The organism is Pseudoflavonifractor phocaeensis (genome assembly GCF_021531815.1).
In the GTDB taxonomy this organism is placed as follows: domain Bacteria; phylum Bacillota; class Clostridia; order Oscillospirales; family Oscillospiraceae; genus Lawsonibacter; species Lawsonibacter phocaeensis_A.
The window spans coordinates 114529-156309 of record NZ_JADYUM010000007.1 but is presented as its reverse complement, the minus strand read 5'-3'; the positions used below and the strand labels follow the sequence as shown (position 1 = coordinate 156309).

Genomic DNA, 41781 nt, shown 5'->3' with positions numbered 1-41781 from the left:
CCCCATCGCGGCCCCCTCCCGGCCCAGGAAGGCCCAAGCGCACCGGGAGCTGCCCGCCACCAACACCCTGGCGGACAAGCTGGACAGCGGACGGCGGGTCATCGCCGTGGAGCTGGACCCCCCCACCGACGACGACCTGTCCTTCTTCCTGGACGGCGTCAGCGCCCTCCATGAGGCCGGGGCAGACGCCGTCACCATTGCCGACTGCCCCGTGGGCCGCCCCCGGGCGGACAGCAGCCTGCTGGCCTGTAAGGTCAAGCGGGAGCTGGGGGTGGAGCCCCTGCCCCATATGACCTGCCGGGACCGGAACCTGAACGCCACCAAGGCCCTGCTGCTGGGTCTGTCCATGGAGGACGTACACAACGTGCTGCTGGTCACCGGCGACCCCATTCCCACCGAGGACCGGGACGAGGTGAAAAGCGTCTTCAACTTCAACTCCCGGAAGCTGGCCCGGTTCGTCAGCAGCCTCAACGAGACCACCCTGCGGACCCCCTTCCGCATCTTCGGCGCGCTGAACCTCAACGCCCGGAATTTCCATATGCAGCTGTCTCTGGCCCAGGACAAAGAGGCCTGCGGCGTCACCGGCTTCCTCACCCAGCCCGTTCTCTCCGCGGAGGCGCTGGAAAACCTGAAGCTGGCCCGGGCCACTCTGAAAGGCAAGATCCTGGGGGGCGTCTTCCCCGTGGTCAGCCACCGGAACGCCTGGTTCCTCAACAATGAGATCTCCGGCATGCGGGTGTGCGACGAGATCGTGGACCTGTACGAGGGGAAGGACAAGGAGGAGGCCGAGGCCCTGGCCGTCACCATTTCCGCCCGGATCGCCAAAGAGATCGAGCCCTACACCGATGGTCTTTACCTCATCACTCCCTTCCGCCGGGTCCAGCTCATGACCCGCATTCTCGAGGAGATCAAAAAGGGCTGACCCCCCAAAACTGGAACAAAAAACGCCGGCATGGAAAAACCATGCCGGCGTTTTTGATCGTCTTACCCTGTCATGTGAAATTGGCCCGGAGCCGCCCCTGCAGGACAGCCAAAAGATATGGCGTTCACCACGGCTCCGCACGTCTTATTCGACCTCCACTTGGGAGCCCACGTTGTTGCGGAAAAATCCGGGGAAATGCTCCTCAAAGTAGGCCGAGGCCCGTTCACCGTTGCAGTGGCAGGCGCCCAGCCGGGTCACCCCCATCTCCCGCAGCTTCCCGCAGGTATACCGGACCCGGCCGTCGTCGGCGGCCATCAAATGGGTCCCGCCCACAAAGCCCGTCACCGGGCGGCCAAAGAGCCGGGATACCCGGGCGCACATGCTGAGGATCCCCACATGGGCGCAGCCGGAGATCAGGGTCAGGCCCTCCCGGCCCTCCAGCACCACCGCCACCTCGTCCGTGAAGGGGTCGGTCACCATCCGTCCCCCCACCCGGCGGAGCATCCGGGGCGAGGGCCGCTCCAACTCCTCCGTGGAAGCGAAGCCGGACACCAGCCACAGTCCTCCGCCCAGGTCCAGGGGCTCCGCCCCCACCACAGCCCAGGGGACTCCCGAGCGCTCCAACGTCTCCCGCTCCAGGGCGGAGCTGATGTCCAGCAGGCCGTCCTGCCGAGTGGTATACCGCTCCCCGAAGAAATCCGGACCCAGGTAGACGGTCCGGGGCCGCAGCTCCCCTGTGAGCAGGGCGGCGGCCCCGCCGGTGTGGTCATAGTGGCCGTGGCTGAGCACCAGGGCGTCCACCCCCCTGAGGTCAACACCCATGCTTCTGGCGTTGTGGAGAAAACGGGGGCTGGCTCCGGTGTCATAGAGCACCCTGCGCCCCTCCCCCTGTATCAGCAGACTCAGGCCGTGCTCCGCCGCCAGACAGTCTGTGGGCGAGGTATTTTCCATCAGGGTAATGATCTGGAATCCCATATTCTCCCCTCCCCTTGCTTACTCCACGGGAATATCGCTTTCAATGGGGGACAGCACCGACAGCATGTTCCGCATGGAATCGTCGTAAAAGCAGTAACAGTTCCGTCCCCTGCGTTTGGCGGCGTAGAGCGCCTGATCCGCCCGGCGGAACAGCATGTCGTAGCCTCCCTCCGCCTCGACCGACCGGGCCAGCCCCATGCTCACGCTGAGAGGAAAGCCCTCGTACTCTCCGGACAAGGCCCGAAAGATCCGGTCCGTCTGGCACTGGAGCTGGTCGGTATACTCCATGAACACCAGGAATTCGTCGCCCCCAACCCGGGCGGCCAGGTCCGTGCTGCGGATGCTCTTGCGCAGCTTGTCCGCCAGATGTTTGAGCACCTGGTCCCCAAAGAGGTGGCCGTGCCGGTCGTTGGCCTCCTTGAAATAGTCCAGGTCCACCACGGCCAGGGCGTAACTCCGTTCCCGGTTTTCCGAAAGGAGCCGCTCGATCTGCCTTCTGGCGGCCTCCTGGTTCCACAGCCCCGTCAGTCCGTCGTGGGAGGCTATCTGCTCCAGGGCTTCGATCTTGCTGTGCTCCTCGTGGATGTCCACAAACTTCCCAATGGCGCCCAAGTATTCCGCCGGATCGTCTTCCGACCACAGGGCCATCAGAATGATCTTGCCCCACCGCTGCCCGCCTCCTATGTTGACGGGACAGTTATACTCCATCATGGGGTGGCCCGGGCTGCTGTTCCGCAGCATGGCGCACAGCTCCTCCAGAGCCTGCTGTCCAATGACCCGTTTCAGCGCCGGATTCCCCCCCGGATTTGCCTGGATCTCCTGGATACCCAGATAGTGGGCTCCCCACTCCGATACCCTAAGTACATCGGTGTCCGCCTCATATTCAAACTGGATTTCCCTGGTCATAGAGGCGAAAAAGCGGTATTTGATCCGCTCCCGCTGGAGCAGGCGGATGGTGCGGTCTGAGGCGCCCAGTTCCTTGTCTTCGTTGATCCCCCGCAGTACATTCCGCAGGGCGGTCCGGTAGCGGCTCACCTCTTTGTCCACTTGCTCCTGGGCCGTCTTTTTCTCTCCCTTGGCCAGCCAGGCCAGCAGCCCCGGTTCAAAGCTCCCCCGCTCTCCCGCAGGAGAACCTTCCCCGGACGCGGCGTCTGAAGCTGCCTGCTCTGTCCAGTCCTCCGCGATCTCCCGCAGCCGCTCCCGCTTGGCGAACAGCATGATCAGGTTGGCCACCCGGCGCCGCAGGACTCTGGGTTCAACAGGCCGCCCCACGCACTCCGTCACGCCCAGGTCGTAGGCGCGCCGGACATAGGAGGAGTCGTTTTCCGCAAACATGATGATCACAGGGATCTCATCCAGCCAGCCGCTGTCCCGCATCCCCTCCAGCACCTGGAAGCCATCCATCACCGGCATGACGATGTCCAGCAGGATCAGGGCCAGTTCCCCACCCCTGTCCTGTATCATCTCCAGGGCCCGCTGTCCGTTCTCCGCCTCCAGAATATCAAATTCTCGTCCCAAGATATCCGTCAGAATGGAACGGTTGATCTCCGAGTCATCCACTACCAGGATCTTCTGCCGTTTCATTGTCTCCATGCGGTTCTCTCCTCTCTGCGCCTTCTCCCCTGCCTGACAGGCCTGCGGGCGGAAAGGCCGCGCAAATAAACCAGATAGCGGTTTATCGGAATGGAACTGGGCTGTGTTTTGTTTGGTACGGCATTATTATAGCACACGGCGCTCGTTCCTGTCCACTTAACACCGCCCTCAAGCGGGAAAGAAGCCATTTTCTCCGGTGTCCGGACCGCCGTTTCTTCCCGCCGGCGCCCCCAGGTCCTCCGGCGGCACGCCCAGCAGCAGCAGAGCCCCCGCCGCCGCCAGAGCGGGCAGCTCCTTTGTTCCGGGGGCCAGGGTCAGAGGAAATTCCTGCCGTTCCACCACCTGTCCCCCCACCGTCACCAGTTCCCGCTGCAGAGCGGCCCAGAGCCGTCCTCCCTCCCGGCTGGAGATGGTCAGGCTGTCTCTGGGGGAGGCGCCGTAGCTCACCGCGCTGGCCGCCCGAAGGCTACCCAGCAGGTCCCCCGCATCCCCGGGAAGCAGCACGGTACGGCAGGCTCCGGGCAGCTCCAGGTGCCGGGCCGCCGCCCCGGGCGAAACCACCAGCAGGGAGGGATGGCTGGGGGTGACATGGCGCTCCATCCCGCCGCCCCGGACCGCCAGCGTCCGCAGAATGGCCCGCTCGATGCCTTCTCCCGCCTCCACCACCTGAAACAGCTCCATGTTCCATTCTCCTTTCCCTCTCATTGTTTGGAGTTTTTTCGCTTTTATTCGTTGTCCGGCCGGGAGAAGGCGTTCCAAAAAAGCTGCCAAGCAGCGATCCGGGAGGAACCGAATACAGCCGTTACTCCCTGAGCTTGGTAAAACCGTTTCTTTGGATCGAGGAGGAAAACAAAATCGTGTCCTTCCATGCGATTGACAACGGCAGAATGATCATAAAAGCGGAAAGCCTGTTTGGGGACTTTCTGTTCGGACTGACGAACGCCGGATACCGGATCATGTAAAGGGAGATCGATTTGGCATGAAAAGAATGACCGTATTGCTTCTGACGGCAACGCTGTGCCTGCGGCTGGCAGCGTGTAGGCCAGCGCCTGAACGTGGAGAAAACCCACAGGAAATCCAGGCCGAAGCAACCGATACAGAAGGCTCTGAGGAGATGCAGCAAAGCGACGGCTCCACCCACCGTGAGGGCACAGCAGAAAAGTTGGAGAAACCTGTTCCGCAAAGTATCGGGTTGGTCGGGCCGTGGCATTGAGGCAGCGAGAAGAATAACCTTGTCGAATTTGCGGATTCCTTGCACTTGTCCCCCGGCTGTGGAGAGTGGGACGCCAGTATGGAGATCCAGAGCGACGGGCAATGGGCTGGCACATCGGAGCAGAGGGCTGGCGCGGAACCTATGCCGTGGAGGATGGGGTGATCTATGCGCAGCTGACCCCTGATTCGGGTCAATCCCCACAGCTCTGGGACTTTCATATCGCCGCAGAAACGAAACGGCAGGGTTGGAAATGGCCTATCAGGACATGACGATCTATTGGGTGTTTATGGCGATCAGGAGTGCCCCGCAAACGAGACGGACAACGAACAACGGACGCATTGAAAAAGGCAGGCGCAATATCTGTAAAATCGACACATACAGATGAAAAAACCACCTATATGAAGCCGGAATACTCTTATAGAATAAGCACAAAGAGTTTACAGAACCAAATAAACAAGGAGACACACAAATGAATGTTACATATGAACACAAACCGGCCATGACCTTTATCGGCTTTTCTGCCTCCATCCGCCCGGAGGAGGGCTATCAGAAGTGCCCCGAATTTTGGGACAGGGAATATGCGCAGAAGTACGCGCGGCTCTGGCAGACTATGAGACCGGAAACTCCGGTTGAAGCGGCCATTCTCGAAAACGGTATCGGCTTGTTTGCCATTTGCGACGAGAAGGACGGCTCCTTTGAATACTGGATCGCCGGACTTTACAAGGGCGGCGAGGTGCCGGAGGGGCTGAAGCTCTACACCTTCCCGGAAAGTGATTGGGCGATGTTCTCTGCCAAGGGGCCCCTGCCCGGCTCCCTGCAGGCCCTGAACACGCGGGTCTGGCAGGAATGGTTTCCGGGTGAGGGGCAGAAATACTGCGGCAACGGCCAGGCCATGCTGGAGGTCTACTCCCCCGGTGATATGCAAAGCCCCGGCTACGAATGCGGCATCTGGGTGCCGATCTGTAAGCCCGAAGAAGAAAATGAGGGCCAAACGGCTGAAATCGTTTCCACCATGATGATCACCGGAATCCTGTAAATGGAGATACAGTTATGAAGCTGCCCTTAGAAGTATCCTTACCCCACCGCCCGCTGGCGCTGTTGGTTTTGGCGGTGTTTTACGGCATTTATCTCGTTAAACAGTGGGGGCAGAAACGCCGCGGAATCCAAACCATGCAGATCGGGCGCAGAAAGGAACCACAAAGTCATAGGATTGAGACCTTCATGGGGATTGCCACCCTGGGCATCATCCCTGCGCAGCTGCTGTCCATCGGATTCGGGTGGAGCCATCTGCCCGCGAACGCCCGCTTTACCGGGTTTTGCGTCGGCATGATCGGCGACCTGATCTTTTTGCGTTCCGTTATCTGTATGAAGGACAGCTGGCGGGCCGGGATCCCAGACAAAGACAGGACGGAACTTGTGACAGACGGCATTTACAGGTACAGCCGCAATCCGGCATTTCTGGGCTTTGACCTGCAGTATATCGGCGTACTGCTCATGTACTGCAACTTACTGACCGGGATGTTCACTGTTTTTGCAATCGTAATGCTGCATCTGCAGATCCTGCAGGAGGAGCGTTACCTGACCGCTGTATTCGGCGCGGAATATCTGGATTACCGTCACCGGGTTCTCCGTTATCTGGGGCGGCGCAAAGAAAAAACCGGAATTTGAGGAGGTACATAGCGATGAGAAAAATGATCGCATACTGCGGACTGGATTGTGAGAAATGCGACGCGTATCTTGCAACCCTGCGCGACGATCAGGCCCTGCGCGAAAAAACCGCGAAAGCATGGTCCGAGTTGAATCACGCGCCGATTCTGCCGGAGCATATCAATTGTCAGGGCTGTCGCGCGGAGGGGATCAAAACGGTGTTCTGTGACAGCCTTTGCGTCATCCGTCAATGCGCGCTGAAACAAGGTGTTGAAACCTGCGGCGACTGCCCGGACATGGAACAATGCCAGACTGTGGGCACAGTTCTCGCAAACAATCCCGAAGCGCTGCGGACCCTGAAGGGCTGAACGGCATCGTCCCATGGCTTTCGGTTTGCTTTACGACAGAGAGGGTTTCGCCTTGAACCGGCGAAGCCCTTTCTGCTGTTGGGACGCATCCAAATGCCGGCCATCGCGGAGCCGGTTTGTTTTTTGATGACTTTGTGCTATGATGAAAGCACCTATAAAATGGGCACATTTCTCTGAAATTTCTGCCTATTCAGGCCGGGACCGAAGCCTTACAATTAAAATAAAAAGGGGGAATGGCTTTGCTGCGGATGGAAATCGCCCTGTTTCTGGTGCTGGCATTTGTAGCCTATATCTATTTTTCAGCTGAGAAGGAGCACGCGGCGCTGCACAGAACGTTTGCCGGACTGCTGATCACCGCGCTGGCGCACCTGGTGCTGGACGGTATCACAGTCTACACGGTGCATCATCTGGAGACGGTACCGGGATTTTTGAACGATGCCGTTCACAGGCTGTTTTTGGGCAGCATGGTGCTGGTGATCTATCTGTTCTATCAGTATATCGCCATTCTGGTGGAGGAGGAGACCGGGAAGCCCCGGCGGCTGGACTGGCCTGCCAGGATTTTTCTGGCCGTGGCGGAGCTGGGTAATTTCCTGCTGCCCATTTCCTATACGGTGACCCCTGAGGGCAACTACTCCTCCGGGCCGTATATGCTGGTCCCCTACGGGGCGGTGGTCTTTTACCTGCTGCTCTGCGCCGGACTCCTGGCCGTGAACCGGAAGCAGATCGACAAGAAGAAAAAATCCGCCATCGGGATCGCCCTTGCCATTGAATTTACTGTCTGCGTGTTACAGGGCCTACACCACACCTGGCTCATCAGCGGCATGGGCATCACCCTGATGACCTTGTCCTTCTACCTGACGCTGGAAAACCCGGAGGCGCTGCGGGCGGAGCTGACGGAGCAGAAGATGTCCATGCTCTACCTGAAAAGCCAGGTAAACCCCCATTTTCTCTACAACACCCTGGATACCATTCGGATTCAGGCGCAGCTTAACGGAGATAAAAAGGTTGCCGGCCTTTTGATGCGGCTTGTGGACTTTTTCCAGCTCAGCGTCAAGGTGGACCGCCCCATGGTCACACTGGACGACGAAATGGAGCTGCTGGAAGCCTACATGGAACTGATGTGCTGCCGCTACCCCGAGCTGGTTTGCGAATATGACATTGACCCGGATCTGGGCGGCGCCCAAGTGCCCAACTTCATCCTGCAGCCCATTGTGGAAAACAGCCTGCTCCACGGCCTGAAAAACAAGGGCTACCGGGGCGAGGTGTCCATTTCCGCAGGGCGCTCCGGCGACGGCAGGCTGGAGATCTGCGTCCGGGATACAGGCAGCGGCTTTGCCGGGGGCAGAAAAGCAGCCGTTGATGAAATGCTGCGCTCCTACGCCAAGCAGCCGCCGAAGCTCAGCGGCAACAGCATCGGTATTCTGAATGTGCAGAAGCGGATCAAGCTGCTCTGCGGGAGGGAATACGGCCTGTCCTATACGGAAAACGAGACGGGCGGCGTGACCGCCCACATCCTGCTGCCCCTGAAGGAGGACCTGAAATGAAGAAACTGCGCGTACTTTTGGTGGATGATGAGATCATGATCCGGGAGGGCTTCAAGCGGCTGTTTGACTGGGAAGGGCATGACTGCGAGATGGTGGGGGAAGCCGCCGACGGCATGGAGGCGCTGACAAAGATCGACAGCCTCCAGCCGGACATCGCCATTATGGACATCAATATCCCCATCATGAACGGGCTGAAGGTCATTCAGATGTCCCGGCTCAAGCACCCGGACACCGCCTTTGTCATCGTGTCCGGCTACGACGATTTTTCCTACTGCCGGGAAGCGCTGCGGCTCCAGATCACCGACTATATCCTCAAGCCTGTAAACTATGAGGAGTTCGGCACCTGCATTGACAATCTGAAGATCGCCCTGTTCCAGCGCCGCACCTCCCGGCAGGATGTCCCGCAGGAGGAGCGGACGATCCATGGCATCACCCGGTACCTGCAGGAGCATCTGGCCGAGGCGATCAGCCTGTCCGTGCTGGCGGATCAGTTCCATCTCAGCGCCCAGTATATCAGTCAGCTGTTCAAAAGCGAGATCGGCGTCAACTTCCTGGCTTATCTGACCAACATCCGCATGGAGCAGGCGAAAAAGCTCCTGCTGACCACCCCCCTGTCCATCGCGGAGGTGTCGGAGCGTTCCGGCTATGCCGATTACCGGATATTTACCAAAGTGTTCAAAAAGACCGAGGGCGTCACGCCCTCCCAGTACCGGCGGGACTTTTTGGAGAAGGGGCAGTGATGATGGAGATCCGATTTGCAAACGACAGTGATCCGTCCGGCTGGATGACTCTGGTGCAGTCCGTGAGAGACGCCTTTCCGGGGCTGGAAACGCCGGAAGCGCTGGCCGCACACAGAGACACGGTGATGGAATTCATCGCCCGCAGGGAGGCAATCTGCGCAGTGGAAAAGGGCCGCGTTGTGGGTGCGCTGCTGTTTTCCCGGAAGGAAAACGAGCTGTGCTTTCTTGCCGTTTTGCCGGAATTCCGCAGACAGCATATCGCGGAAAGTATGGTGGCCCTGTCGCTGCCGGAGCTGGACCCTGAACGGGACGTGACCGTCACCACCTATCGGGAGGGTGTACCAGAAGGGATCGCGGCCAGAGCCTTTTATCAACGGTTGGGTTTTCGAGAAGGGGCCCTTACCGAAGAATTCGGAAGTCCGGTGCAGCAGTTTGTTTTGAAGCATCGTTTTGTGCCCGCTGGCACAACTGTATCACCGCAAAAGCTGGCATTGCCATCCTGAAGATCCCAATGATCCCCGGCCAGCGCCAGATGGCGGCGCATCTCCCCCATGGTCGAATGAAACAGGAAACAGTCTGACCGGATGACTGTTTCCTGTTTTTCTTTGCTTTGTGACATCTGAAAAACTGACACAAACGGCTGAAAAACCTGCCTATCGGAAACGGAGGCGCACCGGTAGAATAGGGATGTAAAAAGGAACGGAATTCGGAAACCGCTTGAAATCAACTTGAACAGAAAAGGGAAGCTGATTATGAATCGGAGACTGCATAAATCCAACGAGAACAGGATGATAGACGGAGTCTGCGGCGGGATCGGGGAGTATTTCGGCATTGACCCCACGCTGGTACGGCTGGGCTGGGTGCTGTTCTGCGCCCTGGGCGGCCACGGCATACTGGCCTACATCATTGCCGCGATTATCATCCCCCGCAGCCCACTAGTCTGAACAAAAGGGGCGGAATATCAAGGGAGAAAACCGCCGGCGGGCTGCGGTTCAAAACCTTCCCTGAAATTCAGGCGGCCTGCGTTTTTCACAGGGGTTCCTACCGGACATTTTCGGAATCCTACGAAACCGTGCTGCGGCATATCGAGGAAAACGGGTACGAGATCGCCGGTGAGATCCGGGAGAGCTATATCGACGGGGTCTGGAACAAGGAGGATGAGAGCCAGTGGCTGTCGGAAATCCAGGTGCCGGTCAGAAAAAAGCGGAATAGTTCCTCTTGACTCTCCCATTCTGGCAAACGCATCGATCCAGTTGGAAAACAATGAAGGGCACGCCGTAGCCTGTGCGGCGTGTCCGCTTCGTGTTCGGCAAGTTATGTCCTATGTGCTGACTTCCTCCAACGATTTTAACACTACCGTGCAGCACATCATCAAGGGATTGAACAGTGCAGGATTCAGCGACAAGGATTATCGTCTGGCCGAACCTGTGAAGCCCCAGGTCTCGGAGCAGCCCCCGGTGCAGATCGACATTACCGAACTGCAAGGAGTTTCCGATACGGAAGCCCCTTCGGAAACGGAGCAGGACGATTTTGCAGGGCTGGATGGGAAATCCATCGGGGCAGAACTGGAACGCCGCCGGGAAGAGGAAAAATCCTCAGAAATTACCCCGAAAGCTGACAGTATGCTGGATGATGCCAATAAAGCCGGTGAAGCGTACAACAACGCCGTAAAACAGGGGCAGGATGATCCGCAGATTCAGAATCTTCCTTGGGAGGTGCGGGAACAATTGGCTACTTTCCGTGTTCGTCCTCAATTCCAGAGTGACCTTGAAACTCTTGTGATCCCTCAATTTTTCCAGGTGATCCCCGATACCCTGTTTACGGAAGGTACGCTGGAACTGCTTGAAAAAGAACAGCTCGCCGAAGGCTTCACGCTGAAAGGTAAGGCATACGACATTGATTTTGCCGCAGCTGATGATGAGATTGCCGAGGTCGATGTGCGGGCAAACGAGGGCGGATTGCCCAAGGTGTTCAAAATGACCAGTGCAGAACAGCGGTATTTCAAGGAATACTTCAAGAACCTTCCGCCTGAAAGCCGTGTGCGCCAATGCAAGGACATGATGTTCAATCAACTCAATAAGCTGAACATGGTGGACGCTGCCGAACTGAAATCCTACATAAACCGCATCGTTGATGATATGGACAAGGCACAGATCGCCGCTATGGAGAAGGCTCCGCTGGGATATGCCAAGAAAATCAAGGAAAAGATTGAATCCCTGCTGGATGCACATTATCGGGAAACTTTTGCAAAATGGCTGGAAACCGAACGCATTGTATGCCAGCCGTCCTATCGGCTGCCGACAGTTATTCATCCCACGACCAGCACAGACATATACGGAGGTTCTTTGTATGAAGCCGAGGATGGCGACATCAACAAGCTGGAACAGGATTTGATCATGGAGCTGACCGCCCTTCCGAATGTTCGCTGGTGGCACCGCAACCTATCCCGACATGGCTTTGCCATCAACGGCTATATCAAGCACTACCCGGACATTATGATTATGACCCAGAGCGGCAAGATTATCTTTGCAGAAACCAAGGGCGAGCATCTGAAAAACGATGACAGCCGGGAAAAGATTGAATTGGGACGCGCGTGGCGGACTGCCGCCGGGAGCCAGTACCGTTATTACATGGTGTTCAGGGATGGAGAAAATCTCCTGCCGGGAGCTGTCAGCATGAGCCAGTTTGTGGAAACGATAAAGGCACTGTAAGAGGAGGTGGTTCCACCTATGTATATATATGCTCGCATAAATAATGTTATCCAATGGGCACGAGAAATCAGAAATAGTCTTGGTATTGATTCAAATGTGCAATATAAATGCCAGAGCACAAGGCAGTTCTATTTATACATTCGCAATGTTGTCGAGAATGCCGGTGTATTTGTGCATTGCTTTACCGGCGTAGATACTGAGGTTGCCCGTGGATTTGCCATATACGACACCACAATGCCAATTATCGGGCTTAATAATGATGATCGATACCCGGCTAAAACATTTTCGATTATTCATGAACTTGTCCACCTGATTAAGCGAAGTTCGGTTATCTGTAATGACATGATTGACTCATTTTCCGCACAGGCGGAGGAAGTCTTTTGCAACGCGGTTGCTGGAGAAGTTCTTGTACCCCGGGTAAATCTGAACAAACAGCTTGGCAGCTATACGCAATCAGAAATAGATTTGGACGTTGTTTCATCACTAGCGGATAAGTTTTCAGTAAGTAAGGAAGTTATTTGTCGCCGTTTACTGGATTCTGGGAAAATTGGACAACCTAAGTATGCGATGCTGATAGCCGCAATAAGATCACAGTTTGAAAACGAGCGAAAGGCTGCACAGGAATATAGAAAGCTAACTGGTAAAGGTATTCCTAGGAATATTCCGCGTGAGGCTATTGACCAGAATAGCCCTGCATTATGCCGGGCATTCTTTCATGGTTATCGAGAGGGTTACTTTGACAAGCAGGATATATCTCGCTATCTCGGCGTAAAACAGAACCATATAGAAAAATTTATGTGGGAGGTATCGAAATGGTGAATCATGATTCTGAACCCAAATATATCATAGACACATCTTCGATCCTTTCACAAAAAGATGATGAACCACATCGGAGAAGCATCAATAAGACACTTTGGCATCACATGGACGAGCTAATTGAGCAAAAGCGCATAGTAACCTGCTCGGAAATAATTGAAGAAGTGAATGATGACGATTTAAAAAAATGGTACATAGGATTACATGGCGTGGTGCTGCCCATTGATGATGATATTCAGGATAACGTCAAAAAGGTCGTTACATCTAATCCACAACTTATCGATTTCAAGCAAGTCAAATCATCGGGAGATGCCTTCTTAATTGCCATAGCCATGAAGTATGGACTAACAGTAATCACCGAAGAGAGTAAAAAAGGTGAAAAGAAAATACCGTATGTCTGCAAAAGCTTGAATGTTCCGTGCATTGACATTTTGGGCTTATGCGAGCGTGAGGGATGGCAATTTTGAAGCAACTGAATATTGATTCCAGGGCGGCAGGGCATTCTGCCGCCCTCTATTTATGTTGGCAGCCCGATTTTTCGGTATGTCATAGAAATATTGGAAGATAAGGTGGTGATTCCGTGAAAAGTCAAAATTTACTGAAAAAGGAGGTGGTATGCCCATGCAGCGCAAAAGAATAGTTGCGTTCTCGGTGCAGGAGGCAGGATATGGCCAAACCGCTTGATCCCAAAGCGATAGAGGCCGAGCGGCAGACCAGCAGCCGAGCTGAGCGCAGAGAACAAAAACGTCGCCAGATGCAGGACGAGATTTCCTATAATCAGCGCGGAAATGGTGTCATTGTCATCCCGCCGCAAAAACGGCGAGAAATTGCAGCGGAACCACCCAAACTCCGCGTTGCGGCATATTGCCGCGTCAGTACGCAGGAGGAACAACAGGTTGGCAGTTTCGATATGCAGATTCATCATTTTACCAAGAGAATTGAAGCCAATCCGCAATGGGAACTGGTTGAAATCTATCAAGATGAAGGGATAAGTGCAACTACCGTAGAAAAGCGTCTGGGCTTTCAGAAAATGATTGCCGACGCGGTGGACGGAAAAATTGACTTGATCCTCACGAAAAGCATCAGCCGTTTTGGTAGGAATATCGTGGATATTCTGGATAATCTGCGAACGCTTTCCGCGCTGAATCCCCCTGTTTCCGTTGAGTTTGAGACCGAGGGAATTACCTATACCGGTGATGGACGGAATAACCTCCTGATCTCACTATTGGCTGCTCTGGCTGAAATGGAATCCCAACAAAAGAGTGAGGCCATTAAAGCAGGTATTCGCTGGCGTATGGCGGAGGGCATTTACAAGTTCTCTGTGCAGAACACGTTGGGCTTCTACCGCGACCACTTTGGGCGGTTGGTTATCGAACCTACCGAGGCACGAATTGTCGAGTATATCTACGAAAGCTGCTTGGAGGGAGCAACACCAGCGGAAATAGCCGCTGCCCTGACAGAGCAGGGAATCAAATCTCCCATGGGAAATGATCTCTGGTCTGCCGGTACTGTCCGCAGCATCCTCCGAAATGAGAAATACTGCGGTGATGCCTTGATGCAGAAAACTTATACCAAAGATTTCCGCACACATAAATCAGTGAAAAACACTGATCTGAATATGTATTTCAAGGAAAATCACCATACAGCTATTGTTAAAAAAGAGGATTGGATAAAGGTACAAAAACTGCTGTTGGAGCGGCACAGCACGGCAAAACGGGCTACATTGCGCCGTCTAAGCAATCACTTTGTCGCATACCGCGTGAAAGATGGTCTTTTCAAGGGCTATCTGATCATGGACTCCCGATGGTCTTTTATGGAACGTCAGGAGTTTATGAAAATCGTGGATGAGGCGCAAAACACAATGAAATGAAAGGATTTTTACTATGAACTTTGATTTTTCCGCTTTGAACTTTGAAACCATTGATTCCAACATCAACGCCTACCCTGATATGTTCCTGAACCAGAATGGCGTGACCTTCACCAAGAAGGTGCTTGAGGACTTGGGTTATCCCGCCTATGTCCTGTGCCTAATGGATGCAAAGGCGAAGGTGTTTGCGATCCGTATGTGCAAGAGCAACGAGCCGAAGGGATTTAAGTTCTCCAAGCCGAAGGGAGAACAGAAGGGTGTCGTAACAATTTCCAACAAGAACCTGCTTGACCCACTGCGGGCTGTTACGGGTGAGGACTATATTCCCGGAAAGCGGTATAGGGTGCGTGGCTTCTGGGTTGCTGACGCAAAAACCATGTGTTTTGATCTGAACGAAGGTGTTCAGGAAGATTTTCGCCCTGTTACGCCGAGCAATGACGCAGAATAACCCCTGATACTCAGGGAGAAAAGGGAGAGCCAAAGAGCGGCGGCAAGCCACCTGAGCGAGAAAGCCACCTCTCCCTTTTCTCCCTCGCTGCGGCTATGGAAACCGTGGAAAACCGAAAGTGGTTTACACACCGTTCCCACAGCCTGCACTTACCCTCTTATTCCTCTCCGGCTTTCTCCCTATACAGAGAAAACGTGTTCATTTTTGTTCCGAGAACGTACAGTTACCGTGATAGGTAGAGCGCAGTATGTCAACACGGCATAGAAAAACAAATGGCACACAGGAGGGATTATCCTCCAAAAAAAGCCCCGAGACGCAACAAAAAGAAGCCCAGCACGCGCCGTTTGACGTGATGCTGGGCTTCTCCTCATTACAGCGATTTCAGCGGGTAAAACAATGCTCTGTTTGCAAGAAGCACTTTCGCATTTTGCCAAATGGTGTAAAAATGCTCTATGCCGTAAAATTCCACATCCAAAGGCGTACCGTATACGCTCTGCCGTGCTTTGCTTTCTGATGTGCTTTTTTCATGCAGGGAGAAAGGATTTCACTGTTCTCACTATCTCCAGTTTTAATAAGGCATTTTTACTGCCTCACAGTGACGTTACTCAGCAATTAAGCCGAAATGCCGCAGAGCATCCTTAATTGCCTCGACCTTTTCAGGCGGGCATGGATGATACTCATGCTTCCTCTGCTCCACAGCGTTCGGCGCTTTGTGCATATCCAATCCGACCATGCGCTTGACCTCTGCAATATATGCAGTATGGACTTTGAAGCCGTACTTCTCCTGCACATATTCCTGAATACGCTTATAGGACGGATGCTCCTTGACCTCGCCGGTTTCCACTTCCATTCTGACTTCAACCGTCAGTGGATTTGTTTCCCGTGACAAGAGGACCACCGTCTCCACATGGGCTGTGCGGGGAAACAGGTCCACTCCCTGGGCGCGCACCGCCCGGTAGTTCAGGTCCTCCAGCCGTTTCACGTCCCGGGCCAGGGTAGCCGGGTCACAGGAGACATAGACAATGCGCTCCGGAGCCATGGAGGCCAGAATGGCCGGCACCTCGGGGCCCAGTCCCTTCCGGGGCGGGTCCACCGTGATGACCTGGGGCCGCGCGCCCTCCTCCGCCAGCTTCCGGGCCACCGCCCCCGCGTCGCCGCAGAAAAACTCCGCGTTGCCGATGCCGTTGCGCCGGGCGTTCTCCTTTGCGTCCTCGATGGCCTGGGGGACGATCTCCGCCCCGATGACCGATTTGGCCCGCTTGGCCAGCGCCAGCGAGATGGTGCCGATCCCGCAGTACAGGTCCAGCACCCGCTCCTCCCCGGTCAGGCCGGCAAAATCCAGGGCCACGCCGTAGAGCCGTTCCGTCTGGGCACGGTTGATCTGGAAGAACGAGGGCACCGACAGCCGGAAGGTAAGGCCGCAGAGCTCCTCCTCCAGCCAGTCCCGGCCCCACAGGGTCTGGTATTCCGTGCCCAGGATCACGTTGGTATCCCGGGTGTTGAAATTCAGCACCACCCCGGCCAGACCCCCGTGGGCCTTCCGCAGAGCCTCCACCAGCTCGCCGCCGAAGGGTGCCCCTTCCCCATTGACCACCACGCAGCACAGGGACTCCCCCCGGCTGTTGGTCCGGACGTAGAGGTGGCGGACCAGACCGGAGCCGTCCTCCTCCCGGTAGGCGGGGACGCCATACCGCGCCATCCAGTCTTTGAAGGCCCGGCGCAGGGCGGTGACCGCCTCCGGCTGGAGCAGGCAGTCCTCCGCGTCCAGCACATCGTGGCTCCGGGGCCGGTAGTAGCCCACGGCCAGTCCCCGTTTTCCCTCGGCCACGGGAAACTGGACCTTATTGCGGTAGCGCAGTGGGGCCTTCGCCCCCAGCACCGGTGGCAGGTCCAGATGGACCCCGCCCACCCGTTCCAGGGCGTCGGCTACCCGCTGGCCCTTGGCCTCCAGCTCCTCGGCGTAGGTCATGTGCCGGAACTGGCAGCCGCCGCACCGGCCCATCAGGGGACAGTCAGGCTCCCGCCGCTCCGGGGAGGGGGCCAACAGCTCCACCCCCCGGCCCCAGGCCACCTTTTTATTCACCTTTTCCAGCCGGACCCGCCATTGCTCCCCCCGGATGGTGTGGGGGATGAAGACCACCCGGCCCTCCAGCCGGGCCACCCCCATCCCCTCGGTGGTGTAGCCGGTGATGTCCAGAGTGTGGACGGTATTTTTTCTCCAATCAGCCATGGGGCACGTCCTTCCCATTTTTTCTGCTGCCATCATACCACATTCCCCCTTTTTGGTAAAGGTAAAAGCCGCGGAGCTCTCCGCCCCAGAAATTTTCTTGAAAATGTTATCCTTATCCGCAACCTGGATAGAATATTCCCGTCTATGTTATAATAATGTTTACTGAATAAACCGCAAAGCGGTTGATTCGCGCGGCAAGCGCCGCGCAATTTCGCAAAAACAGCTAATTCTAGCTGTTTTTGTGAAATTTAGACATTGTTACAATGCGTATTTCCGCTGGAACGCTGAGGCGCTCCAGCGGAAGGTGCAAGGATTTTGGACAGTTTTGCCCGAAATCCTTGCACTTGAACAAAGCCAATTGGCCTTGAAATACTTGGCTTTCAAGGCTTGCGGCTTTGTTCAGTACGCATTATAATAAAAAAATTATTGATTAGATATTAGAAAAAGAAAGGAGCGATTTGCCCATGAAGAAATCACTTCTTCCCCTGCTGCTGGTCCTTGCCTGCCTTCTGGCTCTGTGCGGCTGTACCCAGGAGGCCTACAAACCCGTCATCTACCTCTACCCGGAGGAGGAGACCCTGGTGACGGTGGAGTTGGACTATGATGGCCAGTTGACCTGCACTTACCCCTCCTATGAAGGGAGCTGGACCGTGATCGCCGCTCCTGACGGCACCCTGACCGACGGGGCGGGAAAAGAGTACAACTACCTCTACTGGGAGGGAGTTGACCGCACCCGCTACGATTTCTCCCAGGGCTTCTGCGTGGCAGGGGCGGACATCGCCGCCTTTCTGGAGGACGCCCTGGCCCAGCTGGGCCTGACCCGCCGGGAGGCCAACGAGTTCATTGTCTACTGGCTGCCTCAGTTGGAGAGCAATCCCTACAACCTGATCTCCTTCCAGGGGGAGGCCTACACCAGCCACGCCCGGCTGTCCGTCACCCCGGCCCCCGACATCCTGCTGCGGGTCTTTATGGCCTGGAAGCCTCTGGAGTCCCCCGTGGAGGTGGAGCCCCAGGTCCTGACCGCGCCGGAGCGGTCTGGCTTCACTGTTGTGGAGTGGGGCGGGAGCAAGGTAGGCTGAGCGTCTCCAGACCGTCCATTCCGCAGAAAACGGCCGCCCGATGTGCGGCCGTTTTCTATGGTATCCTATCTAAGCCGGAATCGGATTTTCAGTCCTTCTCCACGGCTTTATTTGGCATATTTCAAAATCTTGTCCGGGTTTCCTCCCACCACGGCATAGTCCGGAACGTCCTTTGTCACCACGCTGCCCGCGCCTACCACAGCGCCATCTCCGATGGTAACACCTTTCAAGATGATCGCATTGAAGCCGAGCCACGCCCGGTCCTTGATGACGATGGGGGCGGAGGCGATCCTGGAGTAATCCACATGCGGTCCCATGATCCCCAACAACAAACAAGGGCGGGACCCACGGTCCCGCCCCTGCGGTTTTTATTCTGTCTTCTGCCCGGCCGCTTACTTCTTCAGCTGATCACCCACGCCGTGGGTGGACTTGACCACCATATCGGTCAGGGCGAACAGGGCAATGGCGTTGGGAATGACCATCAGGTTATTGAACATGTCGGTCAGCTCCCACACCAGGTCGTTGCTCATCACGGTGCCCAGGAAGATGAACACCAGGGCGATGACAGAGTAGACCACCACAGACTTCTTGCCGAACAGGTAGATGGTATTGATCTTACCGAACAGGTTCCAGCTCAGCACGGTGGAGAAGGCGAAGAAGAACAGGCAGATGGCCACAAACGCGGCGCCCAGGCTGGAGCCGAAGACGGTGCCGAAGGCGGTCTGGGCCAGGTTGGCCTTGCCGATGCCCTCGGGGATGGCACCGGTGGCCAGGATGCCGTCGGGGGTGTACAGGGTGGAGATGATGACCAGAGCGTTGAGGGTCAGCACCACGAAGGTGTCCATAAACACGCCGATCATGGCCACCACGCCCTGGTCATGGGGATCGGTGACGTTGGCCTGAGCGTGGGCGTGGGGGGTGGAGCCCATGCCGGCCTCGTTGGAGAACAGGCCCCGCTTGGCGCCCTGGCTGATGGCGGTCTTGATGGCGTAGCCGAAGCCGCCGCCGATGATGGCCTGGGGCTGGAAGGCGTACTTGAAGATCATGGCGAAGGTGGCGGGCAGGTACTGGATCCGGGCGATCAGCACCACCAGGCCGCCTACTAGGAAGATGGCGGCCATGACAGGGACCACTTTCTCCGTCACAGCGGCCAGGCGCTGGACGCCGCCCAGGAAGATGAAGCCGCAGATGACCACCAGGACCACGCCCACGATCCAGGAGGGGATGCCGAAGGCGGTCTGGAAGGTGGAGCCGATGGAGTTGGACTGGACCATGCAGCCCATGAAGCCCAGGGCCAGGATGATAGCCACGGCGAAGAAGCCGGCCAGGAACTTGCCGAAGGCGCCCTTGAAGGCGGTGGTGATGTAGTAGACGGGGCCGCCGTGGATATTGCCCTCCTCATCGGTGACGCGGGTCTTGATGGCCAGGGTGGCCTCGGCGTAGATGGTGGCCATGCCGAAGAAGGCGATGACCCACATCCAGAAGATGGCGCCGGGACCGCCGGTGAGAATGGCGCCGGAGGCGCCCACGATGTTGCCGGTGCCCACCTGGGCGGCGATGGCGGTGGCCAGGGCCTGGAAGGAGGTCATACCACTCTCCTGCCGTCCGCCGTGGAGGGACAGGTTTCCGAAGACCTTCTTCATGCCCTCACCGAAGCAGCGCACCTGCACAAAGCGGGTGCGGATGCTGTACCACAGGCCCACGCCGATGAGCAGAAAGACCAGGATATAGTTGGACAAATAGGTGTTGATATTGGCGACTACGGGGTAAAGTACGTTTTCCAGGGATGCTAACATGACAAACTTCCTCTCCTCAAACAAAAAATCGGACCGCGGAGCAAGCTCCATGGTCCGAATCGAACGGAAGAAACGCCTCTCCCCGGACGTGCGAAACGCCCGGCGAAAGCCGGTTTTCTTGCCTCTGTCCTTTTGCCTGAGAGATTGGCGGGTCATCCTCGTCCCGCTTTGCACCTTCGGCACTCGTCATTGAGCTTCTCCAGAGTTACATCCGCGCACAGTCCTCGTCTTGGGCAAGACACCTGAGAGTGTTACTCCTTCGGCAAGCGGTCCACCGCTGTTTTCCTGCGCGCTTCGTCTGTCCTATTCAGTTGTGAAACATACCATATCACAGCCGCCCGGCTTTGTCAACCCCCGGCGGACGGTAATTCATCCAGTGTGGACACCCCAGTCCGTTCGTTTTGATGTACTTTTACCAGTGTCTTGCAAAATATCCGCCCCAACATCTCACTTTTACACAAATTTTCCTGTTTTAACCCAGATTTTACTTTTCCTTCTTGTTTGTTTTCGGACTGAAACTTGCATTTTTGCTTCATTTTTTATGAAATATCGCCATTGACGCTCCCCCCTCCCAATGCTAAAATCCAAGCGACCTGAGAGGTTTCAGGCCATCACGGCCGCTTCCCGCGGCTGCTTCCCGGCACACAGCGCCTTTCCTATCCGTGCCGGAAGAGAAAGGATCAAACCGATGCAAATTACGAATATGATCGCCAATCTTACCCGCAGCCTGACCGGCGGAAGCCAGAGTGCCGGCAGCCGCCGGAGCACCTACTGCTTCCCCGCCAACGGCACCGCAGGCTACACCTCCTCTATCTGGGTACGGGACTACGGTTCCGGCCTGTGCATGCGGGTACCTTTTTGAGCTGCTGTCTCGCCGCCCTGTCCGTCCGTTGAGGCGGACAGGGCCTCTTTCTATCCCTGCCACCCGTCTTCCCTCTGCGGAAAGTTTACAATTTGCTCTTTTTTCTTCCCGGCAAGTGTGGTATACTGAACAAGATATTCTTAAAATGTGTCCTTATGGCCAAATTTAACGTTCCATAATCCATTCACGACCGAGAGGTGTTTTTTCACTATGAGCCTGTTTACCAAGATCTTCGGCACCTCCTCCCAGCGGGAGCTGAAGTCCATCTACCCCATCGCGGACAAGGTAGACGCCCTGGAGGAGGAGTACAAGGCCCTCACCGACGCCCAGCTCCAGGCCAAGACCCCGGAGTTCAAGGCCCGCCTCGCCAACGGCGAGACCCTGGACGACATCCTGCCCGAGGCCTTCGCCGCCTGCCGTGAGGCCGCCTGGCGCGTGCTGGGGATGCGTCCCTACCGGGTCCAGGTGGTGGGCGGCATCGTCCTCCACCAGGGCCGTATCGCCGAGATGAAGACCGGCGAGGGCAAGACCCTGGTGGCTACCCTCCCCGCCTACCTCAACGCCCTGGCGGGCAAGGGCGTCCACATCGTCACCGTCAACGACTACCTGGCCAAGCGTGACTCCGAGTGGATGGGCAAGGTGTACCGCTTCATGGGCCTGACGGTGGGTCTGGTCATCCACGGCGTGGTGGGCGAAGCCAAGAAGGCCGCCTACCGGGCCGACATCACCTACGGCACCAACAACGAATTCGGCTTCGACTACCTGCGGGACAACATGGCCCTATACTCCCAGGAGCTGGTCCAGCGGGGGCACTCCTTCGCCATCGTGGACGAGGTGGACTCCATCCTCATCGACGAGGCCCGCACCCCCCTGATCATCTCCGGCCAGGGGGAGAAGTCCACCCAGCTGTACACCGTGGTGGACCAGTTCGTCTCCCGCCTGAAGTGCCAGCGCATCGCCAAGGTGGATGAGAAGGAGGAGGAGGATGTCAACATCGACGCCGACTACATCGTCGATGAGAAGGCCCGCACCGCCACCCTCACCGCCCCCGGCATCAAGAAGGCCGAGCAGTTCTTCAACATCGAGAACCTGGCCGACCCCGAAAACACCACCCTGTCCCACCACATCAACCAGGCCATCAAGGCCCGGGGCGTGATGAAGCGGGACATCGACTATGTGGTGAAGGACGGACAGGTCATCATCGTGGACGAGTTCACCGGCCGCCTCATGTTCGGCCGCCGGTACAACGAGGGCCTCCACCAGGCCATCGAGGCCAAGGAGCATGTGGAGGTGGCCAACGAGTCCAAGACCCTGGCCACCATCACCTTCCAGAACTACTTCCGCCTCTACGACAAGCTCTCCGGCATGACGGGCACCGCCATGACCGAGGAGGAGGAGTTCGGCACCATCTACGAGCTGGACATTGTGGAGATCCCCACCAACAAGCCCCTGGCCCGGATCGACGACCCCGACGTGGTCTACAAAAACGTCCCCGGCAAGCTGCGGGCCATCGTGAAGCAGATCGAGGAGTGCCACGCCAAGGGCCAGCCTGTCCTGGTGGGCACCGTGTCCATCGAGAAGTCGGAGGAGCTGTCCGAGATCCTCAAGCGCAAGGGCATCAAGCATAACGTTCTGAACGCCAAGAACCACGAGAAGGAAGCGGAGATCGTGGCCCAGGCCGGCAAGTTCGGCGCCGTCACCGTGGCCACCAACATGGCCGGCCGTGGTACCGACATCATGCTGGGCGGCAACGCCGAGTTCCTGGCCAAGGCCGATTTGCGCCGTTCAGGCATGTCCGACGAGCTCATCGCCGAGGCCACCGGCTTCGCCGAGACGGACGACCAGGAGATCCTGAACGCCCGGAAGATGTTCTCCCAGGCGGAGGCCAAGTACAAGGCCGAGATCAAGGAGGAGGCGGACAAAGTCCGCGCCGCCGGCGGCCTGTTCATCCTGGGCACCGAGCGCCACGAGTCCCGCCGTATCGACAACCAGCTGCGCGGCCGTGCCGGCCGTCAGGGCGACCCCGGCGAGACCCGGTTCTTCCTGTCCCTGGAGGACGACATCATGCGCCTGTTCGGCTCTGAGCGGGTGATGAACATGATGGAGAAGCTGGGCGTGGACGAGGACACCCCCATCGACGCCAAGATGCTCTCCGGCGCTATCGAGAATGCCCAAAAGCAGGTGGAGTCCCGGAACTTCCAGACCCGGAAAAACGTGCTCCAGTACGACGACGTGATGAACACCCAGCGCGAGGTCATCTACAAGCAGCGCAACCAGGTGCTGAACGGCGAGGACCTCCAGGGCTCCATCCAGTCCATGCTCCACTCCATGGTGGAAAACGCCATCCGCGGCCACATGGGCGAGCAGAAGCACATGGACGCCGAGTCCTTCCGGGAGGCTGTGGCCCCCTTCCGCGCCATGTTCCTGGCGCCCGGCGAGCTGGTCCTGTCCGACGCCGACCTGGCCCAATACGACGCCGAGGGGCTTGTGGAGCTGGTCAGCGGCAAGGCCCGGGAGGTCTACGCCAAGAAGGAGCAGGAAATCGGCGCTCCCCTCATGCGGGAGCTAGAGCGGGTCATCATGCTCCGGGTGGTGGATGAGTACTGGATGGACCAGATCGACGCCATGAACGAACTGAAGCAGGGCATCGGCCTGCGGGCTTACGCCCAGACCGACCCCGTGGTGGCCTACAAGCAGGAGGGCTACGAGATGTTCGAGAACATGGTGGCCGCCATCCAGGAGGAGACGCTCCGCCGGCTGTTCCTGGTCCGCCTGAAGAAGAACGAGGAGGTACGCCGGGAACGGGTGGCCAAGATCACCGCCGAGTCCGCCGGCGGCGACGGCACCGTCAGAAAGCAGCCCGTGAAGAAGGCGGTCAAGATCGGCCGCAACGACCCCTGCCCCTGTGGCAGCGGCCTGAAGTGGAAGAAGTGCACCTGCAAGGAATACCACCCCGACCAGCAATAAGAACTCTCCCCATGCCTTTGACACCTGTCTCCACGTCGTGGGATGAAATCCGAAGAAATGCATCTGTGAAAAGAGGCGTATTTTATGAAAGCATATATATTGGGGATTGTCATGAACTTTGTGGCGGCAATCGTCTTATTTAGCCAGGGCGCAGCGGAAATGAATAACTTGGATACCAGTATTCCGGCCATTCTCTGCGTGATCGCAGGTGTGTTTGGCATCATGCAAATCAGGCGGGACAGAAAGGAGCTGTCAGAGAACCGCTCTGACCGGCAGTAACAGATAGAAAAACAAGGCCCGGAGCCAATTGGCTCCGGGCCTTGTTTTGTCAGGTCAGATAGCTTCCCACTCCGGGGATCAGATACAGCAGCCAGGCGAAGGGGACGGACAGCAGGAAAAACACCACCGCGAAGAAGGGCACAGACACCACCGGCGAGAAGGACAGCAGGGACACCCCCAGCCAGCGGAACACCAGCACCCAGATCTGGTGGAACAGATAGACGCCAAAGGCGTAGGAACCCAGTTGGGCCACCGAGCGGCGGCGGGATCGCTCCTCGCTGATGCCCAGCACATAGCGGAACAGGACACAGAAGGCCGTGGCGGTGAGGAGGACATTGGGGGAGGTGTAGAGATACCACAGCTCCCGTCCGCCCCCAAAAACGGCGTTGCCCGTCAGAGTGAGGACCATGCCCAGAACACCCAGGATGTACAGCACGAACTCGCTCACCCGGCTGATGGTATAGTGCCGGAGGTACCAGCCCCCCACATAGCAGCCCACCCAGCCCAGCACCAGATGGACCCGCAGCCGCTCCAGCAGGGCCGCCGCCGCGCTGTTGGGGTGGAAGGCCCCCCACATGGGCAGCAGGGCCCCAAAGAGGAAGCACAGGGCCAGGAAGTACCGCACCTCCCCCCGGCTGGCGGAGGCGGTGAAGCGGTGGAGCACCGGATGGACCAGATACAGGCCGATGAGGGGATAGAGGACCCATAGGTGGAAATACGTATTCCCCTTGGCGGCGGACACCAGGGCAGACCAAACGCCGCCCCAGCTCAGGCTCCCGCCCCCCAGCAGCGTGGAAACGATGGCGTACAGCGCCCCCCAGAACACCAGCAGACAGAAGGCTGGCAGAGCCAGCCCCACCATGGCGGCGGAGAAATGGGGCTTGCCCTCCTCCAGGGCAAACATGCCCCACAGCATGAACAGGGCGGGAATGGCCCAGGAGGTCAGACCCTCGTACACCGACAGCACCTGCCAGTTTCCGGACCCGGCGGCCACGCTCTGCTGGCCGCTCTGAGCCAGCAGGAGCATCATGGCGCACAGCACGGTAAACACCCGGAAAAAGCCGGGCCAGCCCAAATTGCGGTCACCCTTGGCCATTATTTCTTCTCCGGCACGATCTCGATCCAGTAGCCGTCGGGATCGGTGATGAAATAGATGCCCATGGCCGGGTTCTCAAAGCAAACGCAGCCCATGTCCATGTGCTTCCGGTGCAGCTCCTCAAACCGGTCGGTGGTAAAGGCCAGGTGGAATTCGCACTCCCCCAGGTTGTAGGGCTCGGTCCGGTCCCGGAGCCAGGTCAGCTCCAGCCGGAAACCGCTGCCCGCCTCGTCCCCCAGGTAGACCAGCTTAAAGGAGCCGTCGGCGGCCTCCTTCTCCCGCACAGGGGCCAGGTTCAGGGCCTCCCGGTAAAAAGCCAGACTTTTTTCCAGGTCCAGCACATTAAAATTGAAATGGTTGAATTTGATCATGGATCTTTTCTCCTTTGTCAGATTGGATTCAGCCGCTTTCACAGGACCGCGCGGCAAGCCGCAGGCGTGGCAGCAAGCATCCCCCTCAGTGGATATTATAATGCGTACTGAACAAAGCCGCAAGGTCCGTTCCTGCACAAAAATGCCACGGCCCAGGAAAAGCGCCAGAAAACCATCCCGCGGCCAAAATTTAAAAAATGTAAATTCCCTATTGACTCTGACGCTACGTCATGCCTTATGCTATGAGTACCACGGAAGACAGGAGGCAATCAAGCATGATGACAGTACATGAGGTCAGCAACATTTCGGGCGTGAGCATCCGCGCGCTCCATCACTACGACCACATCGGACTTCTGCCGGCCACAGAGGTCACGCCAGCAGGCTATCCAGCCTCGGAACCATGTACGCGGGCGGCGGTCCCATGACAGAAAACATTGACGCCGCGGGAGGCCCGGGAACGGCGGCGTTCACCAATCAGGCGATTCAGGCGATGATCTCCGGAATACGGTAATTTGATGCTCCTGAGATCCCGGTTTGCAAAACAGAACAGGCTCCCCATCTCCGGCGGATCACCGGTGATGGGGAGCCTTGTTTTTACGAGGATTCATTCACAACTGTGCCCATAGATGGCAGGAACACTGCGTGAACGGGCCGCGGCCCATGTTGGATTTGGTTTTCTCAGGCGTTGCCGAACTCGTTGAAGAAACGGTCGTGGACAGCCTGGACAGCCCGGTCGGCCTCCCGCTCATCCACCAGGACGGACACCTTGATCTCGCTGGTGGAGATCATGTTGATGTTGATGCCGGCGGAGAACAGGGCCTCGAACATCTTGCAGGCCACGCCGGCATTGTTGGCCATGCCGGCACCCACGATGGAAATCTTTGCGATGTGGTCGTTGAGCTCCACCTTCTGGAAACCAATGACCTCCTTGTTCTCCTCCATGACCCGCTTGGCCTCCTCGGCGTCGCTGCGGGCTACGGTGAAGCTGATGTCCTTGCTCTCATCACGGCCGATGGACTGCAGGATGATGTCTACGTTGATGTTATGCTTGGCCAACAGAGAGAAGATCTTAAAGGCGATGCCGGGCTGGTCGGCCAGGCCCACCAGGGCCAGACGGGCCACATTCTTATCCTTGGCTACGCCGCTGACATGAGTTTTTTCCATGGTTTTGACAACCTCCTTGACTTTGGTACCGGGATTTCCGCTGAAGCTGGAAAGGACCTCCATATTCACGTTATAACGCTTCGCCATCTCCACCGAACGGTTGTGGAGCACCTGGGCGCCCAGGCTGGCCAGCTCCAGCATCTCGTCAAAGGTGATCTCGTCCAGCTTCCGGGCGCCCTTGACATAGCGTGGATCGGCGGTGTAGACGCCGTCCACGTCGGTATAGATCTGGCACAGGTCGGCGTGGAGGGAGGCGGCCAGGGCCACCGCGGAGGTGTCGGAACCGCCGCGGCCCAGGGTGGTGATGTCGTCGTACTTGTTGATGCCCTGGAATCCGGCCACCAGTACGATTTTTTTCTTGTCCAGCTCCTTCTGGATGCGCTCGGTCTGGATCCGCTTGATCCGGGCGGCGCTGTAGGCGGAATTGGTCAGCATCCCGGCCTGCCAGCCAGTGAGGGAGATGACCTGGTAGCCCATGGCCTCAATGGCCATGGCACACAGGGAGATGGAGATCTGCTCGCCGGTGGACAGGAGCATATCCATCTCACGCTTGGAGGCGTGGGGATTGATCTCCTTGGCCTTTTCGATCAGGTCGTCGGTGGTGTCGCCCTGGGCGGACAGCACCGCCACCACGCTGTTTCCCTTCTTGTAGGTCTCGGTGATGATGCGGGCCACGTTGCGCAGGCGGTCCGCGTCGGCGACAGAGGTGCCGCCGAATTTTTGTACGATGAGTGACATGTATGTGTTTCCCCCTAAAGGTCAAATCATGTTCGGACGGGCGGAGGAACCTGCTCCCCCGCCATCCTATGCCGCCTCCTCTCCGGGAGGCAACCGCTTCAGTCCAGCACCCGGAACAGGGAGCCCACGTCCATCCCCTTCAGCTTATCCTTGATCTGGGGCTCGGTCATGGGCGCGGTGAGGAAGGCCACCTCGCCGGCGGGGGCGCCGCTGCGGGCCAGGGGCTGGATCTCGCCGCAGGCCAGGCGGGCCTGGTCCATGGGCGCCTGGGCCCGGACGTACCACTGGGAGGTGAGGATGTCGGAGGACACCACCAGATCAGGGGCCCCGGGGCCCCAGCAGTTGCGGCGGTCCTTCTTCAGGTCCTTGGCGATGTCGATGACGTCGGCCACCACGGCGGAGGCGGTGGGCAGCTTACCGGCGCCCCGGCCATAGAACATCACGTCGCCGATTGCGTTGCCGTTGACGGCGATGGCGTTGAACACATCCTCTACCCCGGACAGGGGGTTGTCGCCAGGGACCAGATGGGGGGCCACAAAGGCGCACACCTTGCCCTCGGGCTGGCGGATGGCGCGGCCCAGCAGCTTGATCTTATAGCCTCTGGAGTCGGCGTAGGCCACGTCCTCCAGGGTGACGCCCCGGATACCCTCGGTGGGCACCTGGTCGGGGTAGACGTGCTGGCCGAAGGCCAGAGCGGCCAGGATACAGATCTTCCGGCAGGCGTCGTGGCCGTCCACATCGGCGGTGGGGTCCTTTTCGGCGTAGCCGTTGTCCTGGGCCTCCTTCAGGGCCTGGTCAAAGGTGAGGCCGGCCCGGATCATCCGGGTGAGGATATAGTTGGTGGTGCCGTTGAGGATGCCGGTGACCTGGTTGAGCTCATTGGCCGCCAGGCAGGAGGTCAGGGGCCGCAGAATGGGGATGCCGCCGCCCACGCTGGCCTCGAACAGGTAGCTGACGCCGTGCTCCCGGGCCAGCTGGAGCAGGTCGTAGCCGTGGGTGGCCACCAGCTCCTTGTTGGAGGTCACCACGCTCTTGCCCGCCTTCAGGGCGCGGGTGGTGAAATCCAGGGCGATCTTGGCGCCGCCGATGGTCTCCACCACAATGTCCACCTCGGGGTCGTTCTCAATGACGGCGAAGTCCTTGACGAAACAGTCCTGATAGGGGCTGTCGGGGAAATCCCGCACATCCAGGATATACTTCAGACGGACCAGGTCATCCACCCGCTGGTCGATGAGGCCGCCGTTTTTGGTCAGCACTTCGGCCACGCCGGAGCCCACGGTGCCAAACCCTAAAATCGCTACGTTTACCATTCCTTTTCACCTCTTGGTCAAAATAAAAGAGACAAAAGACATGAGATAAAGGATATTGAGAGGGACTGGACGCACAGGCGTATCTCTTATCTCATATCTCTTATCTTCCGTCCGCCGCGGGGACTCACCCCGCCAGGATCTCACACTTGATGACCCCTGTGCTGGCCGAAACCGCGCCCAGCACCTCCTCCAGGGAGCCCTGGATGGCGGAGGTCTCCGCCGTCATGGTGACCACGGCGCAGCCGTTCACCGGGATGCTCTGGTTGATGGTCAGGATATTGACTCCCGTCCCCGCGAACACGTTGAGGGCCGCGGACAGGATGCCCGGCTCATCCTTCAGCATGATCTGGAAGGTGACGATCCTTCCATGGAGCATGTCGTTGAAGGGGCGGACCGAATCCTTATACTTATAAAAGGCGCTGCGGCTGATGCCCACCGCCCGTGCCGCACCGTTGACGGTAGTCTCCTCTCCCGTCTCCAGCAGGCGCTTGGCCTCCGCCACCTTCCGGAAAATTTCCGGCATGGCCTCCGCCTCTACAATAAAATATTTTGCTGGGGCACCCATGGCATCTCCTCCCCTCGGGCTTTTCCGTGTCCATGTTGCGTGGTCATTTGTTTTTGCGGCGTGGCCTATTTTAACACATTTTCCTTTCTGTTGCAACGCAAATCTTTTGGCAGAATGTCGGAATTTGTCAAATCATGCCAGGAAACACCTGTCATTTTATACAGTTTTCCTTCGCAGGGGCATGAAACAGCGCGGAGGCCGGGGCGAAATGTCCCCAAACGCGAGGCAAAAGATCAGGTTCAGAGGGCGGCATTCTGTCCCCAGCGGCGCACGGCTTCCGCGGCGTCCCGGAGACGCGGCCGTCCTTTCCCCCGGCGCATGACGCGAAAACACCCAGGTTTCAGCATCCTGCTGAAACCTGGGCGTTTCATGATTGCTCCTCAAACATCACCGCCAGGACATCCCCATCCCGGAAGGAGCCGTCCACCTCCGCCAGGATCAGCCAGGCGGCCATATCATCGGTCCCCTCCCCGGGTGTCTGGCAGAGCACCGTCACCCGGTCCCGCTCCAGCCCCTGGGGCGCGATCTCATGGCGGACAGAACCGCTGCCCTCCTCCACCACAATGGCCAGCAGGCGGTGGCCGGCAAAAAACTCCTCCCCATAGTCAGAGGACACCTGGGACAGGTCGTCCCCGGGGAATTGGACCAGGAACGCGGTCAGGCTGTCCGCGCTGCCCAAAATTTGGGCGCTGGGGGCCTGGGGCGTCCTGCCATAGCTGACCCGGAGATACCGGGCATTTTCAAAGGTGTAATAGTCGGACGCAATCTCCTGGGCAAAGCCCATCTGGCTCTGGACCGCCGCGGCCCCATTTACCGCCCCGTCCTGGGGCTGTTCCCCCGCGCCCGTCAGAACGGTGGTCTGATCGAAGGTCTCCCCGTCCTTTTCCTGGGGAGATTGTTCCGCGCCACGGGACTGGGGCACGCTGTCCGGAATTTTTGCTTTTTCCTCCCCCGCGTCTGTGTCCGCCGCAAACAGGCTGGGCGCCGCCGCGGCAGCGGGCTGTTCCGCCTCCGCCGTCTGGAGATCGGCCGCGGTCATCATCTGCGCCGCGTCCTTCCGTGACTGGCCCGGCAGCCCCGCCTGGTACACCCCCAGGCACAGCGCCAGGCAGGCGGCCATCCCTGCCAGAGCCTTGAACTGGGGCCGGCGGAACAGGGGAATCACCTTGGGCTTGGCGCTCTCCGACGCCCGCACCCGGTCCATCACCCCCCGAGCAAAGCCCTCCGGGGCCGCGACCTTCTCCAACTCAGGGAAAGCGGAATGTATCGCGGCCAGCCGCGATCCCAGTGCCCGGCAGGCCGGGCAGACGGCCAGGTGGGCCTCCAGCTCCCGCTCCTCCTCCGGGGTCAATTCCCCGTCCAGCCGGGCGGACAGCAGGGGCGTATACCGCTCACAGTGCTCCATTCCGCTTCACCTCCTCAGTCTTTCTTCGATGGATTGGACGGCGTCCCGTCAAAAAAGTTCCCGTCCTGCCATAAAATTTTTCGCAGAGCCAGCCGGGACCGGGCGATACGGGACTTCACCGTCCCCATATCCAGCCCCAGGGCCTGTCCGATCTCCTGGTAGCTCAGGCCGGACAGCTCCCGGAGCACCAATACCTGCCGGTGGTGGTCGGGCAGCGTCTCCAAGGCGCGGGCCAGCGCCCTGCCCCGCTCCGCCCGCTCCAGGTGCCGCTGGGGATCCTGGTCCCAGTCCGCCGGCTCTGTCCAGCCCGACTCCTGGTCATCCAGGGAGAGGGCGGGCTCCACCTCCCGGCGGCGCTTCTGCTTGCGCAGAAAGTCGATGCACACATTGGAGGCCAGCCGGTACACCCAGGTGGAAAAGCTGCTGTCCCCCTGAAAGGAGGGCAGCCCCTGCCAGGCCTTGAGAAATGCCTCCTGGGCCAGGTCGGCGGCCTCCTCCCGGTCATTTACCATCCGGAAGGCCAGGGAGTACACCTTATTCTGATTGGCCAGCACCAGCTGTTCAAAGGCATCCTGGTCCCCTGCCTTGGCCCGGGCCACCAGTTCCTGTTCGGTCATACTTCCCACCTTCCTCTCTCTTTCCGCCCCCCATCCTGAACCCGGCGAAATGGATCAAACTGCGCTCAGCGCGAAGGGAACGGTGCGGGGGCCCCGTCGACCAGGTCCCGCTTGATCCCCTCGGTGACCCTGTACACGTCGGCCAGGGTGGTGATCTTCACGATCTGCTCCTTATAATAGCCCGCGTGGGGGACCCCCTTCAAATACCAGGCGTAGTGCCGCCGGGCCTCCAGGCAGGCGATCTTCTCCCCCTTGTTGGCCGCCGACAGCTCAAACTGCCGCACGGCGGTGTCGCACCGCTCCGCCAGAGGGGGCATGTCCGGGATGGGCTTTCCCTCCAGCGCCGCCTTGCACTGGGCAAACAGCCAGGGATTGCCGAAGACCCCCCGGCCGATCATAGCCATGTCCGCCCCCGTGTACTTTAAGATGCGGGGGGCGTCGGTGGGCTTGAACACGTCGCCGTTGGCAATGACGGGGATCTTGACCGCCCGCTTGACCTCCCGGATCCAGTCCCAGTTGGCGGTCCCGGCGTACATCTGGTTCCGGGTGCGGCCGTGGACGGCCACAGCGGCCACCCCGGCCTCCTCCATGGCCTTGGCAAACTCCACGCAGTTGATGGAGCCCTTGTCCCAGCCCAGGCGGAACTTCACCGTCACAGGGCAGCCCGCTCCCCGGATCACCGCCTCGGCCACCCGCACCGCCTTGTCCGGGTCCCGCATCAGCCCGGAGCCGTCCCCGGAATTGGCCACCTTGGGAACGGGACAGCCCATATTGATGTCGATGAAGTCCGCCCCGGATACCTCATGGGCGATGCCGGCCGCCTGCTCCATACAGGCTGGGTCGCTGCCGAAGATCTGGGCGGCGGCGGGGTGCTCCCCCTCCCCCATTCGCAGCAGGGGGATGGACTTCTTGTCCTGATAGCACAGGGCCTTGGCGCTGACCATCTCGGTACAGGTCAGCCCCGCCCCCTGCTCCCGGCAGATGGTGCGGAAGGCCACGTCGGTGACCCCCGCCATGGGGCCCAGGGCCAAGGGTGTTTCAATTGGAATGCCTCCGATGGATACCATAGCTCCTCCACGGTCACTTGCGCCGCAGGGCGGGACGGCCCGCCGCTGTCTCCCGGCTGAATGGATGCCTCGGCGGGGGCAGGCCCCCGCCCTACAAATTTCAAAATATTGTACCATACCCATCACAGGTTGACAAGGGTGGCTCCAGACATTAAAATGGGGAAAAAACCCGTGACATAGGAGAGAAAGATATGGAACTGAACGCGCTGCGGGCCGCCCTGCGGGGGCTGTCCGCCTATCGTGAGATCAAGGACCGGCCGGTGATGGCCCAGACCGTCCGGCTGCTGGACGCCCTGGCCCATGACCGGGGGGAAGACGCCCTGGACGCTTACACCGGTCTTTTTTACCTGCTGCGGCAGGAGGGCTTCTCCGGGCTGGGCGCCTGGCTGTGGGACTACCTGCGGTACACCGAGAGCCCCTATGCCCTGCTGGCGGAGCGCGGGGGCTCCGACCCCGCCCTGGAGAGCGCCGCCCGCCGGGACGTGGACACCCTGGTGCTGCTGGCGGGGACCGACTGCGACCGCTACATCGACGCCATGAAAGATCTGCTTCCCAGCGACTACGCTCCGGTGCTGGCCGGCCTGCCCCGCTGGCGGGCCGCAGCCCCCTTCGACTTCGACGCCCTCACCCGCTTTTACCGGGAGCATGGGGCCGGACTGTATGCCCGCTACCGGGCCTTCCTCTGGGAGAACGGGCAGCTGGTGCCGGTGCCCGACCCCGACTGCCCCATGCCCGAGGACCTGCTGGGCTATGAGCTCCAGCGGGACCAGGTGGAGGCCAACACCCGCCAGCTGGTGGCGGGCCACCCGGCCAACAATGTGCTCCTCTTCGGCGACGGGGGCACCGGCAAGTCGGCCACGGTAAAGTCCATGCTCTACCTGCCCGGCATGGAGGACCTGCGCCTCATCGAGATTCAGAAGGAGAACCTCACCGGCCTGCCCCAGCTCATGCGGTCCCTGGGCGGGCGGCGGCAGAAGTTCATTCTGTTCATCGACGATCTGGCCTTTGACCAGGACGACAAGACCTACTCCTCTCTGAAGACCATCCTGGAGGGCAGTCTGGAGAAACGGCCCGTCAATGTGGCCATCTACGCCACCTCCAACCGCCGCCACCTGGTGCGCCAGAACTTCAGCGACCGGGGTAGCGACGAGGTGGACGCCGCCGAAACCATTTCGGAAAAGACCGCCCTGGCCGAGCGGTTCGGCCTGCGCATCCCCTACCTTACCATGAACAAGGCCAGCTACCTGGCCCTGGTGGACCACCTGGCAGCTCAGGCAGGCATCCAGATGGCCCCCGAGATCCTCCACGCCCAGGCCATGACCTGGGAGATCCGCCACTCCGGCCGCACCCCCCGGGTGGCCCGCCAGTTCATCGCCAGCCTTCATCAATAAATAAACAGGCAGCTGCACACCGGGAGAGTTGTTCATGCTTCAAATCAATCATACTAAAAAATATGCTCTCTTCGGAGCAGCCGCCTTGTTGCTCTGGCTGCATTCTGTCACCGCGTTTTTAAATAGTACCTATGCAGCAGCTCATACCTTGCCGATGGTAGTGGAAGGCAGCCTAAACCTCTCCATTCTAGTCGCCATGCCGCTACTGGTCCGATGCGTCGCACTGGTTTTCTCAAAGCGCCCTCTGCTTCGAGCCAGTGAACGTGGACTGTACCTCCATCTTGGTTCTAAAAATAAAGGTGTCGTGCCGTGGAGTGTCATTACCGGCTTCCGTCTTTCTCCGGATGGGCAGTCCGTCCGGCTGTATCTGCGCCGTATATGGGACACACCTGAACGATGTGCCGATCGGTTCAATATCCAGACAGACGAGCGCGGACAACTCATGATTTCCCTCCCTCTGCGCCGCAAGGCCGGCAATTTGGAGCAAGTATGCAAAACGCTGGAAACATGGCGCAAACAGTTTTCTCAGGGAGCTAAATACGGCACATGGTTTGAAACCGACGAAGCTGCTCAGAGAAAATCCGCCGCAAATAATAAACATGGCGTTTCAGCCGTATTAGCCATACTGTATGTGCTGCGCGCAAAGTATTGGCCTCTGGTCCTGATTCTATATTTACTGCTGGCAGCCATTCTCACGGAACGCTTCGATCTTTCCGTGCAGCGGACCCTATTCGCGACAGCCCTCCCATTTCTCATTGTCGCGTGGCTCTTGCGTCGGCTTTTAAACCGTGGGATCACCGCACTAGAACACTATAAACAGTCCTTAGCTCAACGTTCTGTCGGGCTATAAGACGCACACAATACGCCGTCCATAAAAAATCCGCCGGAATGATCCGGCGGATTTTTTAAACCATAACCTTGTTTGCTCAGCAGACCTTGGTGATCCAGTTGTGGGGATCGGCCACGCGGCCCCACTGGATTCCGGTGAGCTCGTCATACAGCCGCTGGGTGACAGGGCCGATCTCGTTGTTGTTGATGGTGACCTTCTTGTCGCCCTCGGCCAGCTCGCCGATGGGGGAGACCACGGCGGCGGTGCCGGTGCCCCAGGCTTCCTCCAGGGTGCCGTTCTCGGCGGCGTCAAACAGCTCCTGGGCGGAGATGCGGCGCTCCTCCACGTCATAGCCCCAGTCCTTCAGCAGCTGGATGCAGGAGCGGCGGGTGATGCCGGGCAGCACGGAGCCGTTCAGGTCGGGGGTCAGGATCTTGCCGGCCACCTTGAACATGACGTTCATGGCGCCGACCTCCTCGATGTACTTGCGGTGGACGCCGTCCAGCCACAGGACCTGGGTGTATCCCTTCTTCTCCGCCCGGTTGCCGGCCCGGAGGGAAGCGGCGTAGTTGCCGCCGGTCTTGGCCATGCCGGTGCCGCCCTTGACGGCGCGGACGTCCTCGTCCTCAATGTAGATCTTGACGGGATTCAGGCCCTCGGGATAGTAGGCGCCCACGGGGCAGACGATGACGATGAACTGGACATGGTGGGAGGAGTGAACGCCCAAGGCGGCGTCCAGGCCGATCATGAAGGGACGGATGTACAGGGAGGTGTCCTTCTCATGGGGCACCCAATCCTGCTCCAGCTTCACCAGCTCGGTGATGCCGGCCATGGCCAGCTCGGCGGGGATCTGGGGCAGGCACAGGCGGTCGGCGGAGTCGTTCATCCGCTGGATGTTGTCCATGACCCGGAACAGCTGGATGGAGCCGTCGGCGGTGCGGTAGGCCTTCAGGCCCTCGAAGATCTCCTCGGCGTAGTGGAGCACCTTGGCGGCGGGGTCGATCTGCAGGGGGCCGTAGGGGACGATGCGGGGATCGTGCCAGCCCTGGCCCTCGTCATAATCCACGAGGAACATATGGTCCGTCATATTCTTGCCAAATACCAGGGTGGAGGATTCGGGCTTCTCCTTCAGAGTGGCGGCGCGGGTGATTTTGATTTCTTCCATGGTTGGATTGCCTCCTATATTCCTTGTCTTGGCGTACATTCCACACACAAATGTAAATCGGCACGGGCACAGGCGCTCCGGGCGCCCGCCCCTCTCTCTTTCCTCTTTTCGCGGACGGGAGGGCCGTGCGGAACAGGCCTTACTTGATTTTATATTATAGCAGTCTTTTTTTCCCTGTGCAACGGGTCTGTCCCCCTTTTTGCGAATTTTTCTCTCCTTTTCTTCCCCGGCACTTCCCGCCCTTGCCTCTTGTTTTCCAAGCGGTAATCTGATATAATAGCATGTATTTGTTTGGGCACCTCCCATCTTTTCCCGGGCGCCGGCCCTTTTCCCGCCGCCTATGCCCGGTATTTTGTGACTTTCTTTCAGAAAGGAGACGTCTTCGTTGAACCGGAAGATCTCACAGCTGCTTCAGCCCAGCTTCCAGCTCTACTTCGTCTGCCTGATCCTCTTTGCGCTGGCCTCCGCCCTGTTCTCCCTGCCCCTGGCCGGGTCGGAGCTGGTGGTGGTGGCCTGCCTCGGCCTGTACAACCGGGAGAACAACCGCCGCCGCCGCCGGGAGATCACCAAGTACCTGGAAAGCGTCACCGGCACGGTGGACACCGCCACCAAGGACACCATGACCAACTGTCCCCTGCCCATGATTATTTTCCGGCCGGAGAGCGACGACATCATCTGGACCAATGACCGTTTCCTTCAGCTTGCCGGGGAGCGGGAGCACCTGTTCGACGCCAAGCTGTCCGCCCTGATCCCGGGGTTCGACACCCGCTGGCTCATGGAGGGCAAGAGCGAATGTCCCACCGAGGTCACCTACGGCAGCCGCCGGTTTCTGGTCTTCGGCCACCTGGTCCGCACCGGCGGGCGGAGCGGCGGCTTCCTGGCCACCACCTACTGGGTGGACGTCACCGAATTCTGCGCGGTCCGGGACCAGTTCCAGGCCACCCGCCCCGTGGCCGCCGTTCTGCTCATCGACAACTACGAGGACCTGATGAAAAACCTGACGGAGAACGAACGCTCCGCCATGATCTCCGAGATCGACTCCCGGCTGGACGCCTGGGTGGCCAACACCGGGGGGCTGCTCCGCCGCTACCAGCGGGAACGCTACCTCTTTATCTTTGAGGAACAGTACCTGACCCAGTTCATCGAAAAGAAGTTTGACATTCTGGACATGGTGCACCAGGTGAAGAACCCCAGCGGCATCACCGCCTCCCTGTCCATCGGCGTGGGCAAGGACGGCGGCTCCTTCCGGGAGCTGCTCCAGTTTGCCAACCTGTCCATCGACATGGCCCTGTCCCGGGGCGGCGACCAGGCGGTGGTCCGGAACAAGTTCACCTTCGAGTTCTACGGCGGCCGCTCCAAGGAGACGGAAAAGCGCACCAAGGTCAAGAGCCGGGTCATGGCCAACGCCCTGTCCGCCCTGGTCTCCGACTCCTCCCAGGTATTCATCATGGGCCACAAGTCCCCGGACAACGACTCCGTGGGCGCTGCCGCCGGCATCTGCGCCCTGTGCCGGAAAAACGGGGTCCCCGTCCACATCATCCGGGACGCCACCCCCTCCCCTTCCCAGGAACTCATCGACCGGCTGTCCCAGCTGCCGGAGTATCAGGACTGCTTCCTCACCGCCCAGGAGTCCCTGCTCATTGCCGACACCCGTTCCCTGGCCGTGGTGGTGGACACCAACCGCCCCGAACAGGTCCAGGCGGAGGAGCTGCTCCAGTCCTGCAACCGGGTGGCGGTCATCGACCACCACCGCCGCGCGGCCACCTACATCGAGGGCGCGGCACTCAACTACCACGAGCCCTACGCCTCCTCCGCCTCCGAGCTGGTCACCGAGCTGCTCCAGTACATCGTAGAGCCCAACCAGCTCCTCCGTGCGGAGGCCGAGGCCCTTCTGGCCGGCATCGTGCTGGACACCAAAAACTTCACCATGCGCACCGGCGGCCGGACCTTTGAGGCGGCGGCCTTCCTGCGCCGCTCCGGCGCCGACACCGGCGAGGTGAAAAAGCTCTACCAGAACGATCTGGCGGGCACCATCACCAAGTACCGCATCATCCAAAATGCCAAGCTCTACCGGGACCACATCGCCATCGCCGTCTCAGACAAGCCGGTGAACAGGGTCATCGCCGCCCAGGCGGCGGACGAGCTGCTGAACATCATCGGCATCGACACCTCCTTCGTGCTGGCCCCCGACGGAGAACGGGTGAACATCTCCGCCCGTTCCATGGGGGACACCAACGTCCAGGTCATCCTGGAACAACTGGGGGGCGGCGGCAACGCCGCCGCAGCCGGGGGACAGGTCTCCGGCAAGAGTCTGGAGGAGGTCACCCTGGAGCTGGCCCGGGCCATCGACCGGTATCTGGAAACATAAAGAAATCGTCAGTAGGGCGGGGGCTTGCCCCCGCCGCCAAATACACGCAGCCCAAACGGCGGGTGCAAGCCCCCGCCCTACCCGATTGACGGGAGCGGGCAAAAGAAAGGATGGAATCATTATGAAAGTTATTCTTCAGCAGGACGTCAAGGGCCAGGGCAAGAAGGGCCAGTTGGTGGACGTATCCGACGGCTACGCCCGCAACTTCCTGCTTCCCAAAAAGCTGGCGGTCATCGCCACCGCCGAGAACCTGAACACCATGAAGCAGCAGGAGAAGGCCCGGAAGGCCCAGGAGGCCGCCGAAAAGGCTGAGGCCCAGGCCACCGCCAAGAAGCTGGAGGGGCTGATGACCAAGATCGCCGCCAAGGCCGGCGAAGGCGGCCGCCTGTTCGGCGCCGTCACCGCCAAAGAGGTCTCCGAGGCCCTGGCCGCCCAGCACGGCATCAACATTGCCAAGACCAAGCTGGTGCTGGACGAGCCCATCAAGGCCTGCGGCGGCTACCAGATCAAGGCCAAGCTGGGCTATGAGGTGGTGGCCACCGTCAACGTGATGGTCACCGAGGCGTGACCGATCCGGTCAAACCGGGCAGGGTCGATGGTTCCATCGGCCCCGATCCCTTTTCAACGATTCGCGGGCGGGTGAAGACACCCGCCCCAGCCTGTATCAAACGGGGGTGTACCGATGGCAGCGGAAGATGAAGAACTGTTACTGAAACAGCTTCCCCACTCTGTGGAGGCGGAGCAGGCCGTTCTGGGCTCCATGCTCATCGATCCCCGTTGTGTGCCCGAGGTCATCGACAAGCTGCGGCCCGACGACTTCTATCTCCGCCAAAACCGGGAGATCTATGAGACCATCTACTCCATGTTCAACTACTCCCTCACCATTGATCCGGTGACGGTACTGGAGAACATGAAGCAGAACGGATACTATGACGAGAACCTGTCCCGGGGGTATGTCCTCCAGCTCATGGACACCACCCCCACCGCCGCCAACGTCAAGGAATACATCGATATTCTCAAGGACAAGACCCTGCTGCGCCGGGTGGCCGAAACCGCCGGCGACCTGACCGTCATGATCCAGCAGGGCACTGAAACCGGCCAGGACATCCTGGAGGCGGCGGAGCAGCGCATCTACGCCATCCGCCAGGGCCGGGCCGCCCGGGGCCTTACCCCCATCTCCGATGTGCTCATCGACGTATATGACCGGCTCAGCGAACTGGCCGCCAGTGAAAGCGCCGTCCCCGGCCTGTCCACCGGCCTTCGGGACCTGGACCGGGCCATCTCCGGTCTGAACAAGTCCGATCTCATCCTTCTGGCCGCCCGTCCCGGCATGGGCAAGACCTCCATGGCTCTGAACATCCTGCTGGAGGCTGGCAAGAAGTCGGGCAAAAACGTGGCCTTCTTTTCCCTGGAAATGAGCCGGGAGCAGCTGGCCCTGCGTCTGATCTCCGGGGAGTGCTTTGTGGACAACAAAAAGCTGGTCACCGGCAAGCTCACCGAGGAGGACTGGGAAAAGGTGGCTGTGGCCGCCGACTCCCTGAACAAATCCAAAATTTTGATTGATGACGACTCCTCCGTCACCGTGGCCGACATTCTGGCCAAGTGCCGCCGGGTGGAAAACCTGGGGCTGGTGGTCATCGACTACCTCCAGTTGATGCAATCCGCCGGAGGGAAGACCCGCTCCGGGGACAACCGGCAGCAGATCGTCTCCGACATCTCCCGCTCCCTGAAGCTCATGGCCAAGGAGCTGAACGTCCCCGTTCTCTGCCTGTCCCAGCTGTCCCGCGCTAACGAGAGCCGCACCGATAAGCGGCCCATGCTGTCCGATCTGCGTGAGTCGGGCGCTATCGAGCAGGACGCCGACATCGTGCTGTTCCTCTACCGGGAGGGCTACTATAACAAGGACACGGAGAACCCCAACCTGGCCGAGTGCATCGTGGCCAAAAACCGCCACGGCGAGACCCGCACCGTAGAGCTCCAGTGGCTGCCCGAGTTCACCACCTTCAGCGACATCGAGTGGCAGCGGACAGAATATTGATCCGGGTCCGGCGTCAGGACTCCGGACACCCGGCTTTTCCGGGCCGTGGGAAACCATTTCTCCCCGGCTGACCCGCTGCGGCAAAAGGAGTGCGCCATGCTGGAATCCATGGAACAACTGATCCGGGAACTGGCTCTGCTGCCCCGGGGGAGCTCGGTGCTGTGCGCCGTGTCCGGCGGGGCTGACTCCATCTGCCTGCTCCACGCGCTGTACCGCTTGCGGCCCAAGCTGGGGTTTTCCCTGGCCGCCGCCCACTATGACCACGGGCTCCGTGGAGCGGCGTCCCACCGGGACGCCGCCTTTGTGGTCCAATTTGTCAAATTATGCTGCGGAGCCGACCTCCTGTCCGACGGCAGCATCCTTCCCCCCGTGCCCCTGTTCACCGGCTCCGGCGACGTGTCCGGAGAGGCCAAACGCCGGGGCGCCGGGATCGAGGAGACCGCCCGGGACATGCGCTACGCCTTCCTCCGCCAGGCGGCCCGGGAGGCGGGAGCCGACCTGATCGCCACCGCCCACACCGCTGACGACAACGTGGAGACGGTTTTATTCCACCTGGCCCGGGGTTCCGGACTCCGTGGGCTGACAGGCATTCAGCCTGCCCGGGACGGCCTGATCCGCCCCCTGCTCACCACCACCCGGCGGGAGGTGGAGGAGTATCTGGCCTACTACGGCCTGCCCCATGTGGAGGACCACACCAACGCCGACCAGCGCTTTGCCCGCAACCGTATCCGCCATCAGGTGGTCCCGGTGCTGGAGGGCGTCTGCCCCGGCTTTGCCGCCCGGATGGCGGACACCGCCGCCCTGCTCCGGGCGGACGAGGACTACCTCTCCGGTCAGGCCCGGGCGCTGTCCGCCCAGGCCGTTTTCCAAGACGGCGGCCTGTCCATTCCCGCCGCCCTCATCGGGGAGGCCCCGGACCCCCTGGCTGTCCGGGCGGTCCGGCAGCTCATCGGACAGCTCAACGGAGGAGATCAGAACTGCGGCCAGGTCCATCTGGAGAGCGTGGTCCGGCTGTGCCGGGGGAAGGACCCCTCCGCCCGGGTCGATCTCCCCTATGGCCTTGTGGCCCGGCGGGAGTACCAAACGCTGGCGCTGGTCCGCCGGCAGGAGCGCCCTCCCCTGGACGAGGTGTTCGTCTCTCCCCCTGGGGAGTGGGAGGCAGGAGGCTGGCACATCGCCTGCTCGGCGGAGCCCTATACCGGACAGCCCCAGGGGCCCTGGGAGTTCTGGCTGGACCGGGCAAAGGTCCCCGCCCTCATCCTCCGGTCCCGGCGGACCGGGGACCGGCTGAAGCTGAGAGGCCGCCCGGAAAAGACCGTCAAAAAGTGGTATGTGGAGGAAAAGCTCCCCGCCCATCTCCGGGCTTTCCTGCCCATCCTGGTCCTGCAGGACCGGGTGACCGCGGCGGCCGGACTGGGCCCCGCGGAGGCCTTTTTGCCCCTGCCCGGCGCCGAAGCCTGGCATATTACGATCAAGCCCCTGACAGGGGGGCCAACATGACTTTATCCCGCCGGCTCCATCCCCCGGCCCGCCGGGGCCGGTTCAATCTTATCTGGAAAGGAAGCGTCCCCATGCTAGAAAACGATATTCAGGAGATCCT

43 protein-coding genes and 1 riboswitch (1 of these 44 only partly in view) are annotated in these 41781 nt (G+C 59.5%); of the genes, 28 read left to right on the top strand and 15 right to left on the bottom strand.

Translation table 11 applies throughout. The features are described 5' to 3' along the window. Positions 1-922, top strand: a 922-nt coding sequence (locus I6E42_RS06405; protein ID WP_235371099.1) for a methylenetetrahydrofolate reductase, incomplete at its 5' end; no start/stop codon positions are given. Between the two features lie 144 nt (positions 923-1066). Here the strand turns inward: I6E42_RS06405 and I6E42_RS06400 are convergent. From I6E42_RS06400 to I6E42_RS06390, 3 genes are all read right to left on the bottom strand, one after another. Then, positions 1067-1897: an MBL fold metallo-hydrolase gene (locus I6E42_RS06400; protein WP_235371098.1), complete on the bottom strand. Its 831-nt coding sequence runs from the start codon at positions 1895-1897 to the stop codon at positions 1067-1069. 18 nt (positions 1898-1915) lie between these two features. Then, positions 1916-3490 carry a GGDEF domain-containing response regulator gene (locus tag I6E42_RS06395; RefSeq protein ID WP_235371097.1) on the bottom strand — a complete coding sequence of 525 codons (1575 nt, stop codon included), beginning with the start codon at positions 3488-3490 and terminating at the stop codon, positions 1916-1918. A gap of 168 nt (positions 3491-3658) precedes the next feature. Next, positions 3659-4171: a hypothetical protein gene (locus I6E42_RS06390; protein WP_235371096.1), complete on the bottom strand. Its 513-nt coding sequence runs from the start codon at positions 4169-4171 to the stop codon at positions 3659-3661. 298 nt (positions 4172-4469) lie between these two features. On the opposite strand from I6E42_RS06390, the gene I6E42_RS06385 reads away from it, so the two are divergent. From I6E42_RS06385 to I6E42_RS06320, 14 genes are all read left to right on the top strand, one after another. After that, positions 4470-4703, top strand: a complete 234-nt coding sequence (locus I6E42_RS06385; RefSeq protein WP_235371095.1) for a hypothetical protein — start codon at positions 4470-4472, stop codon at positions 4701-4703. Positions 4704-5172: 469 nt separating this feature from the next. Beyond that, positions 5173-5739: a GyrI-like domain-containing protein gene (locus I6E42_RS06380; RefSeq protein ID WP_235371094.1), complete on the top strand. Its 567-nt coding sequence runs from the start codon at positions 5173-5175 to the stop codon at positions 5737-5739. Between the two features lie 14 nt (positions 5740-5753). Next, a complete protein-coding gene (locus I6E42_RS06375) occupies positions 5754-6371 on the top strand; it encodes a methyltransferase family protein (RefSeq protein ID WP_235371093.1) in 618 nt (205 codons plus the stop codon). Between the two features lie 14 nt (positions 6372-6385). Then, the gene (locus tag I6E42_RS06370; protein ID WP_235371092.1) at positions 6386-6718 is read left to right on the top strand and encodes a DUF3795 domain-containing protein; all 333 of its coding nucleotides are present in this window, start codon (positions 6386-6388) and stop codon (positions 6716-6718) included. Between the two features lie 248 nt (positions 6719-6966). Continuing rightward, on the top strand, positions 6967-8262 hold the full coding sequence (locus I6E42_RS06365; protein ID WP_235371103.1) for a sensor histidine kinase: 1296 nt from the start codon (positions 6967-6969) through the stop codon (positions 8260-8262). Then, entirely contained in the window at positions 8259-9002 is a 744-nt protein-coding gene (locus I6E42_RS06360) for a response regulator transcription factor (protein WP_235371091.1), read from the top strand. The genes I6E42_RS06365 and I6E42_RS06360 overlap by 4 nt, the downstream gene beginning before the upstream one ends. Beyond that, the gene (locus tag I6E42_RS06355) at positions 9002-9505 is read left to right on the top strand and encodes a GNAT family N-acetyltransferase (protein WP_235371090.1); all 504 of its coding nucleotides are present in this window, start codon (positions 9002-9004) and stop codon (positions 9503-9505) included. The genes I6E42_RS06360 and I6E42_RS06355 overlap by 1 nt, the downstream gene beginning before the upstream one ends. 249 nt (positions 9506-9754) lie before the next feature. Beyond that, a complete protein-coding gene (locus I6E42_RS06350; RefSeq protein WP_235371089.1) occupies positions 9755-9946 on the top strand; it encodes a PspC domain-containing protein in 192 nt (63 codons plus the stop codon). Beyond that, positions 9859-10224, top strand: a complete 366-nt coding sequence (locus tag I6E42_RS12825) for a GyrI-like domain-containing protein (protein WP_328284086.1) — start codon at positions 9859-9861, stop codon at positions 10222-10224. Before I6E42_RS06350 ends, I6E42_RS12825 begins: the two co-directional genes overlap by 88 nt. 94 nt (positions 10225-10318) lie before the next feature. Then, a complete protein-coding gene (locus I6E42_RS06340; RefSeq protein WP_235371088.1) occupies positions 10319-11713 on the top strand; it encodes a hypothetical protein in 1395 nt (464 codons plus the stop codon). An 18-nt stretch (positions 11714-11731) separates the two neighbouring features. After that, complete coding sequence (locus I6E42_RS06335) at positions 11732-12532, top strand: ImmA/IrrE family metallo-endopeptidase (RefSeq protein WP_235371087.1); 801 nt, start codon at positions 11732-11734, stop codon at positions 12530-12532. Beyond that, positions 12526-12996 (top strand): DUF4411 family protein, encoded by a 471-nt coding sequence (locus I6E42_RS06330; protein ID WP_235371086.1) that lies wholly within the window; start codon positions 12526-12528, stop codon positions 12994-12996. Before I6E42_RS06335 ends, I6E42_RS06330 begins: the two co-directional genes overlap by 7 nt. A 200-nt stretch (positions 12997-13196) precedes the next feature. Then, positions 13197-14399 (top strand): recombinase family protein, encoded by a 1203-nt coding sequence (locus tag I6E42_RS06325; protein ID WP_235371085.1) that lies wholly within the window; start codon positions 13197-13199, stop codon positions 14397-14399. A 13-nt stretch (positions 14400-14412) separates the two neighbouring features. Then, entirely contained in the window at positions 14413-14844 is a 432-nt protein-coding gene (locus tag I6E42_RS06320; protein ID WP_235371084.1) for a hypothetical protein, read from the top strand. Positions 14845-15445: 601 nt separating this feature from the next. Here the strand turns inward: I6E42_RS06320 and rlmD are convergent. Further along, complete coding sequence (gene rlmD, locus I6E42_RS06315; RefSeq protein WP_235371083.1) at positions 15446-17074, bottom strand: 23S rRNA (uracil(1939)-C(5))-methyltransferase RlmD; 1629 nt, start codon at positions 17072-17074, stop codon at positions 15446-15448. Between the two features lie 464 nt (positions 17075-17538). Between rlmD and I6E42_RS06310 the strand changes: the two genes are divergently transcribed. After that, complete coding sequence (locus tag I6E42_RS06310) at positions 17539-18153, top strand: hypothetical protein (protein ID WP_235371082.1); 615 nt, start codon at positions 17539-17541, stop codon at positions 18151-18153. Between the two features lie 107 nt (positions 18154-18260). Here the strand turns inward: I6E42_RS06310 and I6E42_RS06305 are convergent, their stop codons facing one another. Beyond that, positions 18261-18458 carry a DapH/DapD/GlmU-related protein gene (locus tag I6E42_RS06305; RefSeq protein ID WP_412761288.1) on the bottom strand — a complete coding sequence of 66 codons (198 nt, stop codon included), beginning with the start codon at positions 18456-18458 and terminating at the stop codon, positions 18261-18263. Between the two features lie 87 nt (positions 18459-18545). After that, the gene (locus I6E42_RS06300; RefSeq protein ID WP_235371081.1) at positions 18546-19949 is read right to left on the bottom strand and encodes an alanine/glycine:cation symporter family protein; all 1404 of its coding nucleotides are present in this window, start codon (positions 19947-19949) and stop codon (positions 18546-18548) included. A gap of 114 nt (positions 19950-20063) precedes the next feature. Further along, positions 20064-20162, bottom strand: a riboswitch (glycine riboswitch). A 475-nt stretch (positions 20163-20637) separates the two neighbouring features. Between I6E42_RS06300 and I6E42_RS06295 the strand changes: the two genes are divergently transcribed. From I6E42_RS06295 to I6E42_RS06285, 3 genes are all read left to right on the top strand, one after another. Next, positions 20638-20811: a hypothetical protein gene (locus I6E42_RS06295; protein WP_235371080.1), complete on the top strand. Its 174-nt coding sequence runs from the start codon at positions 20638-20640 to the stop codon at positions 20809-20811. Positions 20812-21021: 210 nt separating this feature from the next. Beyond that, positions 21022-23778: a preprotein translocase subunit SecA gene (gene secA / locus I6E42_RS06290; RefSeq protein WP_235371079.1), complete on the top strand. Its 2757-nt coding sequence runs from the start codon at positions 21022-21024 to the stop codon at positions 23776-23778. A gap of 84 nt (positions 23779-23862) precedes the next feature. Further along, the gene (locus tag I6E42_RS06285; RefSeq protein ID WP_235371078.1) at positions 23863-24057 is read left to right on the top strand and encodes a hypothetical protein; all 195 of its coding nucleotides are present in this window, start codon (positions 23863-23865) and stop codon (positions 24055-24057) included. Positions 24058-24106: 49 nt separating this feature from the next. On the opposite strand, the gene I6E42_RS06280 is transcribed toward I6E42_RS06285, so the two are convergent. Continuing rightward, the gene (locus I6E42_RS06280) at positions 24107-25153 is read right to left on the bottom strand and encodes an acyltransferase (protein ID WP_235371077.1); all 1047 of its coding nucleotides are present in this window, start codon (positions 25151-25153) and stop codon (positions 24107-24109) included. After that, positions 25153-25524 (bottom strand): VOC family protein, encoded by a 372-nt coding sequence (locus tag I6E42_RS06275; RefSeq protein WP_235371076.1) that lies wholly within the window; start codon positions 25522-25524, stop codon positions 25153-25155. Before I6E42_RS06275 ends, I6E42_RS06280 begins: the two co-directional genes overlap by 1 nt. 230 nt (positions 25525-25754) lie before the next feature. On the opposite strand from I6E42_RS06275, the gene I6E42_RS12820 reads away from it, so the two are divergent. Both I6E42_RS12820 and I6E42_RS12815 read left to right on the top strand, forming a co-directional pair. After that, entirely contained in the window at positions 25755-25949 is a 195-nt protein-coding gene (locus I6E42_RS12820; protein WP_328284085.1) for a MerR family DNA-binding transcriptional regulator, read from the top strand. Continuing rightward, on the top strand, positions 25925-26035 hold the full coding sequence (locus I6E42_RS12815; protein WP_328284084.1) for a hypothetical protein: 111 nt from the start codon (positions 25925-25927) through the stop codon (positions 26033-26035). The genes I6E42_RS12820 and I6E42_RS12815 overlap by 25 nt, the downstream gene beginning before the upstream one ends. A gap of 167 nt (positions 26036-26202) precedes the next feature. Here the strand turns inward: I6E42_RS12815 and I6E42_RS06265 are convergent, their stop codons facing one another. The 6 genes from I6E42_RS06265 to dusB all read right to left on the bottom strand — a co-directional run bounded on the left by I6E42_RS06265 (position 26203) and on the right by dusB (position 32390). Continuing rightward, positions 26203-27426 (bottom strand): aspartate kinase, encoded by a 1224-nt coding sequence (locus tag I6E42_RS06265; RefSeq protein WP_235371075.1) that lies wholly within the window; start codon positions 27424-27426, stop codon positions 26203-26205. Between the two features lie 98 nt (positions 27427-27524). Further along, positions 27525-28736, bottom strand: coding sequence for a homoserine dehydrogenase (locus I6E42_RS06260; protein WP_235371074.1), 1212 nt, complete (start codon positions 28734-28736; stop codon positions 27525-27527). A gap of 124 nt (positions 28737-28860) precedes the next feature. Continuing rightward, positions 28861-29301 (bottom strand): ACT domain-containing protein, encoded by a 441-nt coding sequence (locus tag I6E42_RS06255; RefSeq protein WP_235371073.1) that lies wholly within the window; start codon positions 29299-29301, stop codon positions 28861-28863. 367 nt (positions 29302-29668) lie between these two features. Continuing rightward, a complete protein-coding gene (locus I6E42_RS06250; RefSeq protein ID WP_235371072.1) occupies positions 29669-30706 on the bottom strand; it encodes an anti-sigma factor family protein in 1038 nt (345 codons plus the stop codon). Positions 30707-30720: 14 nt separating this feature from the next. Then, complete coding sequence (locus I6E42_RS06245) at positions 30721-31323, bottom strand: RNA polymerase sigma factor (RefSeq protein WP_235371071.1); 603 nt, start codon at positions 31321-31323, stop codon at positions 30721-30723. A gap of 65 nt (positions 31324-31388) precedes the next feature. Continuing rightward, the gene (dusB, locus tag I6E42_RS06240; protein ID WP_268841910.1) at positions 31389-32390 is read right to left on the bottom strand and encodes a tRNA dihydrouridine synthase DusB; all 1002 of its coding nucleotides are present in this window, start codon (positions 32388-32390) and stop codon (positions 31389-31391) included. A gap of 191 nt (positions 32391-32581) precedes the next feature. Between dusB and I6E42_RS06235 the strand changes: the two genes are divergently transcribed. Then, complete coding sequence (locus I6E42_RS06235) at positions 32582-33781, top strand: ATP-binding protein (RefSeq protein WP_235371070.1); 1200 nt, start codon at positions 32582-32584, stop codon at positions 33779-33781. A 34-nt stretch (positions 33782-33815) separates the two neighbouring features. After that, positions 33816-34631: a hypothetical protein gene (locus tag I6E42_RS06230; protein WP_235371069.1), complete on the top strand. Its 816-nt coding sequence runs from the start codon at positions 33816-33818 to the stop codon at positions 34629-34631. Positions 34632-34707: 76 nt separating this feature from the next. Here I6E42_RS06230 and I6E42_RS06225 read toward each other — a convergent pair whose 3' ends face one another. Further along, a complete protein-coding gene (locus I6E42_RS06225) occupies positions 34708-35775 on the bottom strand; it encodes a branched-chain amino acid aminotransferase (RefSeq protein WP_235371068.1) in 1068 nt (355 codons plus the stop codon). A gap of 385 nt (positions 35776-36160) precedes the next feature. Between I6E42_RS06225 and I6E42_RS06220 the strand changes: the two genes are divergently transcribed. The 5 genes from I6E42_RS06220 to hpt form a co-directional block, all read left to right on the top strand. Further along, positions 36161-38143 carry a DHH family phosphoesterase gene (locus I6E42_RS06220; RefSeq protein WP_235371067.1) on the top strand — a complete coding sequence of 661 codons (1983 nt, stop codon included), beginning with the start codon at positions 36161-36163 and terminating at the stop codon, positions 38141-38143. Positions 38144-38264: 121 nt separating this feature from the next. Continuing rightward, positions 38265-38711 (top strand): 50S ribosomal protein L9, encoded by a 447-nt coding sequence (gene rplI, locus I6E42_RS06215; protein ID WP_235371066.1) that lies wholly within the window; start codon positions 38265-38267, stop codon positions 38709-38711. A 114-nt stretch (positions 38712-38825) separates the two neighbouring features. Next, a complete protein-coding gene (gene dnaB / locus I6E42_RS06210; protein ID WP_235371065.1) occupies positions 38826-40181 on the top strand; it encodes a replicative DNA helicase in 1356 nt (451 codons plus the stop codon). A 96-nt stretch (positions 40182-40277) separates the two neighbouring features. Further along, entirely contained in the window at positions 40278-41681 is a 1404-nt protein-coding gene (gene tilS / locus I6E42_RS06205) for a tRNA lysidine(34) synthetase TilS (protein WP_235371064.1), read from the top strand. 71 nt (positions 41682-41752) lie between these two features. Beyond that, positions 41753-41781, top strand: partial view of a hypoxanthine phosphoribosyltransferase gene (gene hpt, locus I6E42_RS06200; protein WP_235371063.1) — the 5' portion only. It continues 514 nt past the right edge of the window; the window shows 29 of its 543 coding nt (coding positions 1-29); it begins with the start codon at positions 41753-41755; the stop codon falls past the right edge of the window.

What these genes read in the sequence shown, in the direction of transcription:
- I6E42_RS06400 (WP_235371098.1), bottom strand. Translation starts at nt 1,897, where the DNA reads ATGGGATTCCAGATCATTACCCTGATGGAAAATACCTCGCCCACAGAC.
- I6E42_RS06395 (WP_235371097.1), bottom strand. Translation starts at nt 3,490, where the DNA reads ATGGAGACAATGAAACGGCAGAAGATCCTGGTAGTGGATGACTCGGAG.
- I6E42_RS06390 (WP_235371096.1), bottom strand. Translation starts at nt 4,171, where the DNA reads ATGGAGCTGTTTCAGGTGGTGGAGGCGGGAGAAGGCATCGAGCGGGCC.
- I6E42_RS06385 (WP_235371095.1), top strand. Translation starts at nt 4,470, where the DNA reads ATGAAAAGAATGACCGTATTGCTTCTGACGGCAACGCTGTGCCTGCGG.
- I6E42_RS06380 (WP_235371094.1), top strand. Translation starts at nt 5,173, where the DNA reads ATGAATGTTACATATGAACACAAACCGGCCATGACCTTTATCGGCTTT.
- I6E42_RS06375 (WP_235371093.1), top strand. Translation starts at nt 5,754, where the DNA reads ATGAAGCTGCCCTTAGAAGTATCCTTACCCCACCGCCCGCTGGCGCTG.
- I6E42_RS06370 (WP_235371092.1), top strand. Translation starts at nt 6,386, where the DNA reads ATGAGAAAAATGATCGCATACTGCGGACTGGATTGTGAGAAATGCGAC.
- I6E42_RS06365 (WP_235371103.1), top strand. Translation starts at nt 6,967, where the DNA reads ATGGAAATCGCCCTGTTTCTGGTGCTGGCATTTGTAGCCTATATCTAT.
- I6E42_RS06360 (WP_235371091.1), top strand. Translation starts at nt 8,259, where the DNA reads ATGAAGAAACTGCGCGTACTTTTGGTGGATGATGAGATCATGATCCGG.
- I6E42_RS06355 (WP_235371090.1), top strand. Translation starts at nt 9,002, where the DNA reads ATGATGGAGATCCGATTTGCAAACGACAGTGATCCGTCCGGCTGGATG.
- I6E42_RS06350 (WP_235371089.1), top strand. Translation starts at nt 9,755, where the DNA reads ATGAATCGGAGACTGCATAAATCCAACGAGAACAGGATGATAGACGGA.
- I6E42_RS06340 (WP_235371088.1), top strand. Translation starts at nt 10,319, where the DNA reads ATGTCCTATGTGCTGACTTCCTCCAACGATTTTAACACTACCGTGCAG.
- I6E42_RS06335 (WP_235371087.1), top strand. Translation starts at nt 11,732, where the DNA reads ATGTATATATATGCTCGCATAAATAATGTTATCCAATGGGCACGAGAA.
- I6E42_RS06330 (WP_235371086.1), top strand. Translation starts at nt 12,526, where the DNA reads ATGGTGAATCATGATTCTGAACCCAAATATATCATAGACACATCTTCG.
- I6E42_RS06325 (WP_235371085.1), top strand. Translation starts at nt 13,197, where the DNA reads ATGGCCAAACCGCTTGATCCCAAAGCGATAGAGGCCGAGCGGCAGACC.
- I6E42_RS06320 (WP_235371084.1), top strand. Translation starts at nt 14,413, where the DNA reads ATGAACTTTGATTTTTCCGCTTTGAACTTTGAAACCATTGATTCCAAC.
- rlmD (WP_235371083.1), bottom strand. Translation starts at nt 17,074, where the DNA reads ATGGCTGATTGGAGAAAAAATACCGTCCACACTCTGGACATCACCGGC.
- I6E42_RS06310 (WP_235371082.1), top strand. Translation starts at nt 17,539, where the DNA reads ATGAAGAAATCACTTCTTCCCCTGCTGCTGGTCCTTGCCTGCCTTCTG.
- I6E42_RS06300 (WP_235371081.1), bottom strand. Translation starts at nt 19,949, where the DNA reads ATGTTAGCATCCCTGGAAAACGTACTTTACCCCGTAGTCGCCAATATC.
- I6E42_RS06295 (WP_235371080.1), top strand. Translation starts at nt 20,638, where the DNA reads ATGCAAATTACGAATATGATCGCCAATCTTACCCGCAGCCTGACCGGC.
- secA (WP_235371079.1), top strand. Translation starts at nt 21,022, where the DNA reads ATGAGCCTGTTTACCAAGATCTTCGGCACCTCCTCCCAGCGGGAGCTG.
- I6E42_RS06285 (WP_235371078.1), top strand. Translation starts at nt 23,863, where the DNA reads ATGAAAGCATATATATTGGGGATTGTCATGAACTTTGTGGCGGCAATC.
- I6E42_RS06280 (WP_235371077.1), bottom strand. Translation starts at nt 25,153, where the DNA reads ATGGCCAAGGGTGACCGCAATTTGGGCTGGCCCGGCTTTTTCCGGGTG.
- I6E42_RS06275 (WP_235371076.1), bottom strand. Translation starts at nt 25,524, where the DNA reads ATGATCAAATTCAACCATTTCAATTTTAATGTGCTGGACCTGGAAAAA.
- I6E42_RS12820 (WP_328284085.1), top strand. Translation starts at nt 25,755, where the DNA reads ATGCCTTATGCTATGAGTACCACGGAAGACAGGAGGCAATCAAGCATG.
- I6E42_RS12815 (WP_328284084.1), top strand. Translation starts at nt 25,925, where the DNA reads ATGTACGCGGGCGGCGGTCCCATGACAGAAAACATTGACGCCGCGGGA.
- I6E42_RS06265 (WP_235371075.1), bottom strand. Translation starts at nt 27,426, where the DNA reads ATGTCACTCATCGTACAAAAATTCGGCGGCACCTCTGTCGCCGACGCG.
- I6E42_RS06260 (WP_235371074.1), bottom strand. Translation starts at nt 28,736, where the DNA reads ATGGTAAACGTAGCGATTTTAGGGTTTGGCACCGTGGGCTCCGGCGTG.
- I6E42_RS06255 (WP_235371073.1), bottom strand. Translation starts at nt 29,301, where the DNA reads ATGGGTGCCCCAGCAAAATATTTTATTGTAGAGGCGGAGGCCATGCCG.
- I6E42_RS06250 (WP_235371072.1), bottom strand. Translation starts at nt 30,706, where the DNA reads ATGGAGCACTGTGAGCGGTATACGCCCCTGCTGTCCGCCCGGCTGGAC.
- I6E42_RS06245 (WP_235371071.1), bottom strand. Translation starts at nt 31,323, where the DNA reads ATGACCGAACAGGAACTGGTGGCCCGGGCCAAGGCAGGGGACCAGGAT.
- dusB (WP_268841910.1), bottom strand. Translation starts at nt 32,390, where the DNA reads ATGGTATCCATCGGAGGCATTCCAATTGAAACACCCTTGGCCCTGGGC.
- I6E42_RS06235 (WP_235371070.1), top strand. Translation starts at nt 32,582, where the DNA reads ATGGAACTGAACGCGCTGCGGGCCGCCCTGCGGGGGCTGTCCGCCTAT.
- I6E42_RS06230 (WP_235371069.1), top strand. Translation starts at nt 33,816, where the DNA reads ATGCTTCAAATCAATCATACTAAAAAATATGCTCTCTTCGGAGCAGCC.
- I6E42_RS06225 (WP_235371068.1), bottom strand. Translation starts at nt 35,775, where the DNA reads ATGGAAGAAATCAAAATCACCCGCGCCGCCACTCTGAAGGAGAAGCCC.
- rplI (WP_235371066.1), top strand. Translation starts at nt 38,265, where the DNA reads ATGAAAGTTATTCTTCAGCAGGACGTCAAGGGCCAGGGCAAGAAGGGC.
- dnaB (WP_235371065.1), top strand. Translation starts at nt 38,826, where the DNA reads ATGGCAGCGGAAGATGAAGAACTGTTACTGAAACAGCTTCCCCACTCT.
- tilS (WP_235371064.1), top strand. Translation starts at nt 40,278, where the DNA reads ATGCTGGAATCCATGGAACAACTGATCCGGGAACTGGCTCTGCTGCCC.